The sequence below is a fragment of the Stenotrophomonas genospecies 3 genome (assembly GCF_054473855.1).
The window spans coordinates 172,226-228,821 of the sequence record NZ_JBTMUR010000004.1 but is presented as its reverse complement, the minus strand read 5'-3'; the positions used below and the strand labels follow the sequence as shown (position 1 = coordinate 228,821).

The 56,596-nt window shown below is 67.8% G+C and carries 47 protein-coding genes and 1 pseudogene (2 of these 48 cut by a window edge); 22 read left to right on the top strand and 26 right to left on the bottom strand.

The window, feature by feature from the left end:
* On the bottom strand, nt 1-466 hold the beginning of the coding sequence (locus ACX9OT_RS07585; RefSeq protein ID WP_099551602.1) for an acetyl-CoA C-acetyltransferase. It extends 830 nt beyond the left edge of the window; 466 of the gene's 1,296 nt are visible here — the first part of the coding sequence; its start codon is at nt 464-466; its stop codon lies off the left edge, out of view.
* Between the two features lie 93 nt (nt 467-559).
* On the opposite strand from ACX9OT_RS07585, the gene ACX9OT_RS07580 reads away from it, so the two are divergent.
* Nucleotides 560-1,447 carry a hypothetical protein gene (locus ACX9OT_RS07580; protein WP_032130160.1) on the top strand — a complete coding sequence of 296 codons (888 nt, stop codon included), beginning with the start codon at nt 560-562 and terminating at the stop codon, nt 1,445-1,447.
* Between the two features lie 118 nt (nt 1,448-1,565).
* Here ACX9OT_RS07580 and ACX9OT_RS07575 read toward each other — a convergent pair whose 3' ends face one another.
* From ACX9OT_RS07575 to ACX9OT_RS07560, 4 genes are all read right to left on the bottom strand, one after another.
* On the bottom strand, nt 1,566-2,180 hold the full coding sequence (locus tag ACX9OT_RS07575; protein ID WP_049462224.1) for a superoxide dismutase family protein: 615 nt from the start codon (nt 2,178-2,180) through the stop codon (nt 1,566-1,568).
* A 31-nt stretch (nt 2,181-2,211) separates the two neighbouring features.
* Nucleotides 2,212-2,781 carry a superoxide dismutase family protein gene (locus tag ACX9OT_RS07570; RefSeq protein WP_014035519.1) on the bottom strand — a complete coding sequence of 190 codons (570 nt, stop codon included), beginning with the start codon at nt 2,779-2,781 and terminating at the stop codon, nt 2,212-2,214.
* A 93-nt stretch (nt 2,782-2,874) separates the two neighbouring features.
* Nucleotides 2,875-4,323: a nitrogen regulation protein NR(I) gene (ntrC, locus tag ACX9OT_RS07565; protein ID WP_049462225.1), complete on the bottom strand. Its 1,449-nt coding sequence runs from the start codon at nt 4,321-4,323 to the stop codon at nt 2,875-2,877.
* Nucleotides 4,316-5,377, bottom strand: coding sequence for a two-component system sensor histidine kinase NtrB (locus ACX9OT_RS07560; protein WP_049462239.1), 1,062 nt, complete (start codon nt 5,375-5,377; stop codon nt 4,316-4,318). Before ACX9OT_RS07560 ends, ntrC begins: the two co-directional genes overlap by 8 nt.
* Nucleotides 5,378-5,546: 169 nt before the next feature.
* Here ACX9OT_RS07560 and ACX9OT_RS07555 point away from each other — a divergent pair.
* Nucleotides 5,547-5,822, top strand: a pseudogene (locus ACX9OT_RS07555) (HigA family addiction module antitoxin); the annotation flags it as partial.
* Between the two features lie 83 nt (nt 5,823-5,905).
* Here ACX9OT_RS07555 and ACX9OT_RS07550 read toward each other — a convergent pair.
* From ACX9OT_RS07550 to ACX9OT_RS07540, 3 genes are all read right to left on the bottom strand, one after another.
* Nucleotides 5,906-6,199, bottom strand: a complete 294-nt coding sequence (locus tag ACX9OT_RS07550) for a hypothetical protein (RefSeq protein ID WP_014035514.1) — start codon at nt 6,197-6,199, stop codon at nt 5,906-5,908.
* 108 nt (nt 6,200-6,307) lie between these two features.
* Entirely contained in the window at nt 6,308-7,474 is a 1,167-nt protein-coding gene (gene mltA, locus ACX9OT_RS07545) for a murein transglycosylase A (RefSeq protein ID WP_049462227.1), read from the bottom strand.
* Between the two features lie 65 nt (nt 7,475-7,539).
* Nucleotides 7,540-9,051: an alpha/beta hydrolase gene (locus tag ACX9OT_RS07540; protein ID WP_049462228.1), complete on the bottom strand. Its 1,512-nt coding sequence runs from the start codon at nt 9,049-9,051 to the stop codon at nt 7,540-7,542.
* Between the two features lie 127 nt (nt 9,052-9,178).
* On the opposite strand from ACX9OT_RS07540, the gene ACX9OT_RS07535 reads away from it, so the two are divergent.
* Both ACX9OT_RS07535 and ACX9OT_RS07530 read left to right on the top strand, forming a co-directional pair.
* On the top strand, nt 9,179-10,888 hold the full coding sequence (locus ACX9OT_RS07535; RefSeq protein WP_049462241.1) for a histidine kinase: 1,710 nt from the start codon (nt 9,179-9,181) through the stop codon (nt 10,886-10,888).
* Nucleotides 10,876-11,577, top strand: coding sequence for a LytR/AlgR family response regulator transcription factor (locus tag ACX9OT_RS07530; protein WP_049462229.1), 702 nt, complete (start codon nt 10,876-10,878; stop codon nt 11,575-11,577). Before ACX9OT_RS07535 ends, ACX9OT_RS07530 begins: the two co-directional genes overlap by 13 nt.
* Before the next feature lie 87 nt (nt 11,578-11,664).
* Here ACX9OT_RS07530 and ACX9OT_RS07525 read toward each other — a convergent pair whose 3' ends face one another.
* The 4 genes from ACX9OT_RS07525 to glnA all read right to left on the bottom strand — a co-directional run bounded on the left by ACX9OT_RS07525 (nt 11,665) and on the right by glnA (nt 16,220).
* Complete coding sequence (locus tag ACX9OT_RS07525) at nt 11,665-12,411, bottom strand: N-acetylmuramoyl-L-alanine amidase (RefSeq protein ID WP_049462230.1); 747 nt, start codon at nt 12,409-12,411, stop codon at nt 11,665-11,667.
* Nucleotides 12,412-12,625: 214 nt separating this feature from the next.
* Entirely contained in the window at nt 12,626-14,056 is a 1,431-nt protein-coding gene (locus tag ACX9OT_RS07520) for an ammonium transporter (RefSeq protein ID WP_049462231.1), read from the bottom strand.
* A gap of 21 nt (nt 14,057-14,077) precedes the next feature.
* Nucleotides 14,078-14,416: a P-II family nitrogen regulator gene (locus ACX9OT_RS07515; RefSeq protein WP_004134334.1), complete on the bottom strand. Its 339-nt coding sequence runs from the start codon at nt 14,414-14,416 to the stop codon at nt 14,078-14,080.
* 394 nt (nt 14,417-14,810) lie between these two features.
* The gene (gene glnA / locus ACX9OT_RS07510; protein ID WP_004153533.1) at nt 14,811-16,220 is read right to left on the bottom strand and encodes a type I glutamate--ammonia ligase; all 1,410 of its coding nucleotides are present in this window, start codon (nt 16,218-16,220) and stop codon (nt 14,811-14,813) included.
* A 224-nt stretch (nt 16,221-16,444) separates the two neighbouring features.
* Here glnA and ACX9OT_RS07505 point away from each other — a divergent pair, with 224 nt between their 5' ends.
* A complete protein-coding gene (locus ACX9OT_RS07505; RefSeq protein ID WP_032130149.1) occupies nt 16,445-17,239 on the top strand; it encodes an undecaprenyl-diphosphate phosphatase in 795 nt (264 codons plus the stop codon).
* Between the two features lie 73 nt (nt 17,240-17,312).
* On the top strand, nt 17,313-18,140 hold the full coding sequence (locus ACX9OT_RS07500) for an META and DUF4377 domain-containing protein (RefSeq protein ID WP_012509681.1): 828 nt from the start codon (nt 17,313-17,315) through the stop codon (nt 18,138-18,140).
* A 138-nt stretch (nt 18,141-18,278) separates the two neighbouring features.
* On the opposite strand, the gene ACX9OT_RS07495 is transcribed toward ACX9OT_RS07500, so the two are convergent.
* From ACX9OT_RS07495 to ACX9OT_RS07455, 9 genes are all read right to left on the bottom strand, one after another.
* Nucleotides 18,279-18,890, bottom strand: a complete 612-nt coding sequence (locus ACX9OT_RS07495) for a YbhB/YbcL family Raf kinase inhibitor-like protein (protein ID WP_049462232.1) — start codon at nt 18,888-18,890, stop codon at nt 18,279-18,281.
* A 10-nt stretch (nt 18,891-18,900) separates the two neighbouring features.
* A complete protein-coding gene (locus tag ACX9OT_RS07490) occupies nt 18,901-20,970 on the bottom strand; it encodes a tetratricopeptide repeat protein (protein ID WP_277778854.1) in 2,070 nt (689 codons plus the stop codon).
* Between the two features lie 56 nt (nt 20,971-21,026).
* Entirely contained in the window at nt 21,027-22,016 is a 990-nt protein-coding gene (locus tag ACX9OT_RS07485) for a YheT family hydrolase (RefSeq protein WP_049462242.1), read from the bottom strand.
* A 52-nt stretch (nt 22,017-22,068) separates the two neighbouring features.
* Entirely contained in the window at nt 22,069-22,860 is a 792-nt protein-coding gene (locus tag ACX9OT_RS07480) for a lysophospholipid acyltransferase family protein (RefSeq protein ID WP_049398187.1), read from the bottom strand.
* 120 nt (nt 22,861-22,980) lie between these two features.
* Complete coding sequence (locus tag ACX9OT_RS07475; RefSeq protein ID WP_032128719.1) at nt 22,981-23,415, bottom strand: hotdog fold thioesterase; 435 nt, start codon at nt 23,413-23,415, stop codon at nt 22,981-22,983.
* Between the two features lie 10 nt (nt 23,416-23,425).
* The gene (locus ACX9OT_RS07470; protein ID WP_049462234.1) at nt 23,426-25,477 is read right to left on the bottom strand and encodes a phospholipase D family protein; all 2,052 of its coding nucleotides are present in this window, start codon (nt 25,475-25,477) and stop codon (nt 23,426-23,428) included.
* On the bottom strand, nt 25,474-26,091 hold the full coding sequence (locus ACX9OT_RS07465) for a YceI family protein (protein ID WP_032128717.1): 618 nt from the start codon (nt 26,089-26,091) through the stop codon (nt 25,474-25,476). Before ACX9OT_RS07465 ends, ACX9OT_RS07470 begins: the two co-directional genes overlap by 4 nt.
* Nucleotides 26,092-26,095: 4 nt before the next feature.
* Nucleotides 26,096-26,572 (bottom strand): SixA phosphatase family protein, encoded by a 477-nt coding sequence (locus tag ACX9OT_RS07460; RefSeq protein WP_005407539.1) that lies wholly within the window; start codon nt 26,570-26,572, stop codon nt 26,096-26,098.
* Nucleotides 26,573-26,621: 49 nt separating this feature from the next.
* The gene (locus tag ACX9OT_RS07455; protein ID WP_010487235.1) at nt 26,622-27,251 is read right to left on the bottom strand and encodes a ParA family protein; all 630 of its coding nucleotides are present in this window, start codon (nt 27,249-27,251) and stop codon (nt 26,622-26,624) included.
* 123 nt (nt 27,252-27,374) lie between these two features.
* Here ACX9OT_RS07455 and ACX9OT_RS07450 point away from each other — a divergent pair, with 123 nt between their 5' ends.
* The gene (locus ACX9OT_RS07450; RefSeq protein ID WP_049398189.1) at nt 27,375-28,859 is read left to right on the top strand and encodes an AAA family ATPase; all 1,485 of its coding nucleotides are present in this window, start codon (nt 27,375-27,377) and stop codon (nt 28,857-28,859) included.
* Between the two features lie 591 nt (nt 28,860-29,450).
* Here ACX9OT_RS07450 and ACX9OT_RS07445 read toward each other — a convergent pair.
* The gene (locus ACX9OT_RS07445) at nt 29,451-30,086 is read right to left on the bottom strand and encodes a tetratricopeptide repeat protein (protein ID WP_032128715.1); all 636 of its coding nucleotides are present in this window, start codon (nt 30,084-30,086) and stop codon (nt 29,451-29,453) included.
* A 168-nt stretch (nt 30,087-30,254) separates the two neighbouring features.
* On the opposite strand from ACX9OT_RS07445, the gene ACX9OT_RS07440 reads away from it, so the two are divergent.
* The 3 genes from ACX9OT_RS07440 to ACX9OT_RS07430 all read left to right on the top strand — a co-directional run bounded on the left by ACX9OT_RS07440 (nt 30,255) and on the right by ACX9OT_RS07430 (nt 35,682).
* Nucleotides 30,255-33,941 carry an indolepyruvate ferredoxin oxidoreductase family protein gene (locus ACX9OT_RS07440; RefSeq protein WP_049462866.1) on the top strand — a complete coding sequence of 1,229 codons (3,687 nt, stop codon included), beginning with the start codon at nt 30,255-30,257 and terminating at the stop codon, nt 33,939-33,941.
* A 157-nt stretch (nt 33,942-34,098) separates the two neighbouring features.
* Nucleotides 34,099-34,356, top strand: coding sequence for a helix-turn-helix domain-containing protein (locus tag ACX9OT_RS07435; RefSeq protein WP_004134030.1), 258 nt, complete (start codon nt 34,099-34,101; stop codon nt 34,354-34,356).
* 3 nt (nt 34,357-34,359) lie between these two features.
* Nucleotides 34,360-35,682, top strand: a complete 1,323-nt coding sequence (locus ACX9OT_RS07430) for a type II toxin-antitoxin system HipA family toxin (protein WP_049462867.1) — start codon at nt 34,360-34,362, stop codon at nt 35,680-35,682.
* Here the strand turns inward: ACX9OT_RS07430 and ACX9OT_RS07425 are convergent, their stop codons facing one another.
* Nucleotides 35,683-36,297, bottom strand: coding sequence for a DUF938 domain-containing protein (locus ACX9OT_RS07425; RefSeq protein ID WP_049462868.1), 615 nt, complete (start codon nt 36,295-36,297; stop codon nt 35,683-35,685).
* A 774-nt stretch (nt 36,298-37,071) separates the two neighbouring features.
* On the opposite strand from ACX9OT_RS07425, the gene ACX9OT_RS07420 reads away from it, so the two are divergent.
* From ACX9OT_RS07420 to ACX9OT_RS07380, 9 genes are read left to right on the top strand one after another with little or no spacing between them, the layout of a single operon-like run.
* A complete protein-coding gene (locus tag ACX9OT_RS07420; protein WP_277778855.1) occupies nt 37,072-38,703 on the top strand; it encodes a TldD/PmbA family protein in 1,632 nt (543 codons plus the stop codon).
* Between the two features lie 30 nt (nt 38,704-38,733).
* Complete coding sequence (locus ACX9OT_RS07415; RefSeq protein ID WP_277778856.1) at nt 38,734-40,368, top strand: TldD/PmbA family protein; 1,635 nt, start codon at nt 38,734-38,736, stop codon at nt 40,366-40,368.
* Between the two features lie 21 nt (nt 40,369-40,389).
* Nucleotides 40,390-41,724 carry a TldD/PmbA family protein gene (locus ACX9OT_RS07410; protein ID WP_019336350.1) on the top strand — a complete coding sequence of 445 codons (1,335 nt, stop codon included), beginning with the start codon at nt 40,390-40,392 and terminating at the stop codon, nt 41,722-41,724.
* Nucleotides 41,724-42,431: a DUF4159 domain-containing protein gene (locus ACX9OT_RS07405; RefSeq protein ID WP_277778857.1), complete on the top strand. Its 708-nt coding sequence runs from the start codon at nt 41,724-41,726 to the stop codon at nt 42,429-42,431. Before ACX9OT_RS07410 ends, ACX9OT_RS07405 begins: the two co-directional genes overlap by 1 nt.
* 16 nt (nt 42,432-42,447) lie before the next feature.
* The gene (locus ACX9OT_RS07400; RefSeq protein WP_049461571.1) at nt 42,448-43,431 is read left to right on the top strand and encodes an AAA family ATPase; all 984 of its coding nucleotides are present in this window, start codon (nt 42,448-42,450) and stop codon (nt 43,429-43,431) included.
* Nucleotides 43,432-43,438: 7 nt separating this feature from the next.
* The gene (locus ACX9OT_RS07395) at nt 43,439-44,335 is read left to right on the top strand and encodes a DUF58 domain-containing protein (RefSeq protein WP_277778858.1); all 897 of its coding nucleotides are present in this window, start codon (nt 43,439-43,441) and stop codon (nt 44,333-44,335) included.
* Complete coding sequence (locus ACX9OT_RS07390) at nt 44,332-45,453, top strand: BatA domain-containing protein (RefSeq protein ID WP_277778859.1); 1,122 nt, start codon at nt 44,332-44,334, stop codon at nt 45,451-45,453. Before ACX9OT_RS07395 ends, ACX9OT_RS07390 begins: the two co-directional genes overlap by 4 nt.
* Complete coding sequence (locus ACX9OT_RS07385) at nt 45,450-47,624, top strand: hypothetical protein (RefSeq protein ID WP_459001573.1); 2,175 nt, start codon at nt 45,450-45,452, stop codon at nt 47,622-47,624. Before ACX9OT_RS07390 ends, ACX9OT_RS07385 begins: the two co-directional genes overlap by 4 nt.
* Nucleotides 47,621-49,429 (top strand): hypothetical protein, encoded by a 1,809-nt coding sequence (locus tag ACX9OT_RS07380; protein WP_277778861.1) that lies wholly within the window; start codon nt 47,621-47,623, stop codon nt 49,427-49,429. The genes ACX9OT_RS07385 and ACX9OT_RS07380 overlap by 4 nt, the downstream gene beginning before the upstream one ends.
* A 99-nt stretch (nt 49,430-49,528) precedes the next feature.
* Here ACX9OT_RS07380 and ACX9OT_RS07375 read toward each other — a convergent pair whose 3' ends face one another.
* The gene (locus ACX9OT_RS07375) at nt 49,529-50,203 is read right to left on the bottom strand and encodes a hypothetical protein (RefSeq protein WP_277778862.1); all 675 of its coding nucleotides are present in this window, start codon (nt 50,201-50,203) and stop codon (nt 49,529-49,531) included.
* A 39-nt stretch (nt 50,204-50,242) separates the two neighbouring features.
* Nucleotides 50,243-50,761 carry a hypothetical protein gene (locus ACX9OT_RS07370; RefSeq protein ID WP_277778863.1) on the bottom strand — a complete coding sequence of 173 codons (519 nt, stop codon included), beginning with the start codon at nt 50,759-50,761 and terminating at the stop codon, nt 50,243-50,245.
* A gap of 212 nt (nt 50,762-50,973) precedes the next feature.
* Between ACX9OT_RS07370 and ACX9OT_RS07365 the strand changes: the two genes are divergently transcribed.
* The 3 genes from ACX9OT_RS07365 to ACX9OT_RS07355 all read left to right on the top strand — a co-directional run bounded on the left by ACX9OT_RS07365 (nt 50,974) and on the right by ACX9OT_RS07355 (nt 54,866).
* Nucleotides 50,974-53,463 (top strand): DEAD/DEAH box helicase, encoded by a 2,490-nt coding sequence (locus tag ACX9OT_RS07365; protein WP_277778864.1) that lies wholly within the window; start codon nt 50,974-50,976, stop codon nt 53,461-53,463.
* Nucleotides 53,400-54,485 carry a ribonuclease H-like domain-containing protein gene (locus tag ACX9OT_RS07360; RefSeq protein ID WP_430543209.1) on the top strand — a complete coding sequence of 362 codons (1,086 nt, stop codon included), beginning with the start codon at nt 53,400-53,402 and terminating at the stop codon, nt 54,483-54,485. The genes ACX9OT_RS07365 and ACX9OT_RS07360 overlap by 64 nt, the downstream gene beginning before the upstream one ends.
* 66 nt (nt 54,486-54,551) lie before the next feature.
* On the top strand, nt 54,552-54,866 hold the full coding sequence (locus ACX9OT_RS07355; protein ID WP_049461562.1) for an I78 family peptidase inhibitor: 315 nt from the start codon (nt 54,552-54,554) through the stop codon (nt 54,864-54,866).
* A 67-nt stretch (nt 54,867-54,933) separates the two neighbouring features.
* Here the strand turns inward: ACX9OT_RS07355 and ACX9OT_RS07350 are convergent, their stop codons facing one another.
* On the bottom strand, nt 54,934-56,596 hold the 3' portion of the coding sequence (locus ACX9OT_RS07350; RefSeq protein WP_277778866.1) for a M56 family metallopeptidase. Its footprint extends 332 nt past the window's final position; only the last 1,663 of its 1,995 coding nucleotides appear in the window; its start codon lies beyond the right edge, outside the window; it ends in the stop codon at nt 54,934-54,936.

The window sequence follows — 56,596 nt, the reverse complement described above, 5'->3', positions numbered from 1 at the left end:
CGCGGATCTTGTCGCCAGTGCTCTTGGCACGGTTGGCGGCCAGCAGGCGCGCGCGCAGCTTCTTGCCGTAGACGATCGGCACGTCGGAGGTGGTATCCGAACCGCCACCGATACCCGATTCGATCTGGCCCAGCGCGATCTTGTTGGCAACCGTGATGATGCTGTCCAGCGAAGTGCCGCAGGCGCGCTGCAGGGTGATGCCCGGGGTCAAGGGCGACAGGCCGGAGGACAGCGTGGCTTCGCGGCCCAGGTTCCAGTCGCTGGAGTGCTTGATCACCGCACCCATCGCCACTTCACCCAGCTGCTGGCCATGCAGGCCGAAACGTTCAACCAGCGCGCCCAGCGTACGGACCGACATGCCGAGGTTGCCGACATCCGAATACGCGGTGTTCTGGCGGCAGAACGGAATGCGGACGCCACCGAGGATGGCGACGGGACGAGCGTTGGGCATGGAGATACCTGGCATGGATGAGGGTGTCTGCAACATGGCCTGCACGACGGAGCAGGCATAATGGAGCCAAGTGTAGCTGCCGCCCTGTGATGGGCCAACCGTGGAACCATGAGCAAACCCGACCCCGCGATGAATGCCCTTGGCGTGCTGGCCCTGGAACTGGCCGGCGGCGAAATCCCCCGCCAGGCGGTGCTCAGCGCCGAACAGGCCGGTGAACTGGCCGATCGCGTCGGCCGCGACCTGTCCAAGCTGGTGCCGCAGGTGGCCGAGCTGGACCTGGTGTTCGCCGCCGCCCATTTCGACCCGGCCGAAGTACTGCGTCCGGGCTGGCCGATCCATCGCCGCCTGGAAGAACTGCAGATGCGTGCGCCGGGCCGTAACCAGGGCCCGCGCCTGCTGGCCTTCGGTACCGACGCCACTGGTGATGTGCCGCTGCCGTTCCAGGCCGATGCCAGCCTGGTGGGCGGTGGCCTGCGCGTGGTGCCGTTCCTGCTGACCGGCAGCGACGTGGCGACGACCAATGCAGTGGCCGAGGCGCTGGAAGACACGCTGCTGGCCAACGGCATGGCGCATGCCGACACCGCGTTGATGGCGCAGAACACCTTCGGTGCCCGCATCGAGCATGCGCGCTATTTCACCGTGAATGATCTGGCCGCGATGATGTCGATGCAGTACGACAACCAGGGCCTGGCCGCGCTGTGGCCGCTGATCGAGACCGCGATCATGGCGCCGGGCGAGGACGAGTGGCTCAATGCCGCGCCGGAGCCGCTGCTGCGCTATACCCATGGCGAGGCACGCATGGCGCTGTTCGATCCGGCCGGCTGGTGCGCGCACTACAACCACGGCAAGAACGACTGCGACCGCCTGAAGGGCATCTACGAGCAGTTCCTGATGCGCCAGCGGCAGATGGCCGCGGTGCTGGAAGCGCACGGCGTGCCGGTGCTGTTCGTGCACTGCGAGGCCGGTCAGGACGCGCGCGAGTTGCTGGCGCGCTGATGCGGGTGTTGGTAGTGCCGGCCGCTGGCCGGCGACCTCCGGATCTGCGATTGCCGGCCAGCGGCCGGCACTACCGATAAAGAAAAAACGCCGGCTTGCGCCGGCGTTTTCTGATGGCTTACTGCGCCTTCTGGATCACTGCGCAGGCCAGGCGCGCACCGGCGTTGCCGGTCGGCTGGGTCTTGTAGTCATCCGCATCGGCATGGACGATCAGGCCGCGGCCGATGATGTCGAAGTCATCGCCCTTGCCGATGTTGACGTTGCTCGACACCGGGCCGTCGATGGTGGCCACGCCCTTGTCGTCGGCCTTGATGTTGGGCATGTCGCCACCGTGGTGCGGATCGGCGGACACGCTGCCGTGATCCTGCTTGCCCGGGTTGAAGTGGCCACCGGCGCTCATGCCGTCCGGCGCGCTGCAGTCGCCCTTCTCGTGGATGTGGAAGCCGTGCTCGCTGCCCGGCTTCAGGCCGCTGATCTGGCCGGTCACGTGGACCTTGCCGTCAACCACCTTGAAGGTGACGCTGCCCTTGGTCTCATTGCCCTGGGTCGGCGCCAGCTCGGCCGTGGCCGAGGCATCGGCAGCCGGTGCAGGTGCTGCGGCCGGTTCGGCGGTGGCGCCGTCGGCCGGAGCGGCCGGCGCGGTTTCAGCCTGCGGCGCGGCCGGCTGCTGGTTGCAGGCCGCCAGGCCCAGTGCAGCAATGGCTGCGAACAGCGAAGTGTGGATCAAACGCATGGAATCTCTCCCTGGATGATGCCTGCAGTGATCAGCGGACAACCCGGATCACGCCACAGGCGATGCGGACGCCGGCATTGCCGGCGGGCTGGCTGCGATAGTCGTCGGCGTTGGCATGCACGACCAGTGCACGTCCGGCGATATCGGTGGCGGCGCCTCCGCCAAGGGTAACGCCCTTGAGGTGGATATCGACGTTGGCGCGGCCCTGGGCGTCGGCACGCAGATTGTCCATGTCGCCCAGGTGGTGCTTGCCGGTGCCGGCGCGGCCATGCGCAGCGCCACCGGGATTGAAGTGATTGCCGGCACTGCTGGCATCCACCGCGCTGCAGTCACCGCGCTCGTGGATGTGGAAACCGGCCTGCTGCATCGGCTGCAGGCCACCGATCAGCCCGGTGATGTGGATGCCACCGGGCTCCACCATCAGCGCGATGCGGCCACTGACGATGCTGGCCGAGGCCGGCGACAGATTGGCCTCGGCCTGCTTGGCGGCGCTGACCACGGTCGGCGGTGGCGGGGTGGGTTCGGCCTTCTTCGGTGCGCTGCCACAGGCAGACAGCAGCACGGCGGCGGACAACGGCAGGATGGCAAAGGACAGACGCATCGAAGACTCCTTGCAGGTGACACTACGGACGGCATCGTCCATGAACGATCAACGGTTCGGCAAGCGGGCGCGAGGATCGCGTGCAGGGACCGTTCAATGGCCCCCGCGACGGCGCCCGGCGCCCAGCTTGCGGGTAAGGGTATTGCGGCCAAGGCCCAGGCGGGCCGCGGCTTCGGCACGGCGGCCATGGGTGATCTGCAGCGCGGCCTCCAGCAGGGCATGGTCGACCCGCTCACGCACCTGCGCGTGCAGCCCTTCCACGCCTTCGGCCAGCTGACGGCGTGCCCATTCGGCCAGCAGCGCCTCCCACTGCCCCGGATCGGCGTTGGTGGTGCTGCTGCGACGACCGCGCGTACGGTTGAGCGCGGTATCGACGTCGGCCACGCCAATGGTGTCAGCGGCGGCCAGCGCCGCCATCCGCCAGCACACGTTTTCCAGTTCGCGCACGTTGCCCGGCCAGTCGTGTTCGCGCAGCGCCTGCAGTGCGGCAGCGGTCAGGCGCTTCGGCGGCGTATCCAGCTTGCGTGCGGCGGCGCCCAGGAACGTACTTGCCAGTTGTGCGATGTCCTCGCGACGCTCGCGCAGCGGCGGCAGCTGCAGGCGCACCACGTCCAGGCGATGCAGCAGATCGGCACGGAACTTCCCCTGCGCGACCAGTCCTTCCAGATCCTGGTGGGTGGCGGCAATCACCCGCACGTCGACGCGGATCAACTCGCGGCCACCGACGCGGAAGAACTCGCCCTGTGCCAGCACGCGCAGCAGGCGGGTCTGCAGCGGCAACGGCATGTCGCCGATCTCATCCAGGAACAGGGTGCCGCCGTTGGCCTGCTCGAAGCGACCGATATGGCGGCGCTGGGCACCGGTGAAGGCGCCGGCTTCGTGGCCGAACAACTCGCTTTCCAGCAGCTCGGACGGGATTGCAGCAGTATTGAGCGCGACGAACGGCCCCTGCGCGCGCGGCGATTCGCGATGCAGCGCATTGGCCACCAGCTCCTTGCCGGTGCCGGTTTCGCCGGTGATCAGCACCGCCAGCGGCGCCTGCGCCAGGCGGCCGATGGCACGGAACAGCGCGCGCATCGGCGGGGTATCGCCCACCAGTTGCGGTGGCTGGTCGCCATGCGCTTCCGCCGCAGGTGTGGGCGCCGCCAGTGCCGGTGCAACGGCCGGCAGCACACGCTGCGCCAGCGCCACGGCGTCGTCCAGATCGAACGGCTTGGACAGGAATTCATGCGCGCCACCGCGGAACGCACCGGCCGTGCTGGCCACGTCGGTGTAGGCCGACATCACCACCACCGGCAGCTGCGGCAGCGCGGCCTTGAGCTTGTCCAACAGCACCAGGCCATCGTCACCCGGCATGCGCACATCGGTGAACAGCAGCGCCGGCGGCGGGCCTTCGCTCAACGCCTGCAGGGCGGGGGCGGCGCTGTCGAAATCGACGACCTGGTAGCCCGCCTCGCGCAGCGCGGTGCACAGCACGAAACGCACGGCCCGATCGTCATCGACCACCCAGATGCGCTGCGGGGACGAAGAGGACTCAGACATCGCGTGGGGCCTCCTCGGCCGGGGCGGCGCCGTTGCCGATCGGCAGCAGCAGGGTGAACACGGTATGGCCCGGGCGCGAGCGGTAGGTCAGTGTGCCGCGATGTTCGCGTGCGACCTGCTGGGCCAGCGCCAGGCCCAAGCCAGTGCCTTCGGCTCGGCCACTGACCAGGGGCAGGAACAGGTGCTCGGCCAGTTCCTCGGGCACGCCACGGCCGTCGTCGGCGATCTCCAGGCGCAGCGCCAGCGTGTGCAGCTGCTCGGCGATGCGCACGCCATGCTCCACGCGGGTGCGCAGGGTGATGTTGCCGGCACCGGCCTGGATCGCGTTGCGCACCAGGTTCCACACCGCCTGGGTGAGGCGGTCGGCGTCGCCGTGGAATTCGGGAATGCTGGGGTCGTAGTCGCGCTGCAGGCGTACCGCCCAGCCGGCCTCGTTCTCGGCCAGGCGCAGCACGCGCTCCAGCGCGGCATGGATGTTCAGTTCGGCATGCGGTGCGGCCGGGGCCGGCGACAGCAGCTGGTCGAGCAGGCCGTTGAGGCGCTCGATCTCGGACCCGATCAATTCGATCAGCTCACGTTCGCTGGCATCGCGCTGGGCCGCGCGGCGGGCCAGCAGCTGGGCCGCGCCCTTCAGCCCGGCCAGTGGGTTGCGCAACTCGTGGGCCAGTCCCTTCAGCGCCGCACTGAGCGCACTGGGCAGGGCCTGGGTCGGGTCGAGCCCGGGGAATTCATCGACCGGATGCGCCTCCAGCAGCCAACCGCCATCGTCGCGGCGGCTCATCCAGCCCTCGGCGAAGCGCGGGGCCTCGCCGGGCACCGCCAGCGCCAACCGGTTCAGGCGCAGGCTGTCGCGCTCATCGCGAGCCAGGAAATGGGCCAGTGCTTCGCCCTGCACTTCCAGTGCGGCCAGCGGCCGCCCCAGCAGGCGCCGGACGCTGACGCCCAGCCAGCGGGCGAAGGCCGGGTTGCAGCCGGCAATGCAGCCATCGGCCCCGGCCCAGGCCAACGGCGTGCCCAGGGCATCGAGGGACGGCGGGGGTGCGAGGTCGGACATTGCACCAATGTAGTGCAAAACGCGGGTCCGGGGTCGGATCCCTTTCCGTCAGGAAAGGGCCCTGACCCCTCAGGCCGAATGCGTCGTACGTGGTCGCATAACCCAATTTCCGCAGGCACACGGGATTGCCACACTGCTCCCAGCGTCAATCTTCTGAGCGATCCACCCCATGCGAACCGCCCCCTACCCCGCTCCCGGCGAGATCCTGTTGCATGAATTCCTGGAGCCTCTGGGCATCACCCAATACCGGCTGGCCAAGGCAATTGGCGTCTCACAACGCCGTATCGGCGAGATTGTCTCCGGTGATCGCGCAGTCACTGCGGACACCGGGCTGCGCCTGTCCCGCTACTTCGGCGTTTCCGACAAGTTCTGGATCGGCCTGCAGGCCGACTTCGATGCCGCGATGACCAAGGAAAAGCTGGCCGACGTGCTTGCCCGGATCGAACCCTACAACGCGGCTGCCCGAGCCTTGGCCCGGGGGCAGAGCCCTTTCCCTGCGGAAAGGGACCCGAGCCCGGGCGGGCAGCGTTACACCGGGTAGCCGGTGGCTTCCCGGGCCTTCTTCCAGGCGCTTTCGAATTCGCGCGCGCTGATCTCGTCGTCTTCGTCGAAATCCAGGAACGACACCGGCTGGTCGGCCAGCAGGAAGCGGTCATCGCTGTGGGCATGCTCGTCGGCCCAGACCATCTTGGTGCCGTAGATCTCCACCTGGCGCACGATCTTCTCGCCACGGGCTTCCATCAGCACGTTGCCCTTGCCCAGGCCCGATTCGGCCCAGTGCTTGTAGTACTTCTTTGCGTTGTTGTTCTTGATGTTCTTCATTGCAGGGGTCCTGGCCGCAGGCGCGGCCGGAGAGTTCGGAATGGCGCCATTATCAGGCATCCGGGGTCAGAACCCTTTCCTGCGGAAAGGGATCCGACCCCTGCCGGTTCAGTTCGGCAGCGCCACGCCCTTCGGCCACAGCATCCAGATGTTGCCCTTCTGCTTCATGTCGCCGGCCAGCTTGCCGGCGGCATCGCCACTGCCCCAGTACAGGTCCGCGCGCACTTCGCCGGCAATGGCGCCGCCGGTGTCCTGCGCGGCCACCGGGCGCACCACCGGGGTGCCGTCCGGGCGCGTGGTGGACAGCCACAGCAGGCTACCCAGCGGCACCACGGTGCGATCCACTGCGACGCTGTAGCCGGCGGTGAGCGGCACGTTCAGTGAACCACGCGGGCCTTCCGGGCTGTCCGGGTTGCGCACGAAGAACACGTAGCTGGGGTTGCTGCGCAGCAGTTCCGGCACGCGCGCGGGATTGGCCCGGGCCCAGGCGCGGATCGCATCCATGGTGACGTCTTCCTTCTTCAGCTGGCCCTGGTCGACCAGCCAGCGACCGATCGCGCGGTAGGGGTGGCCGTTCTGCTCGGCGTAGGCCAGCCGCACCTGCTTGCCATCGGCCAGGCGCACCCGGCCGGAGCCTTGGATCTGCAGCAGCTGCAGGTCCATCGGGTCGGTCAGCCAGGCCAGCACCGGGGCGTTGGCGCCCTTGGACGCGATGGTGCCGGCGTCGTCATAGGGCTTGAGCACCTTGCCCTCGACGCGCCCGCGCAGGCGCTTGCCCTTCAGTTCCGGGTAGAGGCTGTCCAGCTGCACCACCACCAGATCATCGGGCGTGCCGTACACCGGTACGGTGGCAGCAGCCGTGCGGGTGAGGCTGCCGGGGTAGATCGGCTCGTAGTAGCCGGTAATCAGCCCGTCGGCCTGGTGGCCGCCGGCACGCAATGCATAGACATCCAGATCGCGCTGCAGGAACTGGCGGATCGCCGCGGGGTCCTTGTCCGAAACCGTCGCGGCGGTGGCGCAGGGTTTGGCCCAGACCGCATCGTTCTTCAGGCGGGTGCAGCTGCTGCGCCAGGCGACGAAACCGGCCTGCAGGTCGCTGTCGGAGACCGGTGGCAGTGCACTCCATGCGGCCTTGGCATAGGTGGCCGCGGGCGGCGTGACCGGCGTCGGCACTGCGGTTCCGGTGCGGGGAGCGGTGGTGGAGCAGCCGGCGAGCACGGCCAGCGCAACAAGGCCCAGGCTCGTGCGGTTCAGGGGGGCAATGATGTCTTTCATTGCCCCAATGTAGAGGAAACAGCACGGTGCCGGACGCGCCGGGTGCCCGGCACCACGCTCTCCCTTCAGCGTCCGCCACTGCCCAGCAGGCCACTGTTGCTGGTGGCGAACACCGGCGGCGGTACGTCCAGCTCGGCATCGTTCACGATGCGACCGGCCAGGAAGTCGACGATGCTGCGGGCAATGGCAGGATTGCCGGTCCACAGCTCGTGGTGATGGCTGGCGTTGCGCACCAGCAGCGAGCGGCCATGGCTGAAGCCTGGACGCAGCGCATCTGCATTGGCCGGTGGCGTGCGCCCATCCAGCGTGCCGCTGATGAACAGCACCGGCACGTCGCTGCGCAGCGGCCCGCGGAAGGATTCGCCCAGATCGGCCAGGCCCAGGCCGTTGCCGATGGCGGGGAACGGGAAGTTCAGGGCGTCGCCGAACAGGCTTTCGCGTGCCTGCGCCTCCACCCGCGCCAGGCGCTGCGGGCTCTGCCCGGAAGCAACGTCCATGGCCAGCCCCATCGCCGGGTACTGGGCGAACTGTGCGCGCACGATCAGCACCAGATCGGCCAGCGGGTCGTAGTTGCCGCGCTCGGCCTCGCGGAGTATCAACGGCAGCCACTGCTGGGTATGCCGCTGGCCAAGAGTATTGGCAATCAGGATCTGCGCATCGAATTCACCGATGGTCACCTGGCGACCGTCATGCATGCGGCTGCGACCCTGTCGCGGCTGCTCACGCAATGCCTGCAGCACGCGCTTTGCCGATCCGGCCAGATCATCGAAGCCGTCCCTGCGGGCCAGTGGCGTCAGTTCCTGTAGCAGCGCATCGCTGCTGAGCGGCAGCTTCAGTGTGTCATCGGGGCCTTCGGTGCCCATCAGCACGACGCGTTCCAGATCTTTGCCGTGCAGGCGCACCGTCGCAAGCGCCAGGTGGGTGCCGTAGCTCATGCCCCACAAGCTGATCCTGGGCACACCCAGTGCGCGCCGCAGATCATCCAGGTCATCGGCACTCTCGGCGGTCGTATAGGCGCCCAGATCGACGCCAGCCTGACGCCAGAATTCCACGCACTTGGCAGCCGTCGCCTGCAATGCGGCCAGGGCCGCATCGCGCTGCAGTGGTTGGCCATCGTCGAAGCGGGTTTCATGCGGACACTCCGGCGGTGGTTCAGACAGACCGGCACCTCGCTGGTCGAGCAGCAGCACGTCGGCTTCGCGTCGGACCTGGTCGAACACCGGCCAGCGCGGGCCGCGCGCGGTATCGATGCCGGAACCACCCGGGCCACCGGCCAGATAAACCACGGGGGCGCTGCGGCCATTGCCACCGGTTGCACGCAGGCGTACCACCTTCAGCCCCATGCGCGGTCCGTCTGGCTCGCTGTGTCGGCGCGGCACCTCCAGCACGGCGATCTCTGCAGGGATGGCGCCATGTGCTTTGGTCTGCAGCGTGTACGGCTCGAACACCAATGCCCTAGGCGTGGCCTGCGCCGGCATGGCCGCAGCGAGCGCCAGACAGAACGTGGCCACCGTGGCGACCAGGGCAGAGCGACGAGGATGGAGACTGCTGGACGATGTGCAGGCGTTGCGGCTCATGGTGGACTCCAAAGGAGGGACGTGCGCGGTCAGCATCGGCTCGATCACAGGGCTGTGGGGGCACCCGCCTGCCGAACGTCTCCAAAAGGCGGTCCAATGGCTCCACGCAACCGATACGATGGCCGCCATGCAGATCCCACGTACCCTGGCTGTTCTTGCTCTGCTGCTTGCGGCGGTGGCCGCATGGCTGGTCGTGTCGACGCCACCCGCCGGCGTGGTGTTCGTGCAGGGGGCGCAGATGGCACCTGCGGACGCCGGGGCATCCAGCCCCCTGCCTGCGCGGCCGCCGCAGGACCTGGCCTGGCGTCCGCTGGATCAGCAGCAGCTGGCGCAGTGGCGCGGCCCGTACTGGCTGCGCTGGCAGGTGCCGGCGCCAACCGGCACCGACGATCATGACCGCACGTTGCGGCTGTCGCTGCGCGCTGCCAGCCAGCTGTACTGGAACGGCACGCCCTGGATCAGCAATGGCGTCGTGGGCCGCACCGCTGAAGAAGAACAACCAGGACGCATCGACCTTGTCCACGTGCTTCCCCCCGCTTCTGGCAATGCCACCGATGAGCTGGTCGTGCTTGCATCCAGCCAGCGACAACATTTCACCCTGCATGGCGCCGACGCGATGGCACTGATCGCGCCCGCAGCTGTGCTGTATGGCCAGATCATCCTGCCATGGCTGGTTGCGGCCTTTGCCATCGGCGCACTGGCGGCAGCCAGCCTGTATTTCCTGGCGGTACTGCGTGGCCAGACCCGCACGCCCGGCGCTCGCCTTCTGCTGGCACTGGGCGTGGTGGGACTGGCGTTGCCTGCAGTGGAAGCGTGGCGCTCCCTGCTGGGGTATGACTACCCGTGGCATGTCCCGCGCCTGATTGCACTGCTGGCATTGCACGTAGCCGCGGCCATGCTCCTGCCAGCCTATCTGGCGCGGCGATTCCAGGTGGCGGTTCCGCGTGCCGGGTGCTTCGTCTATCTGTCCGTGATCGCGGTGCTCGCCATCGTCCTGCCTGGCTTTGACACCCGCTCGGCCACGGTGCTGTTGTTGAGCCTGCTCGCTTCAGTGTGGCTGCTGTTGCGTGCGCGCAGCGACACAGAGGATCGATGGCCGATCCTGGTCCTGCTGCTGGCCGGCCTGCTGGCGTTGCTGGTCGCGCGCGGCGCTTTCCTTGATGGGCCGTACTTCCTGCTGCTGGCGGTGCTGATGGTGTTCCTGCTGCTGCGTCATGCGGCACAGCTGCAGGCACTGGACCGGCACAATGCGTTGCTGCGTGAAGAGCGCGCACGGCTTTCATTGCAGCTGTTGCAGCGAGGCATCCAGCCACATTGGCTGATGAACACCCTCACAAGTCTGCAGGAACTGATCGAGCAGGCACCTTCACGTGCCAGCCGCCTGGTGGAGTCGTTGGCCGATCAGTTCGATCGGCTGCGTGACAGCAGCAGCCGGCAGAGCATTCCGTTGCAGGACGAGCTGGCCCTGTGCCGCAGCCACCTGGACATCGTTGGCCAGGCACTGGGCCAGCCCCTGGTGCTGGACGTGGATGGCGAGGATGCGCCGCTGATGCTGCCGCCCGGCATCCTGCATGCACAGGTGGAAAACGCGCTGACGCATGCCGGTGCGCTGGCATGCGCGCAGCACCCGTTCCGTCTGCGCGTGCAGCGCGGCGGTGGACGCTGGGTGCTGGAACTGCACAGCGCGCACGGCTCGTCCTCGCATCGCGGTCGCGGCACGGGCACGCGCTACATCGAAGCCAGTCTGGCGGCCGCCAGCCCCGGCGGATGGAGCTTCGTGCAAGGCATCGACGGCAACCAATGGTGCGGACGGATCGAACTGACATGCGCATCCTGATCGTTGAAGACGAACCGCTGATACGCCAACGCCTGCAGCGGCTGTGCGCCGAGCTGGCAGGAACGCGCGCACGCTTCGATGCCGTGGCCGATCTGGAGGCAGCCGGCGACCGCCTGCAGCGCAATGTCTACGACGGCCTGCTGCTGGACCTCAACCTTGGGGGCGAGGACGGTTTCGAACTGCTGCGGCGTGCGGTAGCCGGCCGCTACCAGTGCGTAGTGGTGTCGGCCCACCGTGATCGTGCGCTGCAGGCATTTGAACACGGCGTGCTCGACTTCGTTCCCAAGCCCTTTTCGCGCGAACGCCTTGGTCAGGCGCTGGAACGCTTGTTCGATACCGGCGGTATGCGTTCAGGCCGGGCGCGCTACCTGGGCATCTGGCGTGCGCAGGGAACGGCAACCGTCGAGCTCTCGGAAGTGATGTGGATCGCGGCAGATGGCGACTACAGCCAGGTGCGCATGCGCGATGGCCGCAGCGAACTGCATGACAAATCCCTGACTGCACTGGCCTCAGTACTGCCTCAGGATTTCGTGCGCTGCCATCGCTCGCACCTGGTCAACCTGCGGCACGTGCGTACGTTGCATGCCGGTTCCGGCAGCCGCTACTGGCTGGTGCTGAGCGACGGTAGCGAGCTGGTTGTTGGCCGCGCGCACATCGTGGCGCTACGCGATGCGTTGGGACTGGGGTGATCGCCAGAGGATGCCACGCACGGCCTGGCACTACCGGGGAGCGGGAGCCGCATGGAGATGCCTGCGCTGGAACGCGCCAGGCATGGTTCACGGCGTCTGCAGCAGCAGGGAATGCAGGATGCGGGCGTCTTCGGCATCCAGTGTCTTCGGCAGGTCGTCGCGGCCACGGAAACGGCGGTGGAAGGCTGCGACGGTGGCGTCCCGGTTGTCGAGCGGATAGCCAAAGCGGGCCAGCGCACTCCACGCGTCAAAGCCTTCCGGTGCCGCACCGTCGGCCGCGCGCGGCCAGACGCCGAAACCGGCCTCGGCCAGCTGCTGCCACGGGAAGAACCGGCTCGGATCCTGCTTGCGCGTCGGCGCCAGGTCGGCGTGGCCAATCACCTGCCGCGGCGGAATGTTCAGGCGGGCGGTGAGATCGCGCAGCAGCACAATCAGCGATTCGATCTGCGCCGCACTGAACGGGCTGCGGCCATCGTTGTCGAGCTCGATGCCGATCGATGCCGAGTTGAGGTCGGTGATGGTGCCCCAACGCCCGGCGCCGGCGTGCCAGGCGCGGCGCTCATCGGCAACCAGCTGATAGCGATGGCCATCGGCACCGATCAGGTAGTGCGCGCTGACCGGTCCACCGCTGTTGGCCGTGCGCAACGTACGCAGGCTCTGCTGCACCGATTTCTGTTCGGTGTGGTGAATGACGATGATGACGGGCGTGCGCGCGTTCTGGTTGGGTGACGGCACCCAGGTGGCGAGCGGGTTGTGGGTTTCCTGCGGCGCGGAGGCACAGGCGGCCAGCAGCAGGCAGGCCGAGAGCATCAGGGCGGTGCGGATCGGGTGCATGGCCCGATTGTGCGCGATCAGGCGCGATGATGCATGCCGCCGTGCCGAGCAAGCTTGGCACCCACCAGAGAGGATGCGGTAGATCCACGCCATGCGTGGATGGTCTACCCGCTGTGCCGACCAACGGTCGGCACCCACCAGAGCAGGAGCAGTGCCAGGCAAGCCTGGCACCCACCAAATGCAAAGGCGGCCCCACAGGGCCGCCCGCCATGCATCAGGCCTCGTACGCGGACTCGCCGTGCGAGGTCACATCCAGGCCGGTGCGCTCTGCTTCCTCGGTCACGCGCAGGCCGACCACGCTGCGCACCACCAGCAGGATCAGCGTGGTCACTACCGCCGACCAGACCACGGTCAAGCCGACGCTGACCACCTGCACCCAGACCTGATGGGCGATATCCAGATCGGCCTTGGTGCCGCCCAGCGACTGCGCGCTGAACACACCGGTGAGAATCGCGCCGACGATGCCGCCGACACCATGCACACCGAACACGTCGGCGGTGTCGTCCACCTTCAGCAGGCGCTTCAAACCAGTCACACCCCACACGCAGACCACGCCGGCGACGAAACCGATGATGATCGCGCCGAGCGGGCCGACGGTGCCGCAGGCCGGGGTGATGCCGACCAGGCCGGCCACTGCGCCCGAGGCCGCGCCCAGTGCCGACGGCTTGCCCTTGCTGATCGCTTCCACCAGCGTCCAGCCGAGCACCGCTGCGGCGGTGGCCAGCACGGTATTGAGGAAGGCCAGCGAGGCCACGGTATCGGCGGCGGCGGCGGAACCGGCATTGAAGCCGAACCAGCCCACCCACAGCAGCATCGCGCCGATGTAGGTGAACGGTACGTTGTGCGGCTTCAGCGCGGTCTGGCCGTAGCCCAGGCGCTTGCCGACAAACCAGGCAGCCACTAGGCCGGCAACGCCCGCATTGATGTGGACCACGGTGCCACCGGCGAAATCGATCGCGCCCATCTCACCCAGGTAGCCGCCACCCCAGACGATGTGCGCCATCGGGATGTAGCTGAGGGTGAACCACAGCGCCGAGAACAGCAGCACCGCACGGAACTTGATGCGCTCGGCGAACGCGCCGACGATCAGCGCGGTGGTGATGCCAGCAAACGTCGACTGGAAGGCGACGAACAGGTAGTCCGGCAGGCCCTTGATCGGGGTGTTGCCGACCGACTCCGGAGTGAAGCCCTTGAGGAAGGCGAATTCGGTGAACGAGCCGAAGAACGGGTTGCCCGTGCTGAACACCGCGCTGTAGCCATAGGCCACCCACAGCAGCAGCACCAGCGAGAACACCACCAGGATCTGGCTGAGCACCGACAGCACGTTCTTCGAACGCACGAGGCCGCCATAGAACAAGGCCAGGCCCGGCACCACCATCAGCAGCACCAGCAGGGTGGACGTCAGCATCCAGGCCACGTCGCCATGGTCGTAGGTCGCGGCGGCTTCAGCCGCGGCCGGTGCGGCGGCCGGAGCGACCGGGTCCTGCAGTGGTTCGACCGCCACGCTTTCGCTCGGCAGCGGCGAGATCTGGGCCTGAGCGTGGGCACTGCCCGGCCACGCACCGGCGGCCAGCGCGCTGAGCAGCATCAACAGGCACACGAAGTGGAACCGGGCTTGCCACCCGGTGAGAAGGCGCATCTTCATGGGGGAGTCTCCGGAAAGGGGTTACAGCGCGTCGGCACCGATTTCGCCGGTGCGGATGCGGATGACCTGTTCGACGGCGGTGACGAAGATCTTGCCGTCACCGATCTTGCCGGTGCCTGCCGACGACTGGATCGCTTCGATCACCGCGTCGGCACGCTCGTCGGTGACCACGGTTTCGATCTTGATCTTGGGCAGGAAGTCGACGACGTACTCGGCGCCGCGATACAGCTCGGTGTGGCCCTTCTGGCGGCCGAAGCCTTTCACTTCGGTCACGGTGATGCCCGACACGCCTGCGTCGGAGAGGGCCTCGCGGACCTCGTCGAGCTTGAACGGCCGGATGATGGCGGAGATCAGTTTCATGCGCATGTCCCGAGGGTGGATGGGGCCAGCGCGCCAGCGCGCGTTGGCATCAGGCAACCAGCGGCCATCAGGATGATGGCCGTGGCTGTTGCACCGGACACGTACAGGGCCGGGACGGCCGTGCCTCTCTCCTTGCACGACCGACGCGGGAGGGAGGGCGGCCCTGGTCGCGTATCCGGTCTCTCTTGCCCCTGTTTCAGCGGACTAACAGTCCGCTCTACTGCAGCGGGCCAGCGGCCCGCTCTACCACGGCGGGCCAGCGGCCCACTCTGCCACGGCGGGTCGGGGTCCGCTCTACCACGGCGGACCGGGGCCCGCCCTGCGGCTCCCCAGCCGCGAAGACGGAAGCGATGGCGGCGGGTGGGAGGGGGAAGCCCACCGCCATCGCCACCGGTCAGCTGGCGTAGTACAGCTGGTATTCCAGCGGGTGGGTGGCCGCGCGGAACTTGGTCACTTCCTGCATCTTCAGCGCGATGTAGCCGTCGATGAAGTCATCGCTCATCACGCCGCCGGCCTTCAGGAACTCGCGGTCCTTGTCCAGCGCTTCCAGCGCCTGGTCCAGCGAGGAGCAGACCTGCGGGATCAGCTTCTCTTCTTCCGGCGGCAGGTCGTACAGGTCCTTGTCGCTCGGTGCGCCCGGGTCGATCTGGTTCTTGATGCCGTCCAGGCCGGCCATCATCAGCGCGGTGAAGGTGAGGTAGCCGGACTGGATCGGATCCGGGAAGCGCATTTCGATGCGGCGTGCCTTCGGGTTGGACACCCACGGAATGCGGCACGAAGCCGAACGGTTGCGGGCCGAGTAGGCCAGCATCACCGGTGCTTCGTAGCCCGGCACCAGGCGCTTGTAGCTGTTGGTGCCCGAGTTGGCGAAGGCGTTGATGGCCTTGGCGTGCTTGAAGATGCCGCCGATGTACCACAGCGCCAGCTGGCTCAGGCCGCCGTAGCCGTCACCGGAGAACAGGTTGGTGCCGCCCTTGGACAGCGACTGGTGCACGTGCATGCCGCTGCCGTTGTCGCCGACGATCGGCTTGGGCATGAAGGTGACGGTCTTGCCGTTGCGGTGCGCGACGTTCTTGATCACGTACTTCATGCGCAGCAGTTCGTCGGCCTTCTGCACCAGGGTGCTGAACTTGGTGCCGATTTCGCACTGGCCGGCGGTGGCCACTTCGTGGTGCTGCACTTCCACTTCGATGCCGACCTGTTCCAGGGTCTTGCACATCTCGGCGCGCAGGTCGTGCAGGGTGTCGGTCGGCGGCACCGGGAAGTAACCGCCCTTCACGCCCGGACGGTAGCCGCTGTTGGCGCCGTCGTACTTGGCGCCGCTGTTCCACGCCGCTTCTTCCGAGTCGACCTGGAAGAAGGTGTGGCCCATTTCATTGGCGAAGCGGACCGAATCGAAGATGAAGAATTCCGGCTCCGGGCCGAAGAACGCGGTTTCGGCGATGCCGGAGGACTTCAGGTAGGCCTCGGCGCGCTTGGCGATGCCGCGCGGGCAACGGCCATACGGCTGCATGGTGGCCGGATCGAGGATGTCGCAGCTGATCACGATGGTCGGATCGGCGTAGAACGGGTCGACGTAGGCGCTGGCGGTATCCGGCAGCAGCACCATGTCCGATTCGGCGATGCCCTTCCAGCCGGCGATCGAGCTGCCATCGAACATCTTGCCTTCTTCGAACAGCGACGGCTCGACGATGCTGACCGGGAAGGTCACGTGCTGCTCGACACCACGCATGTCGACAAAGCGCAGGTCGACGAACTCGATCTGGTTGTCCTTGATCAGCTTCTCAACGTTTTCCACGGACATCGGTACGACCTCGGATGGGGATGAATGCCTGCTGAGGTACAGCAACGACCGTGCCAACTTTTCGCAGGCTGCAAGTCATTGATTTCAAAAAGGCCGCCCCGCAGCGGTGCAGAACCGTGCGCACCAAATGGGTGCAGCCGACAGCGGACGCACCCGTTTGGTGCGGCAGTGATCGTCTATCCTCTCGACCTTCTTCCTTCCTGCCGCGCGTGCCCGCACCGTCCATGTCCGACCTGCTCTCCGCCCTGTTGCTGGGCATCCTCGAAGGCTTGACCGAGTTCCTGCCGATCTCCAGCACCGGCCACCTGCTCATCGCCCAGCACTGGCTGGGTGCCCGTTCGGACTTCTTCAACATCGTCATCCAGGCCGGCGCGATCGTGGCGGTGGTACTGGTGTTCCGCCAGCGCCTGCTGCAGTTGGCCACCGGTTTCGGGCAGCGCGAGAACCGCGAGTACGTTTTCAAGCTGGGCGCGGCCTTCCTGGTCACCGCCGTGGTCGGCCTGGTGGTGCGCAAAGCCGGCTGGTCGCTGCCCGAGACGGTCAGCCCGGTGGCCTGGGCACTGATCATCGGTGGCATCTGGATGCTGCTGGTGGAGGCCTACACCGCGCGCCTGCCCGACCGCGACCAGGTGACCTGGACCGTGGCGATCGGCGTCGGCCTGGCGCAGGTGGTGGCCGGCGTGTTCCCCGGCACCTCGCGTTCGGCCTCGGCGATCTTCCTGGCCATGCTGCTGGGCCTGAGCCGCCGCGCGGCCGCCGCCGAGTTCGTGTTCCTGGTTGGCATTCCCACCATGTTCGCCGCCAGCGCCTACACCTTCCTGGAAATGGCCAAGGCCGGACAGCTGGGCAGCGAGAACTGGACCGAGGTGGGCGTGGCCTTCCTTGCCGCGGCCGTCACCGGCTTCGTCGTAGTGAAGTGGCTGATGGGCTACATCAAATCGCACAGGTTCACCGCGTTCGCGCTTTACCGAATCGCGCTGGGCGCCGCGCTGCTGCTGTGGTTGCCGTCCGGCAGCTGAACAGCGCCGGGGCACGGTAACCCCGTTGCCGGCCCCACCCCGTTTCCCCCACGGTTCCCCAAGGAGAATCACCATGAACCGCAAGCTCACCCTGCTCCTCCCGCTGGCCCTGCTGGCCGCCTGCAGCCAGACCCCGGCCCCGGCCGGCACCGGCGGCGACGACGTGGCCCCGGCCGCGGCCAAGGCAGCAGACCAGCAGACGCTGGCGCACCTGGACGCGCAGCGCCTGCAGAGCCAGCACTGGCTGCTGCAGCAGGCCACTGCCGCCGACGGCAAGCGCATCGACGCGCTGTTCGCCCGCGAAGACAAGCCGGTCACCCTGGACTTCGCTGATGGCCGCCTGTCGGTCAGCAACGCCTGCAACCACATGGGTGGCGGCTACACCCTGGCCGACGGCAAGCTGACGGTCAGTGCGATGGCCTCGACCATGATGGCCTGCACCGACAAGGCGCTGATGGCGCTGGACGAGGCCGTGTCGAGCCGCCTGCAGGGCGAGCTGAAGGCCGAGCAGGATGCCGATGGCAAGCTGACCCTGACCAACGCGAAGGGCGACGTGCTGGTGTTCAACCCGGAACCGACCGCTGAAACCCGCTACGGCGGCGCCGGCGAAACCGTATTCCTGGAAGTGGCCGCCAAGACCGAGAAGTGCTCGCACCCGCTGATCCCGGACTACCAGTGCCTGCAGGTGCGTGAAGTGAAGTTCGACGACAAGGGCCTGAAGCAGGGTGAGCCGGGCAAGTTCGAGAACTTCTACGGCAACATCGAGGGTTACACCCACGAGGACGGCGTGCGCAACGTGGTGCGCGTGAAGCGCTACGAAGTGAAGAACCCGCCGGCCGATGCGCCGTCGCAGGCGTACGTGCTGGACATGGTGGTCGAGTCGGCCATCGAGAAGAAGTAAGACGACAGAAGGGCGGCCGCGAGGTCGCCCTTCTTCGTGGTGGGTAGAGCCGGCCGCTGGCCGGCTGCCCCTTTTCATGGTGGCTCGACACTACAGAAGCAAAGCCGGCCAGCGGCCGGCTCTCCCCCATCGCGCCGCTCAGCCCAGCGCCGGGTTCAACGTGTAGGTGCCATGCAGTGCGGCTTCGGCCAGCACGTGGCCGTGCATGGCGCGATATGCGTCGGCGGCAGTGAAGCGCGCCGGAAGCGCCAGCGAGGCCACATCCAGCGCGAACACGCGGAAGAAATAGCGGTGCACGCGTTCGTCGTTGAACGGCGGATACGGGCCGTCATAGCCCAGGTAATCGCCGGCCATGTCCGGGTTGCCCGCAAACCAGCCGGTGAAGTCATTCAGGCCCTGGCGGCTGCCCGCCGGGCCAGCCGGTGCGGTCTTGCCCTTCACCACGAAGCCATCGCTGCAGCTGCCGGCGGCGATCTCCTGCACCGAGGCCGGAATATCGACCATCACCCAGTGCACGAAGTCGCAGCGCGGCTGGTCGCGCGGCACGGTCATGTCGCTGCGGCCGACCGTTTCCGCAACGGTCGGCACATCCGGGTCCACGCACACCAGCAGGAACGAACGCGTGCCTTCCGGTGCGCCGTTCCAGGCCAGGTGCGGATTGCGGTCCGGCGCGAAGCCGGTGGCATCGCCGGCGGCGAACGCGCGGTCGATCGGCGCGCCGTTGGTCAGGCTGTGGCTGCTCACTTGCATCGGCTTCTCCTTACTCTTCCGGGTAACCCAGGCGCACCGCAATCGGGGTGAGCTTGGCAAAGGCGGCGCTCATCACGTCGCGGTAGTTGCGCCAGTGGCCCGGCGGGAAGCGCGGTGCGCCCAGCTGTGCGGCCGGCGGCATCTGCCGCTCGAACAGGCGTCCCAGCAGCTCGGCCATCGCGTGCGGATCATTGCCGATCTGGTCGATGCGCAGCAGCACGTGCGGATACAGTTCTTCCTCATGCAGGGTGGCAACCTGCGCCAGCCCGCGCGCCAGCCATTCGCTGGCTTCAGCCAGCGAGGTCATCGCCAGCGGAGCGGCAGCGCCGTAGGCCACCCAGTCCAGCAGCATGTCGCGCGGGTCACGCAGCACGAGCACCAGTCGTCCCTGCGGCAGCTGCGGGCGCAGCGCCCACAGCAGGGCGTTGTCCCACCACAGCAGCCAGTCGATGACGGCATCGCCCTGCAGGCCACGCGCCGGCAGCTGCTCGCGCCAGCGCTGCACCAGCCGCTCCGGGGTCAGCACGCCGGAGGCGAGGTCCTGCAGCGTGTGGTAGTTCTGGAAGGCATCATCCGGCGGATTGCTGGTGTAGCGGTCGCTGCGCAGCACCGGGCTGGCGGCCGCCAGGCCGGTCGCAACCCGCTCCACACCCGAACCCGGCGCACCCCACAGGAAGATCGGCGCGGAGCTGGCATCACTGTCGATCTCGCCCTTCTCCGGCCAGCTCGGCGGCGCCTTGGCCTGTGGCGGAAGCGGCAGGCGCTGCGGTGCCTGGTCGGCCTGCAGCGCCATCCACGTCTGCAGCGCCTGTTCCGGCTGGCCAGCGCGGTCCTGGATTTCACCCAGCCAGGTACGCAGGTCGGCGCGATGGCTGTCCGGCGCCCTGTCGATCAGCGCCTGCACGCGCGCGATCGCGGCGACCGGATCACGCTGCAGCAGGCCTTCGACCAGGCGTGTTTCGCCACTGACGCGGCCCGGTTCGAGGCTGACGATACGTTCGGCGATGGCTTCGGCCTGTTCGTGTTCGCCCACCATGTCATGCAGGCGCAGGCGTGCTTCCAGTGCCGGCAGATGACCCGGCATCGCGTCCATCCAGCGCTCCACGGTCGCCGCGGCGGTCGGGCTGCCGACTTCTTCCACGGCCAGGCGTGCCAGCCACAGGTCGTGCAGCTGCGGATGCTGTTCCAGGGCAGCGTCCAGGCGCGCGCGGGCCTCGTCTTCGCGGCCCAGGCGCTGCCAGGACATCAGCAGCAGCTGCAGCACCTGGCGGTCGTCGGGGATCGATTCCAGCAACGGCAGCAGATGGTCCAGCGCCTGCAGCGGCTGGCCGCCGCGCAGCGACAGTTCACCGGCCAGGCGACGCATCGACGGCGTATCCATGCCTTCCTGCTGAAGCGCGATCTGCATCGCTTCGGCAGCCGCCTCCAGGTTGCCCTGGCGCAGCGCCAACTGCACTACCAGGCCATGCAGCGAGCTGATGGCCGGGTTCAGTTCCAGCACGCGGCGGAACGCCTGCTCGGCGAAGGCAAGCATGTCCTTGCCCAGGTAGGCGAAGCCCAGTGCGTACAGCACGCGGGTGTCGTTGGGCTGCGCCTGGTTGGCCGCCGACAGCAGCGTCAGCGCACGATCCGGGTCGTCGCGGCGCAGCGCGATCATGCCGTCGATGGTCAGCAGTTCCGGGTGGTCCGGCTCTACGCGCGAGGCCAGCGTGGACAGGCGCTGGGCTTCATCGAAGTCGTTGCGGCCGATCGCCAGGTGCGCCTGCATCAGATAGGCGGCGAAGGAATTCGGGTCAAGCCCGGTGGTACGTGCCAGCGCTTCGTCAGCGCGCTGATACTGGCGCAGGGCGAGCAGCAGGCCAGCGTGCTGCAGGTGCAGCTGGGCATCATCGGGGGCCAGCTGCAACGCCTGCTGCAGCGCCTCCATCGCATCCTCGGCCTTGCCCTGCTGCTGCAGCGCAAGCGCCAGCCAGCGGTGGGCTTCGGCCTGGCCGGGTTCATCACGGGTCCACGCCTGGGCCAGCTGCACGGCCTGGTCGGCCTGGTTCTGGCGCAACGCTTGGATGATCTGGTCTTGCATGGCGGTCCGGTTCAAGTGCAAACCCGCATTGTAGCGGTCCACGCACCGGTGCCGGTTCAGCCCGCCAGCACCCGCTGCAGGCGCTGCGCCACCCAGCGCTCGGAGAAGCCGTCGCCGCGCCAGTTTTCGATGAACCCGCAGTGGCCGCCCCAGCAGGCGGTTTCCAGGCGCGCCTGGCCCGGCAGCTGCCAGTTGCTGAAGGTCGCGTATGGGATCACCGGGTCATCCTGCGCCATCAGGATGTCGGCCGGTACCTGCAGGGACGACAGGCGGTCGCCGGCGATCGAGTAGCCGTCGAAATAGGCCTGCAGCGAACCGAAGCTGGTGTGGCGCTCGACCAGCCAGGCGGTCAGCGCGCGGATGTCCAGCTTCAGCACGCGGTCGTCGCAGTCGCTCAGCTCGGGGAACAGATCGCGCTTGCGGCGCAGCGAGCCGGCCCACTTGCGGCGGAAGTACCAGTCGTACATCGCCGGGCCGTTCTCGATGCTCTCCATCGTCAGCGCCGGGTCCAGCACCGGGCACACCGAGGCGACGCGCAGCAGCGGCACGCCGGCCGCCGGCGCGCGCAGGGCCAGGCGCAGCACGAAGTTGCCACCCAGCGAATAACCGGCGGCCACCAGCGGCAGCTGCGGCCAGCGCTGGGCGATATCGCCCGCGGCGTGCACCACTTCATCGATGAGATTGGAGTGGAAGATGCCGGGGTTCAGGTGATGGGTGTTGCCGTGGTCGCGGAAGTTCAGCCGCACCACGTCGAAGCCCTGCTCGATCATGCGCGCGGCGGCCATGCGCATGTAGCTGGATTCGGCACTGCCTTCCCAGCCATGCAGCAGCAGCGCGATGCCCTTGGGCTCGCGGCCTTCGACATGGCTGTGCCAGCCCTGCAGGCGCACGCCATCACCACCATCGAGGATCAGCTCTTCGCTGACCGCACCGGTGGCGGCCAGCAGCAGCAGGCCGCGCTGCAGGCGCATGCGGCTGGAGCTGAGCATCGACTGCAGGTGCGGATTGCGCAGCCAGCGCGGCGGCTGGTAGTCAGTCGCATGCAACGTCGGTGTACCGGCGTCCAGGACGGGTGGCGGGACCAGGGCCACCGTGCCCTCAGCCGGTGCTCATGGCCGCCACGATGCGCGCGCGCGAGGTTTCCGCGATGCGTCGACGGCCTTCCAGGTCCTGGGTACCGATCGGCTCCAGGAAATGCACTTCGGTATGCCGCGCCGGCTCACCCAGCAGGCGCAGGAAATTGGCGGCGAAACTCTCGCCCGGGCCGAATGCCACGATGGTCTGTGCGTCACCCTTGAACCCATAGACCAGCGCCACAGGCTGCACCGGAACACCGGTTTCGACCGCGGCCTGGAAGATGCGGGCATGGAACGGCCCCACTTCATGACCACCGCGGGTGCGCCCTTCCGGGAACACGCCTACTGCCTTGCCGGCACGCAGGCGATCGGCCATCACCTGCATCACGCCACCGAGCGATTCGGTATTGCCGCGCTGGTGGAAGATGGTCTGCCCGCGCGCGGCGAGCCAACCGACCAGCGGCCAGCTGGCGATTTCGCGCTTGGCGACGAAGCCCATCATGCGCTGGCTGTGCAGGATGGAGATGTCGACCCAGCTGACGTGGTTGGCGACGAACAGCACGGCACCGGGCAAGGGCTGGCCCACCCGTGACAGGCGGAAGCCGAAGATCCACATCAGGCCGCCCTGCCACCAGTTCACCACCTTCGCCCCGAAGGTATCCTCGCCCACGCGCAGCTCGCCCCACGGCGGGAGCATGCCGATCAGGATCAGCGGCAGGAACACGATGATGTGGACCAACAGCAGCGGTACGCGGTACAGGTAACGGCACACACGCGCCACGCCGCCACGGGGGGCCGGAGTGGGGGAAGTCATCCGCGCACGATACCGGAGCGCCGCAGCAGCTGCCAGCCGATTTAGGCCATAACCGCCATTGACCGGGGCAATCGGCGGGGAACGCTGGGTTCTGCCGCCGTCAACACGCCCGCCGGGGGCTCAACCGTGGCCGGCGGCCACCACCGCCAGGGTCAGCCGAGAGATGCACACCAGCCGGCCCTGCTCGTCTTCGATGCGGATCTCCCACAGCTGGGTGCTGCGGCCGACGTGCAGCGCGCGGGCGGTGCCGGTGACCGTGCCCGAGCGCACGGCGCGCACGTGGTTGGCGTTGATTTCCAGGCCCACGCAGATCTGCTTGCCGGTATCCACGCACAGGTTGCCGGCGCTGCTGCCCAGGGTCTCGGCCAGCACCACCGAGGCGCCGCCGTGCAGGATGCCGTACGGCTGCCGGGTGCGCTCATCCACCGGCATGGTGGCCTGCAGCCAGTCTTCGCCCGCAGCGCTGAAGACGATGCCGAGGGATTCGATCGCCGTGTTGCGGCTGAGCGCGTTGAGCTGCTCGATGGAAACGGCTTCGCGGAATACCTGGGTCATGCGGGCACCTTCAGAGGATGGGAACGAGGCCGGCGCCGAATGCAGTCAGCATGCGCACCAGCAGCCACTTCGGGCCGACGTTGACTTCGGGGAAGTCGCCGACGGCGACGTAGCAGTTGTGGAACGCCGGGTCCTGCCGTGGCAGCGGCTGCGGGCAGTCCGGACCGGGCTTGAACTCGTAGTCGGTGGCGTAGCGCCACGGCCAGAAGTCGAGGATCGGCAGCGCTTCGGAGGCTTTGCCGACGCTGTAGTTCAGGCCCGACAGCACTGGCGGCTTGGCCCGCGGCGCCACTGTCCACGAGTTCTGCGGATGGGTATCGCGCAGGATGCTCTCGGCCAGCTGCTCGGCAAACACCGGATCGTCGATGATCACCGCGCCTTCGGTGTTGTAGTTCTCGCTGCGCGGATCGAAGTTGTGGGTGCCGACCACGCCGATGCGGCGATCGACCACCAGCGACTTGGCGTGCAGGCCCATGCGGGCGCCCTTGCGGGTGACCGGCAACGGCTTGTTGACCGCCTTGCTGCCCAGGAACGACGGACGCGTCTCGGTGCGCAGCAGGCGCGTTTCCACCTCGCTGCCGGCGGCGCGGCGACGTTCGCGCGCGTTCTGGTAGGCACTGCCGGTACGCGGATGATGCACCGCCACCTGCTTGCGGGGCGCGGCCAGATCCCCGTCGCTGCCACCACCGGCATTGCTGCCAGCGGCGCTGCCGCCGATCAGCGGATTGCGCCCACCGTCGTCGTCGCCTCCGGGCGCGGCGATCGGGTCGGGCAGCAGATTGCGGTAGTCGACCGGTGCATCCAGCGGGAACGGCTTGTATTCGAAGATGTTGAAGCCCAGTTCGCGCATGTTGCGCCGCTTGTACTTGTACGACAGCGCATACACGATCGGGTTGTCGGTGGCCGCCAGGCTGTTGCTGGACACCACCACGCGCGGCGGCTGCGGGCGCTTGCGCAGCTCGCGGAACAGCTTCTGCGCCGGCTTGGACAGCACCAGGTACGGCGTCTGCAGGATCACTTCCTTCTGCGCGCCGGCGATCAGTGCATCCAGCTGCGGCTCGGTCACATGCTGGCCGGCCAGCGGGGCATCGGCCTTCTCGCGGCGGTGCTTGCGCGGCAGGTCGGCGACGTAGCGCACCGAGGCCACCGGCAGCGCGGTATCCACGAAGGAACGGGTGACGAACTCCATGTCATTGGCTTCAGCGCTGACCCGCTGCACCCGCTCCGGGCGGCGGAACGTGGCGGGCGGCAGCACCGGCACGCCTTCGCGCAGCAGGGTGCGGCCCACGTCATTCAGGCGCTCGGCCGGCACGCTGCGCTTGGCGCGCCAGAACGCATCGAAGTTGGCCGCCATCGCCCGCGCTTCCGGGCCGGCGATCATGACGTCGCGATCGCGGAAGTTGTACTCGCGATCCCAGTCGTAATAGTCGTCCTGGTAGTTGCGGCCGCCGACCACGCCGATCGCATCGTCGATCACCAGCAGCTTGTTGTGCATGCGCTGGTTGAAGCGACGGAAGCAGCACAGCACGCTGCCGGCGTAATCGAAGTAGTTCAGCCGGGCCTTGCCGAAGGTCGGGTTGTAGACCCGCAGCTGGAAGTTCTGGTGGGCGCCGGACAATGCGCCGAGGATCTGCAGGTCGGAGATCGCCGAGAGCTGGTCGATCAGCACCCGCACCTTCACCCCGCGCCGCGACGCGGCCAGCAGTTCGTCGATGACCAGCCGCGCGCTGTCGTCCTTGTCGAAGATGTAGGTCTGCAGGTCGATGCTGCGGGTGGCACTGCGCAGCAGGTTCAGGCGCGCCACCAGGGCGCCCTCCCCCTCGTCCAGCAGGGTGGCGTAGTGGCGCGGCTGCTCCGGGGTGGATTCGGTGAACGCCCGGCCGGCCAACGCCCGCAGCGGCGAATCCTGTGCGCAGCGGTCGGCGCGCTGGCAGTCGACCTGGATCGAGCGCGCCTGCACGGCGATCGCTTCGGCGCGGTCGCGCTCGGCATTGGACAGCGATGCACAACCGCTGCCCAGCAACACGGTTGCCAGCGCCAGTACACGCAGCAGGAGGTTCACGGTTTCGGCGCCTCGCTCAGGCGCGCTCGCAATACGAAGGTCACTCGGTCACTCAAGGCAAGCTGCCAGCTGTCCATTCCATACCGGCCTCGCTGCACGGTACCGCGGCTGACGACGTCGCAATCATAGCCGGGTCGGGCGCAATCCGCTTTCTCGACCTTCAGTGTCTCGGGGTGGCTGATCCCGCGCAGGGTCAGCCGCCCGTTGATGTCGCCCCCGTCTTCCACGGTCTCCGGCCAGTACGGCAGCGAGTCGAACTCGACCACCGGGTGGCGGCCTGCGTCGAAGAACTCCTCGCCACGCATCCAGCCGGTGTAGCGCGCCTTGCCGGGGATCTCGACCGAGCGCGTGAACATCTTCAGGTGCACCTGGTGGCGGCCGTCGGAGAGGATCTCGATGCGACCCTCGAAGTGCGGGAACAGGCCTTCGATGCGCTGCCCGAAGCGGGTGCGCACCTCGAAACCGATCTGCGAGCGCTGGGTATCCAGGTGCAGGACCCGGTGCGCTTCAGCGACCACCGGCGGCAAGGGCGTTGGCGGTGGCGCGGCAGCCCAGGCCGCGCCGGAAGCCAGCAGCACGGGCAGCAGAAAGCGGCTGCGCCGCGCCAGGCTCATTGGATCACGGCCACCAGAACGCGTTCAGGCTGGCCACGCCCGGCTCGATCGAGGCCTCGCGCGGGAAGCCGAGCACGGCAATGCCGGCCGGCGGCATGCCGCGATAGTCGCTGCTGGTGCCTTCCGTCATCAACGCCACCAGGCGCTCCAGGCCGGGGTTGTGGCCGACGATCAGCACCCGGTCGAGGTCACGGCGGTCGTCCACCAGCGCCGCCAGGGTGCCGGGGGTGGCCTCGTAGATGCGGTCTTCCAGGCGCTTCTCGACATAGCCGATGGTGCCGAGCACGGCTTCCAGGGTCTCGCGGGTGCGCCGCGCCGGTGAGCACAGCACGCAGTCCGGCAGCAGGTTGTTCTCCTTCAGCCACTTGCCGGCGGCTTCGGCTTCGGCGAGCCCCACCGGCGACAACGGCCGGTCGAGGTCGGCCTGGCCGGGGGTAGCCGGTTCGGCATGGGCATGGCGCAGCAGGATCAGTTCACGCATCGCGGGTTTCCATGAAGAAGAGGATGCAGCAGAAAGAGTGACGCAGGCATCAAAGCTTCAGCCAGGACAGCAGCGGCTCCCAGTCGGCCTGGTGCTCGCGCACCTGGGCCGAGCGGTAGTCGAACAGGCTGCGGCCCAGGCCGGTCATGACCACATAGCTCTGGCTGTCGCGCAGCTGCGCGACCACCGGGTACGGCCATTCACCCAGCATCTGCAGCGCCTGCTGCGAGGTCTGGGTCCATGGTTTGGTACGGTTGAGCACCAGCCCCACCGGCAGCTTGCGGCTGTGCACGCGCGGGTTCTGGGCCAGGCTGTTGAGGAAGCCGACGATCGCTTCGATGTCCAGCGCCGAGGGCAGCACCGGTACCACCACCGCGTCGGCAGCGTCGAGGAAATGGGGAATATCGTCAGCCAGGGCACCGGCCGGCGCATCGATGATGACGGTGTCGGTGCCGTCGGGCAGCTTCTGCGCCCACTGCTTCTTCCGGTACACGTCGATGGGGAGCACCGCGCTTTCCAGCCCGGCACGGCGTTGTGCCCAGCGGGTGCTGGAACCCTGCGGGTCGGCATCGGCAATCACCGTGGCCTTGCCCTGCAATGCCGCGTACGCGGCCAGGTGGGTGGCGACGGTGGTCTTGCCCACCCCGCCCTTGGAACCGGCCACCAGGATCGTCTTCATGCCAGCCTCGCTTCCGGGTACGTGCCCCGAGCGTACACCGGTGATGGTGACGGGAGGTAGCGTCGTGCTGAACCAGCGGCCATCGCCTTTGCTATCGTGGCGCCCCCGAAGGATCGAACCGGCATGAGCGAACTGCAGGATCTGAGCGCGTTGATCCGCGCCAATACCCCACTGATCGTCATCGAGACCCAGGACGAGGGTCGCATCGTCGAGCTGTTCCGGCAGACGCTGATGCACGTATGGCGGGCGCTGCACCGCTGGTCGATCACCGAGGGCCTGCGCCGGATCGACCTGGACAGCGAGGACCCGCCGGTCGGGCCACCCGATGCCAGCGCGGCCCTGCAGATGATCCGCCAAGCCGACCAGCGCGGCGTCTACCTGCTGCTCGATTTCCATCCCTACCTGGGCTATGCCAGCCACCAGCGCGCCCTTCGCGACCTGATCCAGCGCCGCCACAGCGAGCCGCATGTGCTGGTGCTGATCGGTGCCAAGGTGGAACTGCCGGCCGAGCTGGAAGCACTGGCCGTGCGCTTCAACCCGCGCCTGCCCGATGCCAATGCCCTGCTGAAGATGCTGCGCGAGGAGGCCGACGCCTATGCGCGCGAGCATGGCGGCCGCCGGGTTGAAGTCGACAGCGAGGCGGTGAAGAAAATCCTGAAGAACCTGCAGGGCTTGAGCCTGGTCGATGCCCGGCGCATCGCGCGCCAGCTGATCTACGCCGATGGCGCACTGCGCGACGACGACCTGCCACAGCTGGCGCGGCTGAAGTTCGAGCTGCTCAACCGCAGCGGCCACCTGTTCTTCGAACATGACAGCGCGCGCTTCGGCGATGTGGCCGGTGCCAACCGGCTCAAGCGCTGGATCAACCAGCGGCGGGTGGCGTTCATTGCCGGCTCCGCCCCGGCCGGGCTGGACCCGCCGCGCGGCATGCTGCTGCTGGGCGTACAGGGCTGTGGCAAGTCGATGCTGGCCAAGGCCACCGCCGCCGGCTTCGGCGTGCCCCTGCTGCGCCTGGACGTGGGCGCGCTGTACAACAAGTACCACGGCGAGACCGAAGCCAACCTGCGCCAGGCACTGGCCTCGGCCGAGCAGCTGGCGCCGTGCGTGCTGTGGATGGATGAGATCGAGAAGGGCCTGGCCAGCGGAGGCGAGGACGGCGGCGTGTCACGCCGCGTGCTCGGTTACCTGCTGACCTGGATGGCCGAACGCAAAGCGCCGGTGTTCATCGTCGCCACCGCCAACCAGGTGCACGAGCTGCCCGCCGAGCTGCTGCGCAAGGGCCGCTTCGACGAGATCTTCTTCGTCGATCTGCCCTCGCCCGACGTGCGCGTGGAACTGCTGCGGCTGCACCTGGGCCGGCGCCAGCTCAACGCCGACGACTTCGCACTGCCCGCGCTGGCGGCGGCCGCCAATGGTTTTTCCGGCGCCGAGATCGAGCAGGCGATCGTGGCTGGCCTGTATGCGGCGCATGCCGAGGGCCGGCCGCTGGACACCGAGCTGCTGATGACCGAGATCCGCGCCACCCGACCGCTGTCGGTGCTGATGGCAGAGCAGGTAGAAGCACTGCGTGCGTGGGCGTCGGGGCGGACGGTTTCCGCGGACGACTGAGGGGTTTCCAGCGAACGGCGCAGCCCCTCGTGGCGGCTGGTTGACTGTGAACATCAAAAGCCGCGCTTGGCCGGGCGGGATGGATTCGCGGGGGACGCCGTCAACCCGTCCATGGGGGCTTGGCCGCGGCATCCATGCCGCGGACACCCCCGCGAACCCACCCCGCCCGGCCTCTGACAATTTCCGAGTGCGTCCGCCACGGAAAAGAAAAAAGAAGAGCAGAAGCAAAGGCAAAAGCGCTTGGCCGGCCGCTCTTTGTAGAGCCGAGCCCACATTCGGCTGCATTTCGATCAGATATCGAATAGTCGATTCCGTTACAGATTCATCCACGCATGGCGTGGATCTACCGTGTCGACCAAGGTCGACACCTACCAACAGCTGCCGGAATCTGTCGAAGGCGGGGCACTGTGGGTTTGCAGGGTGTGAGCCGCATGGATGCGGCGACCAAGCCCCCAGGACGGGTTTACGGCGGCCCCGCAAACCCACAGTGCCCCGCCATCCCGCAGGAAGCCCGCTGTTGCTTCGGCTGTTGCTGTTGCTTCCGCTGTTGCCTCTGCGGGTGCCGGGTGCAACCCGGCCGAACCCCTTCCCTCAGGGCCAGGCAGGTGGTGCGGCCGCCCAGGCCTGCTGCACCTCGGCCAGCGACGCGCGCTCATCCTCACGCCACTGCGGCAGCAGCTGCCCATAGTTGGCCGTGGTACTCCACTGCGTCGGCTCGGTGCGTACCGCAGCCGCATACCACTGCACCGCCTCCTGCTTCTGCCCCATCCGCCACAATGCCAACGCATAGGTCGGTGGCACCCAGGTGGGCTTCGTACGGGCGTTGCTGGCTGATACCAGCCACTGTTCCAGCGCCGCCTCCGGCTTGCCCTGGCGCAGCAGGTCCCAACCGTAGTTCCAGCGCACGCTGCGGCCGCTGCTGCTCTGTGCCGGCGCCTCCTTCATCGCCTCGCCATACAGCTGCTCGGCCAGCTCGCCACGGCCCTGCGCGCCGGCCACCGAGGCCAGCTGCACCGTCGCTTCCACCGCGCGGCGGCCGCGCTCACGCAGCTTGACCAGCTGGGCCACCAGCTCATCGCCCTCGCCCTGCACCGCCACCATCGGCGTTGCCGCCAGGTCGTTGTCGAAGTAGAACTCCTGTGGTGCCGGCACGGCCGGCGCGGCCCACGCAGTGGCCACTCCCGAGGCCAGCAGCACGCTGGCCAGGATCTTTCCTGGAACTGACATCCCTTCTCCCCAGGCCGCAACTGCAGCCTCCCTCTCTCTCCCCGATCCTAACCCCAGCACCGCCGCGGGCGCGAGTGCCGGGGCCTCGCGGCCCCGCTGCTACAATTCGCGCCTTTCCCGCCGCGTGCCTGCACGCGGCCGGTGCCAGCCGATCCTACCGGGCCAGCCATGACCAGTACCGCGCAACTCACTTCGCCCTCGTCCGCCGACCTGCTCGACCGTGATTACACGCTCGACCACAAGTACACCCGCAGCGAGGGGCGGATCTATCTGAGTGGCGTGCAGGCGCTGGTGCGGCTGCCGCTGATGCAGCGGCTGCGCGACGCCGCCGAAGGCATCGACAGCGCCGGCTTTGTCAGCGGCTACCGTGGCAGCCCGCTGGGTGGCTTCGACCTGGAGCTATGGCGCGCGCGCAAGCACCTTGAAGCAGCCAAGGTGAAGTTCACCCCGGGCCTGAACGAGGACCTGGGCGCCACCATGGTGTGGGGCACGCAGCAGACCAACCTGTTCCCCGGCGCCAACGTGCAGGGCGTGTTCGGCATGTGGTACGGCAAGGGCCCGGGCGTGGACCGCTGCGGCGACGTGTTCAAGCACGCCAATGCCGCCGGCACCTCGCGCTACGGTGGCGTGCTGGCACTGGCCGCCGATGACCATGCCTGCCGCAGTTCGACGCTGCCGCACGGCAGCGAGGACGAGTTCGTCAGCGCGATGATGCCGGTGCTGAACCCGGCCGGCGTGCAGGACATCCTCGACATGGGCCTGCTGGGCTGGGCGATGAGCCGCTATACCGGCCGCTGGGTCGGCTTCAAGACGATCGCCGAGACGGTGGAATCGTCGGCGTCGGTGCAGGTCGATCCGATGGCGCGCCGCATCGTGCTGCCGGAAGACTTCGAGATGCCGTCGGGTGGCCTCAACATCCGCTGGCCAGACCCGCCGCTGGACCAGGAAATGCGCCTGCACCGCTATGCGGTGAAGGCCGCACAGGCCTTTGCCCGCGCCAACGGCATCGACAAGGTGGTGATGGATGCGCCGCGCGCGCGGCTGGGCATCGTCACCACCGGCAAGAGCTACCTGGACGTGCTGCAGGCGCTGGAGTACCTGGGCCTGGACGAAGCCGCGTGCGCCGACATCGGCATCCGCGTGTACAAGGTCGGCATGACCTGGCCGCTGGAACCGCAGGGCATCGCGCGCTTCGCGCAGGGCCTGGAAGACATCATCGTGGTGGAGGAGAAGCGTGCCTTCATCGAGCGCCAGATGAAGGAACAGTTCTTCAACTGGCCGGCCAGCTGGGGCCAGCGCCCGTCCATCGTCGGCAAGTACGATGAAAGCGGCGAATGGATCCTGCCGTCCACCGGTGAGCTGACGCCGGCCACCATCGCCGGCGTGATCGGTCGCCGCATCCAGAAGTTCTTCAACAACGAATCGATCGAGCAGCGCCTGCAGTGGATGCAGGAGAAGGAAGCCGAGCTTGCGTTGCCGCGCGCCAGCTTCCCGCGCGTACCGCACTACTGCTCGGGCTGCCCGCACAACACCTCTACCCAGGTGCCGGAAGGCTCGCGGGCGCTGGCCGGCATCGGTTGCCACTACATGGTGACCTGGATGGACCGCAGCACCGACACCTTCACCCACATGGGCGGCGAAGGCGTGACCTGGGCCGGGCAGGCGCCGTTCACCGACACCCCGCACGTATTCCAGAATCTGGGCGACGGCACCTATTTCCACAGTGGCTCGCTGGCGATCCGCCAGGCGGTCGCCGCCGGCGTCAACATCACCTACAAGATCCTCTACAACGACGCGGTGGCGATGACCGGTGGCCAGCCGGTGGACGGCCCGCTGAGCGTGCCCGACATCGCAAAGCAGATGCGCGCCGAAGGCATCCACACCATCGTGGTGCTGTCGGACAACATCGGCAAGTGGACCGGCCAGCGCGAGCACTTCCCCAGCGACGTCGAGTTCCACGACCGCAGCGAGCTGGATGAGGTGCAGAAGCGCCTGCGCGAGGTGAAGGGTGTTTCGATCCTGATCTACGAACAGACCTGCGCCACCGAGAAGCGCCGCCGCCGCAAGCGCGGCAAGCTGGAAGATCCGCAGAAGCGCGTGCTGATCAATTCGCTGGTCTGTGAAGGCTGTGGCGACTGCGGCAAGAAGAGCTTCTGCGTGTCGGTACTGCCGAAGGAAACCGAGTTCGGGCGCAAGCGCGAGATCGACCAGTCCAACTGCAACAAGGACTATTCCTGCGTGAACGGTTTCTGCCCGAGCTTCGTCACCGTGCACGGTGGCCAGCCGCGCAAGGGCAGCAAGCGCGATGCTTCCACCCTGCTGGACAACCTGCCGGCACCGGCCATCCGCGGCACCCTCGAACAGCCCTGGAACATCCTGATCACCGGCGTCGGCGGTACCGGCGTGGTGACCATCGGCGCGCTGCTGGGCATGGCCGGCCACCTGGAAGGCAAGGGTGCGACCGTGCTCGATCAGACCGGCCTGGCACAGAAGGGCGGCGCGGTGACCACGCATATCCGCATTGCCCGTCGCCCTGAAGACATCCACGCCGTGCGCATCGCCGCCGGCGAAGCCGACCTGGTGGTGGGCTGCGACATGGTGGTGGTGAACGATTACTGGGCACTATCGAAGGTGCGTGCCGGCCGTTCGCAGGTGGTGCTGAACACCTACGAAGCAATGCCCGGCACCTTCACCACCCGCCCGGACATGCAGTTCCCCGCCGCCGACATCGTGGCCGGTGTGCGCGTGGCGCTGGGCGGCCAGGAGCCGTTGCTGCTGGATGCCACCCAGCTGGCCACCGCGCTGCTGGGCGATGCGATCGCCGCCAACCTGTTCATCCTCGGCTATGCGTGGCAGCAGGGCCTGGTGCCGCTGTCGTTCGAGTCGCTGATGCGCGCCATCGAGCTCAACGGTGCGGCCGTGGCGATGAACCAGCAGGCCTTCGCCTGGGGCCGCCTGGCCGTGGTCGACCCGCAGGCCGTGCAGCAGGCCGCCGGCCTGGTGCGCAACCGCCACACCGATACCGAATCCACTCCGGGCCCGCTGCACCCGCTGCCGCCGGGCGAGTGGGAGGGCAACGAATGGGGTGCCACCGCCGCACCGCGCAACACCGGCGACGAACGCGAACTGCGTGGCCTGCCCTCGCACGGTGGCGACGTGGCATTCCTGCCGCTGGACGACGCGCGCCTGTCGCGCTCGCTGGATGAAATGATCGAGCGCCGCGCCGCGTTCCTGGTCGAGTACCAGGACGCTGCCTACGCCAACCGCTACCGCAGCCTGGTCGAGCGCGTGCGCGCCGCCGAAGCCGACCGCATCGGCGGTTCCACCGCGCTGACCGAGACCGTAGCCCGTTACCTGTTCAAGCTGATGGCCTACAAGGACGAGTACGAAGTGGCCCGCCTGTATACCAGTGGCGACTTCCAGCGCCGCCTGCAGCAGCAGTTCGAGGGCGATTACCAGCTGCGCTTCCACCTGGCACCGCCGCTGTTCGCCAAGAAGGACGAGCAGGGCCGGTTGCTGAAGAAGGAATACGGCCCGTGGATGTTCAAGGCCTTCGGCCTGCTGGCCAAGCTGAAGTTCCTTCGCGGCGGCCGGCTTGATGTGTTCGGCCGCACCGAGGAACGCCGCATGGAGCGCAAGCTGATCGGCGATTACGAGGCCACCGTGCAGCTGCTGCTGGACGGCCTGGATGACGACCGCCTGGCGCTGGCGGTGGAAATCGCCAGCGTGCCCGAGCACATCCGCGGCTTCGGCCACGTCAAGGAAGCGCATTTCGAGCAGGCCAAGGCGCGCGAAGCCGCCCTGCTGGCGCAGTGGCGGAACCCAAAGGCGCTGCACATCGTGCAGGTGGCTTGAGCACCGCGGACGGCACGAAAGCAACCTATTGATTGCATATTGAGATAGCAATCGATAGGTTGCCTCCAGCGAAGGAAAGAGATAGGTTGCTTGTCGTAATGCAACCTATCCTTTGCGTACACGTTCGCGTACGGTCACTTTCTAGGGGACTGCCGATATGGACAGGCCGCTGCACACGGTGAGGACACCTCAACAACTGGCACCGCTGATGCGTGCGTTCAGGCGCCAGGCGGGCCTGAGCCAGGCGCAGTTGGCGGCACAGCTCGGCATAAGCCGCCAGGCAGTAGGCGCATTGGAGCGCGACCCGGCATCGGCAAGCTTCGAACGGCTGATGCGGGTCTGGGCAGTGCTGGGTCTGGAAGTCAGATTGCAGCAGCGAAGCCCCCCGGAGACAACGTCAACGTTGGAGTGGTGAGCCATGGGTACGTTGCGGGTCTGGATGAATGGTGTCGAGGTCGCGCTCTGGGATGATGTCCGGAGCGGCTCTTCCCGGCTTTCGTACGTCGACTCGTGGATCAGCTCCGCCCAGTCCCGGCCGTTGTCACTCTCACTGCCCCTGCTCCCGGAGGGTGAGAGCCATCGGGGCGATGTCGTCAACAACTACTTCGACAACCTTCTTCCCGACAACGCCGTCATCCGCAACCGGATCCGCGACAGGTTCTCCACGCGCAGCAGCGACACATTCGATCTTCTCGAAGCCATTGGCCGGGATTGCGTCGGCGCAGTGCAACTGCTGCCGCTTTCGCATACACCGGGGGACATCCAGCAGATTACGTGCGAAGCGTTGGACGAATCAGGCGTCGCTGCGATCCTGCGTCAGGTGACGGCAGGGAATCTACCTGGCGCACCCACCAGTGATGATGCGTTCCGCATATCCATCGCCGGTGCGCAGGAGAAGACGGGACTTCTGCTGCATGCTGGCCAGTGGTGCATTCCCACCGGCAGTACCCCATCCACCCATATCTTCAAGCTGCCGCTTGGCATTGTGGGCAACATGCGGGCGGACATGCACCAATCCGTCGAGAACGAATGGCTGTGCATGCAACTGCTTTCCGCCTTTGGAATCCCCGTTGCGAATACGCAGATGGGACGCTTCAAGGACGAACGCGCGCTTATTGTGGAGCGATTCGACCGCCGCCTTTCTGCGGATCGCCGGTGGTGGCTGCGGCTGCCGCAGGAAGACATGTGCCAGGTCTTCGGTCTGCCCGCTGCCAGGAAGTATGAATCCGATGGCGGCCCAGGCATCGTGACCATCATGGATCTGCTTCGACAATCCGAGCATTTCGAGGATCGGGCGACCTTCTTCAAGACGCAGATTCTTTTCTGGATGTTGGCTGCAACCGATGGACATGCCAAGAACTTCAGTGTTTACCTCGAAGCCGGTGGACGCTTCCGCCTGACACCCGTCTACGACGTATTGTCGGTGCATCCCATCCTGGGTAGGGGGCCAAACCAGCTCGACCCGCGGAATGCACAGCTCGCCATGTCCGTCCAGGGCAAGAATCGCCACCGGAAGCTGCACCTTGTGCGACGACGCCATTGGAACGAAACCGCACGCGCCTGTGGTGTCGCTGATGGTGCGGAGCCGTGGATCGAAGCGCTGATCGCAGCCGTCGAACCCGCCATCGAGCAGGTCGCGCGTCAGCTCCCAAGTGATTTCCCCGTAAACGTGTCCGAACCCATTTTCAACGGGCTGCGCGCTGCGGCGGCACGCCTTTCCAGCATGTCGCCGGACGCCTGATCACCCCAGCCGCCACAGCAGCAACCGGTTGTTGGCCGGCATCGCCACATCACCCAGGCGGGTGAAGCCGTTGTCCGCCGCCAGCGCCTGCACCGCTTCCACATCGCGGATGCCGCTGCGTGGATCACGCGCCTTCAGCCAGGCATCGAACTGCGCGTTGCTGTCGCTGGTGTAGCGACCGCCGTAGTTGAACGGGCCGTACACCGCCAGCAGCGCACCATGCCGCAGCACCGACGGCAGCGCGGCGAACAGCGCCTGCACATGCTCCCAGCCCATGATGTGCAACGTGTTGGCACTGAATGCGGCATCGAACGTGCTGCCCTCGGGCAACGACAGGCCCGGCGCCGGGGGGAGTTCCACCTGCAGTGCCACCGGCGGCAGCAGATTCAGCAACGCCGCCTCCGCGCGCCAGGCCTCGATGCCGGGCAGATGGTCCGGATGATCGCTGGGCTGCCAGCGCAGCCAGGGCCAGCGCTCGGCGAAGAACGCCGCGTGCTGGCCGGTGCCACTGCCGATCTCCAGCAGCCGATGGCGGTCGCCCATCCACGGGTCGAGTGCGGTGGCGATGGGTTCGCGGTTGCGCTCGCAGGCTTCTGAATACGGCTTGCTCGACATCAGGGACGGTGTCCAGGCGGGGTCGGCCCCATTGTGCACGAGGGGGTGTCTGCAGGGCTTGCAGCCCTGCACCCGCAGGAGCCGGAGCAACAGCAACAGCAACAGCCAAAGCAACTGCAACAGCGGGCTTCCTGGGGGATGGCGGGGTGGGTCCGGTTGCGGGGGACGCCGTGAATCCCCCTCCGGGGTCCGGCCCAGCCGCTGGCGGCTGTGCGTTCGGGCGCTTGCGAAGCGGTGCTTCGCAAGCAAAGCGCCCTCACCCATGGAGGCTCGGTCGCGCCATCCATGGCGCTCACGCCCCCGCAACCGGACCCACCCCGCCTTCGACAGTTTTCTGCGGTCTGTCGGAAGGGCTCTTGGGGTCAGATCCGTTTTCCGCAGGAGAACGGCTCTGACCCCGGATGCATTTCGATATCTGACAGACGTGTCGACCAAGGTCGACACCTACCAACAGCCGAGTGAACCCGTCGAAGGTGGGGCGGTGTCGGATTGCGGGGTGTCAGCCGCATGGATGCGGCTGCCAAGCCTACAGGGACGTACTTGCGGCGTCCCCGCAGTCCGACACCGCCCCACCAACCCACGGAATGCCGCTCTGGCTTTGGCCGTTGCCGTTGCCGTTGCATTGAGCAGGTGCAGGGCTGCAAGCCCTGCCGAAACCCACCCAACCATGACTGCAGTCACTTGTCCCCACGCCCCGCGCTGGCGAAAGTCGAGGAGTTGACGTGATCGGTCCGGCCCGTTGCCAACCGCACGCAAGCGAGAGAGAGAAACGCTGTGCAACGACGTGAGTTCCTGGCTTTTTCCGGTCTGGGCCTGGCGGGCCTGCTGCTGCCGCATTCCCGTGCCATCGCCGCCGAGCAGCTGCTCGCCCCGGTCGATACCGCCCAGCGCAGACGCCTGGCGGACGTTGCGCTCGCCGCCGCACGCACAGCCAAGGCCAGCTACTGCGACGTGCGCATCGGCCGCTATCTCAACCAGTCGGTCATCACCCGCGAGCACCAGGTCGGCAATGTGACCAACCGCGAATCGTCCGGTATCGGCGTGCGGGTGATCGTCAACGGCGCCTGGGGCTTTGCCGCTACCCACCAGCAGACCGAGGCTGCCGTGCGCGCGGCGGTCGAGCAGGCCGCAGCGATCGCCCGCGCCAACGCCGGCATCCAGACCCGGCCGGTGCAGCTGGCACCGACGCCGTCGGTGGGCGAGGTGCACTGGCAGACCCCGGTGCGCAGGAACGCGATGGCGGTGCCGATCCAGGACAAGGTCGAGCTGCTGCTGGCGCTCAACGCCGCCGCGCTGAATGCGGGCGCCGACTACATCAATTCCACCCTGTTCCTGGTCAATGAACAGAAGTACTTCGCCTCCAGCGACGGCTCGTTCATCGACCAGGACATCCACCGCATCTGGCTGCCGTTCACTGCCACCGCCATCGACAAGGCCAGCGGCAGGTTCCGCACCCGTGCCGGGCTGTCCTCGCCGATGGGCATGGGCTACGAGTTCCTCGATGGCGATGCGCGCGGCAAGGTGCAGCTGCCCGGGGGCATCACCGCCTACCGCGATTCCTACGACCCGGTCGAGGACGCCATCGCCGCCGCCCGCCACGCGCGCGAGAAGCTGAAGGCGCCGTCGGTGAAGCCGGGCAAGTACGACCTGGTGCTGGACCCGTCCAACCTGTTCCTGACCATCCACGAGAACGTTGGCCACCCGCTGGAGCTGGACCGCGTGCTCGGCTACGAAGCCAACTACGCCGGCACCAGCTTCGCCACGCTGGACAAGCGCGATGCCGGTTTCCGCTGGGGCAGCGACATCGTCACCTTCTTCGCCGACAAGACCCAACCGGGCAGCCTCGGTGCGGTCGGCTACGACGACGAAGGCGTCAAGACCCAGCGCTGGGATCTGGTGCGCGACGGCATCCTGGTCGATTACCAGGCCACCCGCGATGAGGCCCACATCCTCGGCCGCAACGCCTCGCACGGCTGCAGTTACGCCGATTCCTGGTCCAGCGTGCAGTTCCAGCGCATGGCCAATGTCTCGCTGGCACCTGGCAAAAAGCCACTCAGCGTCGAGGACATGATCAAGGACGTGGAGAACGGCATCTACATCCACGGCCGCGGGTCGTATTCGATCGACCAGCAGCGCTACAACGCGCAGTTCGGCGGCCAACTGTACTACCAGATCAAGGACGGAAAGATCGCCGGCATGGTCGAGGATGCGGCCTACCAGATCCGTACGCCGGAATTCTGGAATGCCTGCACTGCGATCTGCGACGAGCGTGACTTCCGCCTGGGTGGTTCGTTCTTCGACGGCAAGGGCCAGCCCGGCCAGGTCTCGGCGGTCTCGCACGGTTCGTCCACCACCCGCTTCAACGGCATCAACATCATCAACACCGCGCGCAGTCTCGGCGCTTGAGCCACCCATCCTTCGACATGGAGAGCAGCCTTGCAAAGACGTGACTTCCTGGCCCTGACCGGGCTTACCGCGGGCGGGCTGATCGTGCCCTCCTTCTTCGGCAAGGCGATTGCCGCCGAACAACTGCAGAGCACGCTGGACATGGGGCTGAAGAAGCGCCTGGCCGATGCGGCGCTGGCCGCTGCCCGCCAGGCCGGTGCCACCTACTGCGACGTGCGCATCGGCCGCTACCTGCGCCAGTTCGTGATCACCCGCGAGGACAAGGTGCAGAACGTGGTGAACACCGAGTCCACCGGCGTGGGCATCCGCGTGATCGTCAACGGTGCCTGGGGCTTCGCCGCCACCAATGCGCTGGGTACGGCCGATGTAGCCAAGGCCGCGCAGCAGGCCGCAGCAATCGCCAAGGCCAATGCCGGCGTGCAGACCGCACCGGTACAGCTGGCCAAGGCGCCGGGCGTGGGTGAGGTGAGCTGGCGCACGCCTATCCGCAAGAATGCGATGGAAGTGCCGATCAAGGACAAGGTCGGCCTGCTGCTGGACGTCAACGCTGCGGCGATGGGCGCCGGTGCCAGCTTCGTCAACTCGATGCTGTTCCTGGTCAACGAGCAGAAGTACTTCGCCTCCACCGATGGTTCCTATATCGACCAGGACGTGCACCGCATCTGGGCACCGATGACGATCACCGCCATCGACAAGTCCAGCGGCAAGTTCCGTACCCGCGAAGGCCTGTCCTCGCCGATGGGCCTGGGCTACGAGTATCTGGACGGCGCGGCTGCCGGCAAGGTGGTCAGCCCGAATGGCGTGGTCAACTACAGCTCTTCCTACAACATGAAGGAAGATGCCATCGCCGCCGCCAAGCAGGCACAGGAAAAGCTGAAGGCCCCGTCGGTGAAGCCAGGCAAGTACGATCTGGTGCTCGACCCGTCGCACACCTGGCTGACCATCCATGAGTCGATCGGCCACCCGCTGGAGCTGGACCGTGTGCTCGGCTACGAAGCCAACTACGCCGGCACCAGCTTCGCCACCCTGGACAAGCGCGAGCAGCATTTCCAGTACGGCAGCGAGCTGGTCAACATCTTCGCCGACAAGACCCAGCCGGGCAGCCTCGGTGCGGTGGCGTACGACGATGAAGGCGTGAAGTGCAAGCGCTGGGACCTGATCAGCAACGGCAAACTGGTGGATTACCAGACCATCCGCGACCAGGCCCACATCCTCGGCAAGACCGAGTCCGACGGCTGCTGCTACGCCGACTCGTGGTCCAGCGTGCAGTTCCAGCGCATGGCCAACGTGTCGATGGCACCGGGCAAGAAGCCGCTGAGCGTGCCGGACCTGATCAAGGACGTGGAGAACGGCATCTACATCATCGGTGATGGTTCGTTCTCGATCGACCAGCAGCGCTACAACGCGCAGTTCGGCGGCCAGCTGTTCTACGAGATCAAGAACGGCCAGATCACCCGCATGCTGGAAGACGTGGCCTACCAGATCCGCACGCCGGAGTTCTGGAATGCCTGCACCGCCGTCGCCGACGAGCGCGACTACCGCCTGGGCGGTTCGTTCTTCGACGGCAAGGGCCAGCCGGGCCAGGTCTCGGCGGTCTCGCACGGTTCGTCGACCGCGCGTTTCAACGGCATCAACGTCATCAACACCGCACGCAGCCTCGGCTGACCGGTCAGGAGCCCTTACACCATGAGTATCTTCACCGAAGCCCAGGCCAAGGCCATCCTCGACAAGGTCATCGCCCTGTCCAAGGCCGACGAATGCACCGCCGTGCTGGCCGGCGCGATCAGCGGCAACATCCGTTTCGCGCTGAACAATGTCTCCACCAGCGGCATCGTCGACAACACCGAACTGGCAGTCACCGTCGCCTTCGGCAAGCGCGTCGGCACGGCCTCGATCAACGAGTTCGACGATGCCGCGCTGGAACGCGTGGTGCGTCGTGCCGAGGATCTGGCCCGGCTGGCGCCGGAGAACCCGGAGTTCATGCCGGCCATCGGCAAGCAGAGCTACCGCGCCAGCCCGACCTTCAGCGAATCCACCGCTGCCATCGATCCGGCCTTCCGCGCCAAGGTCGCCGCCGATTCGATCGCTCCTTGCCGTGGCCACGGCCTGATCGCCGCTGGCTTCCTCGAAGACGGCCAGGGCTTCCAGGCCACCGCTAACAGCAACGGCAACTTCGCCTACCAGCGCACCACCAACTTCGATTACACCTGCACCGTGCGCACCGAAGATGGCCGCGGTTCGGGCTGGGTCGGCCGCAACCTGAAGGATGCCGCCGACTTCAAGGCTGACCAGGACATCCGCATCGCCATGCGCAAGGCCACCGAATCGGCCGAAGCCAAGGCGCTGGAGCCGGGCAAGTACACGGTGATCCTGGAACCGGCCGCGGCCGCGGGCCTGATCAGCTTCATGATGAACTTCTTCAGCGCACGCTCGGCCGATGAAGGCCGCAGCTTCCTGTCGAAGAAGGGCGGCGGCAACAAGCTGGGCGAGCAGGTCTACGACCCGCGCGTGACCATGATTGCCGATCCGTGGCATCCGGACGCACCGGTGCTGCCGTGGGACGGCGAAGGCATGCCACGCGAGCGCATGGCCATCATCGAGAACGGCAAGATCGCCAACCTGGACTACTCGCGCTTCTGGGCGCAGAAGCAGGGCAAGACCGCCAAGGCAACGCCGGGCAACCTGCTGATGAGCGGTGGCGACAAGAGCACCGCCGAGCTGGTGCGCGGCACCCAGAAGGGCATCCTGGTCACCCGTACCTGGTACATCCGCATGGTCGATCCGCAGACCGTGCTGCTGACCGGCCTCACCCGCGACGGCACCTTCTACATCGAGAACGGCCAGATCAAGCACCCGGTGAAGAACTTCCGCTTCAACGAATCGCCGGTGATCATGCTCAACAACATCGAAGAGCTGGGTAAGCCGGTGCGCGTGGCCGGTGATGAATCCAGCTACGTGATGATGATCCCGCCGATGAAGCTGCGCGATTTCACCTTCACCTCGCTGTCCGACGCCGTCTGATGGATCGCCGGGCCTGCCTGCGCTGGTTGGCCGCTGCCGCTTCGGCGGCGGCGTTGCCGGCCTTGGCGCAGTCAGGCCCGCGCAGTTCGCGCTACGACTTCTGGTTCACCCGCCTGCAGTACGACTCCGGCGACTGGGATGTGGATGCGCGCATGCCGTCCAACCTGATCACCTCGCTGATCGACTACACCTCGCTGCGCGTGGACCCGCAGGAACACGTGGTGGCGCTGGCCGACCCGCGCATGCTGGAAGCGCCGTTCTGCTACCTGGCCGGGCACACACTGGTGGAGTTCAATGCCGCCGAGCGGCAGAACTTCGTGCGCTACGTGCGCAATGGCGGCTTCGTCTTCGTCGACGACTGCAATCATGATATCGATGGCCTGTTCGCCACCTCGTTCGAGGCGCAGATGGGTCGCCTGTTTGGTCCCAAGGCACTGCAGAAGCTGCCCAACAGCCACCCGCTGTACCGCAGCTTCTTCCGCTTCCCCGATGGCCCGCCCGCCACCAGCTTCGAACTCAACGGCTGGGGAGATGACCTGGTGCACGACTATCTGAAGGGCATCGAGGTCGATGGCCGCCTGAGCCTGCTCTACAGCAACAAGGACTACGGCTGCGAGTGGGACTACGACTGGCGCAACAAGCGCTTCCTGGCCGAAGACAACACCCGCTTCGGCGTCAACATCGTGATGTACGCGTTGAACAATTGATAGGACCTGCACGCCCATGACCACCGCTGACCTCGACTCCCTGCTGCCGCGCCTGCACGATCTGCGCGCTGCGCTCGCACGCGCGGTGGTTGGCCAGAACACCGTGGTCGAACAGCTGCTGATCGGCCTGCTGGCCGGCGGCCACTGCCTGCTGGAAGGCGCCCCGGGGCTGGGCAAGACCCTGCTGGTGCGCTCGCTCGGGCAGGCGCTGGAGCTGCAGTTCCGGCGCGTGCAGTTCACCCCCGACCTGATGCCAAGCGACATCCTCGGCACCGAGCTGCTGGAGGAAGACCACGGCACCGGCCATCGCCACTTCCGCTTCCAGCAGGGCCCGATCTTCACCCACCTGCTGCTCGCAGACGAACTCAACCGCACCCCGCCCAAGACCCAGGCCGCACTGCTGGAAGCGATGCAGGAGCGCACGGTCAGCTACGCCGGCACCACCTACGCATTGCCCGCACCGTTCTTCGTGCTGGCGACGCAGAACCCGATCGAGCAGGCCGGTACCTACCCGCTGCCGGAAGCACAGCTGGACCGCTTCCTGCTGCACGTGCTGGTGGATTACCCCAGCGAAGACGAGGAACGGCAGATCCTGGAACAGACCACCGGCGGTGCCACCGACGCTGTGCCGAAGGTGATGGATGCCGAAGCGGTGATCGCGCTGCAGGCCGCAGTACGCCAGGTGCATGTCAGCCCTGATGTGCTGGCCTGGATCACCCGCCTGGTGCGCGCCAGCCGCCCAGGCGAAGGCGCACCCGCGGCGATCAACCAGTGGGTGAAGTGGGGTGCGGGCCCGCGCGCCGGGCAGTCGCTGGTGCTGGCGGCGAAGGCACGCGCACTGCTGCAGGGCCGCTTCGCCGCCACCCGCGAGGATGTGCAGGCACTGGCCGCACCGGTGATGCGCCATCGCCTGCTGCTGTCGTTCGCCGCCGAGGCCGAGCAGAAGCGTGCCGACGACGTGGTCGCCGCCCTGCTGCAGGCCGTGCCGTTCCCGGGTTGAGCCACGCGTGAACGCAGATGCCCCGCTGACGTTGCCACCGGAACTGCGTGCGCGCCTGCGCCTGCTGCGGTTGCGGCCGCGCCTGGCGAGCGGCGCAAGCGGCATCGGCCAGCACGCCAGCCGCAGCCGCGGTGCGGGCCTCGAATTCGCCCAGTACCGGGCCTACGAACCGGGCGACGAGCTGCGCCAGATCGACTGGAAGCTGTATGCACGCTCGGACCGCTTCTTCGTGCGCGAATCCGAACGCGAAAGCCCGATCACGGTCTGGCTGCTGCTCGATGCCACCGCTTCGGCCGGTCAGGCCGACCGCGCGGCGCCGGAACGCACGCGCTTGGACCACATGCGCGGCGTTGCCGCCTGCCTGGTCGAACTGGCCCTGCAGCAGGGCGACCGTTTCGGCCTGCTGGCGATCAACGGCGATGGACTGCAACTGGTGCCCGCAGCGAACGGCGCACGCCAGCGTGACCGCGTGCATCTGCAACTTCATGCGCTGCAGGCGCGCGGTGGCTGGCCTGCGGCCGATCGCCTGCGCCCGCTGTGGGAGCGCGTGCGTCCGGGTGACCTGCTGCTGGCAGTTGGCGACGGCTTCGACGAAGCCTGCATCGCGCTGCTGGAACAACTGGCCAGCGCGCGCCGCGAAGTGGCCCTGCTGCAGATCCTGACTGCCGACGAACGCGACTTCCCGTTCGATGCCGGCCACCGCTTCCGCGATCCGGAAACCGGCGAGGAACTGCTGGGCGATGGTGCGGCGATCCGCGCCGACTACCTGCAGCGCTTCGCCGACGCACGCAGTGCGCTGCAGTCGCGCCTGCAGGCCAGTGGCATCGCCAGTGCCACCGGCTGGCTCGACCAGCCGCTGGATCAACCACTGCAGGCGCTGTTCGGGCGTGGGGGCGGTGCATGATCCTGCTGTTCCCGTTGGGCCTGGCCGCGCTCGCCGCAGGGCTGTTGCCGTTGTTGATCCACCTCGCCCGGCGCCATCCGTATACGCCGCTGGATTTCGCCGCGCTGCGCTGGCTGCGTGCACAGATCCGTCCGCGCCAGCGCATCCGCTTCGATGACTGGCCGTTGCTGCTGGTGCGCCTGCTGTTGCTGGCCGCGCAGGCCTTGTTGCTGGCACGGCCTGCGTTGACCGGCCCCGTGCCGGCCCCCAGTGCATGGACGGTGGTGGCCCCGGGGCTGGATGCCGCTGCACTGCGCGGTACCTCTGCGGATCGCAACTGGCACTGGCTGGCGCCCGGCTTCCCGGCCATTGATCAGGCGCCACCTGCAACCAGCGCATCCCTGCCCAGCCTGCTGCGCGAACTGGACGCGCAGCTGCCCGTTGGCACCGCATTGACCGTGCACGTTCCCGATCCCCTGCCCGGCCTGGATGGCGCCCGCCTGCAGCTGTCGCGTGAGGTGCAATGGCACACGCAGCCGATGCCGGTCACTGCGCAACCGCGTGCCGCAACGTCGCCGCGACTGCGCGTGCACAGCGATGCTTCGGCCGCTGCCCAGCACTGGTTGAATGCACTGCAGCGCGCGTGGGGCGTGCAGGCGCCGCTCGCTCCTCTGGTGGCGGATGCCCTGCCCGAACGCGGCGAGATCGGCGTATGGAGCCGCAACGACGCACTGCCGGCGAACTGGCAGGCCTGGCTGCGCGACGGCGGCAGTGTGCTGATCGCCGCCAAGCCCGCCACGGAAGCCCAGGTCCTGCTGCGCAGCGCCGAAGGCGTGCCGCTGTTGTGGCAGCAACGTGTCGGCCTTGGCCGCCTGCTGTCACTACCGGGTGATTGGGATGCCGCCAGCAACACCGCGCTGCGTGATCCACAGCTGCCGCGTTCCCTGCTGCTGGCCCTGCAGCCGCCGCCGTCGCCACGCGTGGGCGATGCACAGGACCAGGCGCCGCGCCAGATTGCACTGCCCGCCGCAGCGTCGCCGGTGCGTGAGCCCACGGCGTGGCTTCTGCTGGCAATCGTGCTGCTGTTCGCACTGGAACGCTGGATGGCCAGCAGCGCGCGGCGCAGGGCGATCGCATGAAGACGCTGCAGCATGCCTGGCAACGTGCGCGTCGTCGCCGCGCCGCCATCACCCTGCTGCTGGGCCTGCCGTGGGCGCTGGCTGCGACGGCGCTCGCACTGCGGCTGTCCGGTTTCGATATCGCCTGCGTGGTCGCCACGGTCAGCCTGCTCGCCTGCGCGGCCTTCGCCACTGCACGTGCCCGCCAGCTGGACCGCCAGTGGCTGCAGCGCCAACTCGATGGCAGCGGTACGAGCGAAGACAGCGCCGATCTGCTGTTCGCCGACGCCACCACGCTCAATCCGCTGCAGCAGCGCCAGCGTGTGCATGTACTGGCCACGCTTGAACGCGCGATGCCGGAGCTGCGTCCGCGTTGGCCGCACCTGGCGGTGATGCTGTGCTGGATCGGTGGCTTGGCCGTTGCCCTGCTCGCGTTCGGCTGGCTGCGTTCGAACCCAGACCCGGCAGCCGTTCATTCCGCCACGACCGGCAGCACGGCGTCCGCAGGCCCGCTGCAACTGCAGTCCAGTCGCCTGCGCATCGACGCACCGGCTTATACCGGCCAGTCCACGCTCACCCAGAACGCACTGGATGCCAAGGTCGCCGCCGACAGCCAGCTGTCGTGGTCGTTGCGCTTCGACCACGCACCGGCCAAGGCATGGCTGCAGTTCCACGATGGTCGACGGCTGCCGCTGAGCGAGCGCGATGGGCAGTGGCAGGCACAGGATGTGGCGCGCACGCCGGTGCTGTACCGCGTGGTGAGCGAACCGGCGCTGGCCGAAACCCGCCTGTACCGGCTGGATGTTGTGGCCGACCGCGCGCCCAGCGTGCGCGTGCTGGAGCCGGCCGCCAGCCTGGTGCTGGGCACGCCCGGGCAACGGCAATGGGCGCTGCGCTTCGAGGCCAGCGACGATTACGGTGTCGCGGCGCAGGCAACGCTGTCGATCACCACCACCCAGGGCAGCGGTGAGAACATCACCTTCGTGAAGCGCAGCGTCACGCTTGCCGGCAGCGGCGAAGCCACCGCGCGGCGTTTCGCCCACACCCTTGATCTGGCTGCGCTGGGCGCACAACCGGGCAACGATGTCATCGCCCAGCTGGAGGTGCGCGACAATCATGCGCCCACGCCGCAGACCGGGCGCAGCAGCAGCGTGATCCTGCGCCTGCCCAGCGCCGAAGTCGCGCTCGGTGCAGAGCTCGAGGGCCGCATCAAGAAGACCCTGCCGGCCTACTTCCGCAGCCAGCGGCAGATCATCATCGATGCCGAAGCGCTGATCCGGCAACGACGCAGCCTGGCCGCCGAGGATTTCGTGAAGCGCAGCGATGCGATCGGTGTCGACCAGCGCATCCTGCGCCTGCGCTACGGCCAGTTCCTGGGTGAGGAAAGCGAAGGTGCGCCGAAGCCACCGCCGACCAGCGACCTGCCCACCAGCGATACGCCCGCCGCAGACGACCACGATCACGACGACGATCACGATCACGACCATGGCGCCGAGGCCGGAGCGCACGATGAGCATGGCCACGATCACGGCGGCAAGGCGTCCAATGCCGATACGCCACCGGTGTTCGGCAGCGCCACCGACGTGCTCTCGGAATACGGACACACCCATGACCACGCCGAGGCGGCCACCCTGCTCGATCCGCAGACCCGCGCCACGTTGAAGGCCGCGCTGGACCAGATGTGGTCGGCCGAGGGCGAGCTGCGCCAGGGCCGTCCGGAGCAGGCATTGCCCTTCGCCTACAAGGCATTGGGCTTCATCAAGCGGGTGCAGCAGGCCGAACGCATCTATCTGGCACGTGTCGGACCGGAGCTGCCACCGATCGATGAAGGCCGCCGCCTCGGCGGTGACCGTGCCGGGCTGGCCAGTCGTGAACTGCCGCTGGCCGCCCGCACCCCGCCCGATCCGGCCATCGTCGAAGCCTGGCAGCGTCTCGGCGACGACACCGGCGCGCCGGATCTGGATGCGCTCGCGACCTGGCAGCAGCGCAACGCGGCCTACCTGCCCGATGCACTCGATCTGGCTGCGGCCATCGAGCAGCTGCGCATCGAGCCCGGTTGCCAAGACTGTCGCCAGCGCCTGCGTGCACAGTTGTGGCGGGCGCTGCAGCGTCCGCTGCCGCAGGCGATGCGGCGCAGTGCCGCCGATGCGATGGGCCAGCGCTACCTCGACGCGCTGGAGGCGCAGCCATGAACGCCTCCGCTGTGAACCTGTGGATTGCGCTGGCACTCGCCCTGATCGTGGTCATCGCCAGCGTGCGCCAGCTGCGTGGAAACACCGCGCACCCTGGCCGCCGGTGGATCGTGATCGCACTGCAGATCATCGTCGCCGCGCTGCTGTATTTCTGCCTGGTACCGCCCACCCGCCAGCAACCCGCAGGCGGGCTGGTCGTGCTCGGAACCGATGCCGGCAAGGCCGGCGCGCTCCCGGCCAGCGAAGGCCCGCTGTTGCTTTTGCCCGAAGCTGCCGATATTCCCGGCGCACAGCGCGTTCCCGACCTGGCCACCGCGCTGCGCCAGCATCCGGCGTCCACACTGACACTGGTCGGTGCGGGCCTCGCCGCACGTGATCGCGACACGGTGTTGCCGCCGGATGTACGTTGGCAGGCCGCACCGGAGCCGCGCGGCTGGATCGCACTGCAACCACCGGCCGATGTCGCTCCCGGTGCTCGTTTCGACGTACAGGCACAGGCGCGTGGCGCGGCCAAGGCGAAAGCAGAGCTGCTCGACCCCGCCGACAGCGTGGTTGATCGCACGGACGTTGCCGAGGACGGGCGCGTGAAGCTCAGCGGCATCGCCCGCGCCGAAGGCCGCAGCGTGTTCCAGCTGCGCCTGCTTGACGCCGACGGCCATGTGGTGGACAGCGTACCGGTGCCGCAGCAGACCCTGCCGGCCGCACCGCTGCGCCTGCTGGTGCGCGCCAGCGCGCCGGGTCCAGAGCTGAAGTATCTGCGGCGTTGGGTGGCCGATGCCGGCATCCGCGTGCAGGTGCAGGCCGATACCGGGGCGGGTGTCAGCGTGGGAGATGGCGCGGTCGCGCTGGATGCGGCGTCACTCGCGCGCAGCGATCTGCTGTTGCTGGACGAGCGCAGCCTGGCCGCATTGAGTGCCGGCCAGCTGGCTGCCGTGCGGCAGGCGTTGCGCGAGGGACTGGGCGTGCTGGTACGCGGTGCGGGCGCACCTTCGGCCAGCGCGCGCCAGCGCCTCCGCGATCTGGGCCTGCCGGTGCAAGGCGATGGCAGCAGCCACGCCCTCGAACTTCCCGGCGACGGCGACAGCGCGGTCCTCGCCGCACGGCGTGGCCCGCTCGCCGCGGGTACGCTGCCGACCGGCTACGGCGAAGAGGCTGACCGCAGCTCGCACAATGCTCCCCTGCCTGTGCTGGAAGCACTCGCGCTGCAGGCACCGGGCAGCACCGCCCTGCTGCAGGATGGCACGGGCAAGGCTGTCGGTGGCTGGCGCGCTGCCGGCAAGGGCCGCATCGGCCTGCTGCCGCTGACCGACAGCTGGCGCTGGGTACTGGCCGGGCGCGACGACCGCCACGGCGAACTGTGGAGCGGCGTGGTGGCCACGCTGGCACGCGCACAGGGCAGCGCTGATGCGCTGTGGTCACCGCAACCGATCAGCTGGGCAGGCGAACGGCAGGCGCTGTGCGGTGTGCAGGCGCCGCTGCAGGTCTTCAACAAGCGTGGCGACGATGTACCCCTGATCGTCGATGGCGCGACGTCGGCGCTGCGCTGCGTCGGCTGGTGGGCCCGTGAGGCAGGCTGGCAGCGCCTGCAGCATGGCGGCAGCGTTGTCTGGCGCTATGTGTTCGATCCGAAGGATGCACCGACGCTGCATCGGCAGGCGATGATCGATGCGACCACGCGTGCATTGGCTGCCAGCACGCCGGCAGACGCGTCAGTGATGCAACCCGTGGCAGGCCCACGCTGGCCGTGGTGGCTGGCGTTCGTGTTGTGCGCATCGCTGCTGTGGTGGCTGGAACGGCGACGCTGAGCCCATCGATTGGATCGCGGACAGCATCCACGCATGGCGTGGATCTACTGGCCGGTTGCCCTGGTAGATGCCAACCTTGGTTGGCGCCTTTCCGCGGGGTCAACGCGTGCCGGCGCGCCGGTACACGCCGTTGAAGCGCACGTTCATGCCACCGCATTCGCTGTTGTCGGCCACGATCAGCACCTCCCCCAGCGAATGCACGCGCACCTTGCAGGTGTCCTCTACAAACTCGACATCGGCACCACGCGGCGCCGCGCGCGCTTCCACCTGGCCCATGTTCGGCCCGTAGGGACGCTGCTCCGGCGTGGGGTTGGCGGAGGGCCAGTAGGCGTCACCCTCCACATGCAGCTGCCCGCCCTGCACGGTGATGCGCAGGCCGTTGTCGCCGTCCTTCCAGTGGCCCGCCCAATCCTGCAGCGACGGCACGACCACCGGCAATGCCTGCAGCTTGCTGCGGTCCACCCAACCAGCACTGCCACCCACCTTGTTCGGGAAGAACGCGCAGCGGTAGCGGCCAAGATCACGCCCGGTCACCACGGTATCGCCATTGACCACATAGCTGCGCTGTCGGCAGGCCGGTTCGCCCTTCGCCGGGCAGCCGTCCATGTCGCCAAGCAGGTACAGACGGGGCGCATCGACCACCCGCGCCAGAGCGAACCGGCTCTGTTCAGAGGGAAACGCGCCATTGCGGCAGGCGCCATCATCGGCGATGCCATCGGCGAAGGCGGACGCCGGCAGCAATGCGGCCAGCAGGCAGATCGAACGCAGGAACATGGCAGCACTAGCGGTGGGGAGCCGGCAGGATATACCGGCCTACTTCACCGGCGGTGCATCGCCGGCATCCTGCTCCCGGGAGAACCGCAGCGCACGCTGCTGCTGTTCGGCACTGAGCTCCGGCGGTGGCCGCGCCACGGCGGCCTGGATCTGCGCCGGTCCGCCGGTGAGTTTGTTGATCCCCTTGGCCGCCGCCATCACACCCTTGACCACGCCCATCATGATGTAGCCACCGCCCATGCTGACCTGCTCCGGCGACGGCGGTTCGCTCCAGTCGCGACTGAAGCGGTTGTCGCCGAACTTCACCGGGTTCTTGAAACGGTACAGATCCAGCGGCTCGTCTTCGGGCTTGAGCGCACGCACTTCGCCAAGGGTGGTGACGTTGTCCTGCGGCAGGGTGGTGGAGATCGGCGCGGTGGTTGCCGCCGGCGCATCTGCAGGAGGTTCGGGCGCTGGGTCGGGCACCGCTACCGGCGTGGCCTGCTGCGCCTGCGCGATACCGGCCAGCAGCATGCTGGCCAGGACGGCTCCCTGCGTTCCACGTCGTGCCACAGCCATCCACCCTGTTGGTTGCGTCCAGCACCCAAGGATACGGATGCCGGCTTCAGATTTCGTTGCTGCACTGGCAGCTGTTCAGCCAGGGGAGATGCGGCGACGCCACGGGACGCGAGCACTGAACGGTTCATGCCCTTGGTGTGCGGTGTCTCACATCCTGAGACGTGAGTGTGGTGCCATGTGACCCCTCGCAATCCGTCCCGGCTCCACTTTCCATGGCTTACGAACTCGCCAAGCGCACCGCCGATGCCGAGCAGAAGCTCGCCACCCGCGATGGCCTGCCCGCCCGCGACGGCGCACTGCTCAGCGCGCGCCTGCAGCGCCGCTACCAGGACCGCATCACCGGCAGCTTTGCCATTCCCGGCCGCGAAGGCCGCTATGCGCCCATTCCCGATTCGGTTCCGCCGGCCCTGGCTGCCGCCCTGAAGGCGCGTGGCATCGAACAGCTCTACAGCCACCAGGCCGAGGCCTGGGAGGCGAGCCAGCGCGGCGAGCACGTGGCCATCGTCACCCCCACCGCCAGCGGCAAGTCGCTGTGCTACACCCTGCCGGTGGTCAGCGCGGCGATGCAGGACAAGGCCAAGGCGCTGTACCTGTTCCCGACCAAGGCACTGGCCCAGGACCAGGTGGCCGAGCTGCTGGAACTCAACCGCGCCGGCGACCTCGGGGTGAAGGCCTTCACCTTCGATGGCGACACCCCGGGCGATGCGCGCCAGGCCATCCGCCTGCACGGCGACATCGTGGTGTCCAACCCGGACATGCTGCACCAGGCGATCCTGCCGCATCACACCAAGTGGGCGCAGTTCTTCGAGAACCTGCGTTACATCGTCATCGACGAGGTACACACCTACCGCGGCGTGTTCGGCAGCCACGTCACCAACGTACTGCGCCGGCTCAAGCGCATCTGCGCGTTCTACGGCGTGCAACCGCAGTTCATCCTGTGCTCGGCCACCATCGGCAATCCGCAGGCACATGCCGAGGCGTTGATCGAGGCACCGGTCACCGCCATCACCGAATCCGGCGCGCCCAGCGGGCCCAAGCAGGTGCTGCTGTGGAACCCGCCGGTGATCAATCCGGACCTGGGCCTGCGCGCCTCGGCACGCTCGCAGAGCAACCGCATCGCACGCATTGCGATCAAGTCCGGGCTGAAGACCCTGGTGTTCGCGCAGACCCGCTTGATGGTCGAGGTGCTGACCAAGTACCTGAAGGACATCTTCGACCACGACCCGCGCAAGCCGCCACGCATCCGCGCCTACCGCGGTGGCTACCTGCCCACCGAACGCCGCGAGACCGAGCGTGCGATGCGCGCCGGCAACATCGACGGCATCGTCAGCACCTCGGCGCTGGAGCTGGGCGTGGATATCGGCAGCCTGGACGTGGTCATCCTCAATGGCTACCCCGGCAGCGTGGCCGCCACCTGGCAGCGCTTCGGCCGTGCCGGCCGCCGTCAGCAGCCGGCGCTTGGGGTGATGGTGGCTAGTTCGCAGCCGCTGGACCAGTACGTGGTGCGGCATCCGGACTTCTTCGCCGAGGCCTCGCCCGAGCACGCGCGCATCGCGCCGGACCAGCCGCTGATCCTGTTCGACCACATCCGCTGCGCGGCGTTCGAGCTGCCGTTCCGGGTTGGCGATGGCTTCGGCCCGATCGACCCGGAAGTGTTCCTGGAAGCGCTGGCAGAGACAGAAGTGATCCACCGCGAAGGCGAGCGCTGGGAATGGATCGCCGACAGTTACCCGGCCAACGCAGTGAGCCTGCGTGCGGTGGCCGATGGCAACTTCGTGGTGGTCGATCGCAGCGATGGCCGCCAGCAGATCATCGCCGAGGTCGACTATTCCGCTGCCGCACTCACCCTGTATGAAGGTGCCATCCACATGGTGCAGTCCACGCCCTACCAGGTAGAGACGCTGGACTGGGAAGGCCGCAAGGCCTACGTCACCCGCACGCATGTGGATTACTACACCGACAGCATCGACTTCACCAAGCTCAAGGTGCTGGACCGCTTCGACGGCGGCGTGGCCGGCCGTGGCGATTCGCACCATGGCGAGGTGCACGTGGTGCGCCGCGTGGCCGGCTACAAGAAGATCCGCTACTACACCCACGAGAACATCGGCTACGGCCCGGTGAACCTGCCCGACCAGGAACTGCATACCACCGCGGTGTGGTGGCAGCTGCCGCAGGCGCTGTTGCTGCGCGCGTTCGCCAGCAAGCAGGATGCGCTCGATGGTTTCCTCGGCGCGGCGTATGCGCTGCACATCGTCGCCACCGTGGCGGTGATGGCCGATGCGCGTGACCTGCAGAAGTCCGTGGGCAACGGCGATGGTGCCTGGTTCGCGATCGCCGACCAGAGCGGCCGTGGCCAGCTGCGTGGCAGCGAAGGTGATCCCGGCGTCGTCGAGCTGCTGCAGGAGTTCGTGCCCACCGTCTACCTGTACGACAACTTCCCCGGCGGCGTCGGCCTCAGCGAGCCGCTGTGGCAGCGCCAGGCCGAGCTGGTGCAGCGCGCGCGCGAACTGGTGCAGCGCTGCGACTGCAAGGCCGGCTGCCCGGCCTGCGTGGGCCCGGTACTGGCCGCGCAGGAAGAGGATGAAACTTCGCCGCGTGCGCTGGCGCTGCGCGTGCTGGACCTGTTCGATGCCGAGGCCTGCCGGCACGTGCCCGACGTGGTGGTGACCACGCGCGATCCGATGGAGCTGCTGGCACCGTGAGCCTGAGCCTGGACAAGCTGCGCCTGCTGCGGAAGCAGGCCGGTGACCCGAAGGCAGTCACGCCGGCTGCGCCCGAGCCGCCGCCCGCGGCACCTGCGGCACCGGTGGCCGCCAACGATGCGCGGCAACCACCGGCCGAGCGTTCGGTGTTCGCCTGGGTCGAACAGGAAATCCGCCACAAGCCGACCGGTGCAGCGGCCTCCACACCGGCACCCGCACCGCTGCGTCGGCCGGAAGTGGGCAGCCTGCATCGCCTGCTCGGCCTGCGTTCGCGGGGTGGAGCCGCGCCGGCACGCGCCAGCGCGCAGGATCGCCAGCTGCCCGGCGAGGAAATCGCACCGGGCCTGTTCCTGATCGAGTCGCTGCAGCCACAGCCGATTCCGTCGCAGCCGCTGTCGCTGGATTTCGCCCGCCGCGAAGGCGAACACGTATCCCCGCTCGACCTGCTGTTCTTCGATACCGAAACCACCGGCCTGGCCGGCGGCACCGGCACCCGCGCCTTCATGATCGGGGCCGCCGACTGGCATGTGTGCCCGCAACGCGGCGAAGGCCTGCGCATCCGCCAGCTGCTGATGGCGACGATGGCCGCCGAGGACGCGATGCTGGCCACCTTCGCCCGCTGGCTGCAGCCGTCCACCGTGTTCTGCAGCTACAACGGCCGCAGCTACGATGCGCCGCTGCTGAAGGCGCGCTACCGGCTGGCCCGCCAGCGCTGCCCGATCAGCGCGTTGGATCACGTCGACCTGCTCTATCCCACCCGCCGCCGCTATCGCGGCACGTGGGAGAACTGCAAGCTGTCCACCATCGAACGCCAGCTGCTGCGCGTGGTGCGCGAGGACGACCTGCCCGGTTCTGAAGCGCCGGGCGCATGGCTGCGCTTCCTGCGCGGCGGCGACGCGGTGAACCTGCGCCGGGTGGCCGACCACAACCACCAGGACGTGGTGACCCTGGCCCTGCTGCTGCAGCGGCTGGTACGGGAAGAACAACGTGAGCGCGAAACCCTCGCGCTGGTCGGGCAGTAGGCGTTGACGCAGCCTGACGGTGGCAGCGGTGACACTGCCGCCACCATCCACGCCTGGAGCCCGACGATGCGCCTCAACCCTCTGGTCCTGCTCGCCATCCTGCCCTTGGCCGCCTGCAGTCACGCCGGCAGCAGCACCACCCACGATCCCGCGCCGGCACCCGTGGCCGATGCTGCGCACGAATGCAGGCCGGAGGCGCTGGAGGCCTTCACCGGCAAGACCGCCGACGAAGCCACGATCAAGAAACTGGTGGCTGACAGCGGCGCGCGCGGTGCACGGGTAGTCAAACCCGGCATGGCGGTGACCATGGACTTCCGCCAGGACCGCGTGACCGTGCAGGTGGATGCGCAGAACCGCATCGAGCGCGCCAGCTGCGGTTGATCGCCTCAGGGTAGTGCCGGCCGCTGGCCGGCACCCCACATTGCCGGCCAGCGGCCGGCACTACCGCTCAGAGGCGCTCGGCCTTGCCGCTGGCCAGTGCGCGCGCGATCACCTGCTGTGCCTGCTGCGATGCCTGCGCATGCACGCGTGCCTGACGCTCGCCCAACGCGGCCTGTTGGCTGCCCAGTGCCGCCTGTCGGCTGGCCAGTTCAGACTGCTGGCTGGCCAGGCGCTGCATGTCACGGGTGCGGCCGGATTGCGCGGCCTCGCTGCGGGCTTCCTGCATTGCACGACGTGCCTCAGCGGCGGCCTCGCGTGCAGCCTCACGTGCAACGGCCATATCGCTGGTCGCACCACGCGCCGCCTTCGCTGCTTCTGCCGCGGCCTCACGGTTGATGTCGTGGGCGGCCATCGCGCTGCGCGCTACCTCAGCGGCGGCCAGCGCAAGGCGGCGTGACTCCTCGCCCTGCAGGCGGCCCATCTCACCCATCTGCCTGCCGAGTTCGCCCTGCTCGCGACCCAGCGCACTCTGCTGGCGGCCCAGTTCGCTCTGCTGGCGACCGAGGTCTGCGGCGCCGCTGTAGGCGCGCTGCAGGGTCTGGATCAGCATCGGGTCGCGCACCACATAGCGCTTGTCGCCCTGGCGGAACCACAGCGCCGGCCCCTTGCCGAGCTGCCTGCGGGCCACCGTTACATCGTCGATGCCGCCATTGGCGAAGGTCGAATCACCATCGACCAGCACATAGGCCTGCAACGGCGACTTGCCGAGATCCAGGCGCCCATAGGTGGTGATGGAGGTGGTGTGGGAAGTCGAATGCTCACTGTGCATGTCGGTATCCACATCGACATCCACGTCGACCGCCACATCGGCATCGTCCGGGCCTGACAGCGCCTCGACATCGGCCGGCTCGGCAGGCGGCGCGGGCGCCACCGGCACGGCCGGAATGCGCGCGGCCGAAGGCGCTGCGGGCGGCGTGTTCGGAGCCTTCGGCGGCGGCGGCACCACGGCCTTCGGTGCGGCCGGCGGCGCGGGCGGTGCCGGTGGCACTGGCGCAGCGACCAGCCGCATCGGTGCCACGCCCACCAGCACCACGACGGCGGTCAGTGCCATCGCCAGAATGCGCGGGCAGGCCCGGCGCGGCTGCAGCGAGAGCAGGCGACGCTTGAGGCTGGTGGTGTTCGGCGCGGCGCTGGCCACGCCCAGGTGTGGCTGCGGTGCCACGCCCAGCTGCAACAGCAGACGGCCATAGGCCTGACGGCTCGCGCCATGCTGGCCAACCACGGCCGCATCCACCGCTTCTTCGCGGGCCTGTGCGTATTCGCGCACCGACAGGCGCAGCAGCGGGTGGAAGAAGAACAGGTGCTGGGCCAGTGCGGGCAGCAGGCCCCACTGCAGGTCACGCCGCTGCAGGTGTTGCAGTTCATGCGTCAGTGCCAGGTCCAGCGCATCACCCTGCAGGGCGTTGTCGCCGGCCGGCAGCAGCAGCACCGGGCGGAACGGCCCGACCAGCTGCGGTGCGTCCACCTGCGTGCTCATCCACAACCGCGGCGCAGGACGCACGCCGTGCGCATCGGAGGCCAGTTGCAGGGCCTGCACCAGCGCTTCGTCCTCGCAGGGATAGGCGGCGGCCAGCAGCGCGCGGCAGCGGCGCCATTCACCAAAGGTGCGCAGGGCCATCAGCAGCACACCGGATGCCCACAGCGCAGCCAGTGCAACGGCCCACCACGCA

What these genes read in the sequence shown, in the direction of transcription:
- ACX9OT_RS07580 (WP_032130160.1), top strand. Translation starts at nt 560, where the DNA reads ATGAGCAAACCCGACCCCGCGATGAATGCCCTTGGCGTGCTGGCCCTG.
- ACX9OT_RS07575 (WP_049462224.1), bottom strand. Translation starts at nt 2,180, where the DNA reads ATGCGTTTGATCCACACTTCGCTGTTCGCAGCCATTGCTGCACTGGGC.
- ACX9OT_RS07570 (WP_014035519.1), bottom strand. Translation starts at nt 2,781, where the DNA reads ATGCGTCTGTCCTTTGCCATCCTGCCGTTGTCCGCCGCCGTGCTGCTG.
- ntrC (WP_049462225.1), bottom strand. Translation starts at nt 4,323, where the DNA reads ATGTCTGAGTCCTCTTCGTCCCCGCAGCGCATCTGGGTGGTCGATGAC.
- ACX9OT_RS07560 (WP_049462239.1), bottom strand. Translation starts at nt 5,377, where the DNA reads ATGTCCGACCTCGCACCCCCGCCGTCCCTCGATGCCCTGGGCACGCCG.
- ACX9OT_RS07550 (WP_014035514.1), bottom strand. Translation starts at nt 6,199, where the DNA reads ATGAAGAACATCAAGAACAACAACGCAAAGAAGTACTACAAGCACTGG.
- mltA (WP_049462227.1), bottom strand. Translation starts at nt 7,474, where the DNA reads ATGAAAGACATCATTGCCCCCCTGAACCGCACGAGCCTGGGCCTTGTT.
- ACX9OT_RS07540 (WP_049462228.1), bottom strand. Translation starts at nt 9,051, where the DNA reads ATGAGCCGCAACGCCTGCACATCGTCCAGCAGTCTCCATCCTCGTCGC.
- ACX9OT_RS07535 (WP_049462241.1), top strand. Translation starts at nt 9,179, where the DNA reads ATGCAGATCCCACGTACCCTGGCTGTTCTTGCTCTGCTGCTTGCGGCG.
- ACX9OT_RS07530 (WP_049462229.1), top strand. Translation starts at nt 10,876, where the DNA reads ATGCGCATCCTGATCGTTGAAGACGAACCGCTGATACGCCAACGCCTG.
- ACX9OT_RS07525 (WP_049462230.1), bottom strand. Translation starts at nt 12,411, where the DNA reads ATGCACCCGATCCGCACCGCCCTGATGCTCTCGGCCTGCCTGCTGCTG.
- ACX9OT_RS07520 (WP_049462231.1), bottom strand. Translation starts at nt 14,056, where the DNA reads ATGAAGATGCGCCTTCTCACCGGGTGGCAAGCCCGGTTCCACTTCGTG.
- ACX9OT_RS07515 (WP_004134334.1), bottom strand. Translation starts at nt 14,416, where the DNA reads ATGAAACTGATCTCCGCCATCATCCGGCCGTTCAAGCTCGACGAGGTC.
- glnA (WP_004153533.1), bottom strand. Translation starts at nt 16,220, where the DNA reads ATGTCCGTGGAAAACGTTGAGAAGCTGATCAAGGACAACCAGATCGAG.
- ACX9OT_RS07505 (WP_032130149.1), top strand. Translation starts at nt 16,445, where the DNA reads ATGTCCGACCTGCTCTCCGCCCTGTTGCTGGGCATCCTCGAAGGCTTG.
- ACX9OT_RS07500 (WP_012509681.1), top strand. Translation starts at nt 17,313, where the DNA reads ATGAACCGCAAGCTCACCCTGCTCCTCCCGCTGGCCCTGCTGGCCGCC.
- ACX9OT_RS07495 (WP_049462232.1), bottom strand. Translation starts at nt 18,890, where the DNA reads ATGCAAGTGAGCAGCCACAGCCTGACCAACGGCGCGCCGATCGACCGC.
- ACX9OT_RS07490 (WP_277778854.1), bottom strand. Translation starts at nt 20,970, where the DNA reads ATGCAAGACCAGATCATCCAAGCGTTGCGCCAGAACCAGGCCGACCAG.
- ACX9OT_RS07480 (WP_049398187.1), bottom strand. Translation starts at nt 22,860, where the DNA reads ATGACTTCCCCCACTCCGGCCCCCCGTGGCGGCGTGGCGCGTGTGTGC.
- ACX9OT_RS07475 (WP_032128719.1), bottom strand. Translation starts at nt 23,415, where the DNA reads ATGACCCAGGTATTCCGCGAAGCCGTTTCCATCGAGCAGCTCAACGCG.
- ACX9OT_RS07465 (WP_032128717.1), bottom strand. Translation starts at nt 26,091, where the DNA reads ATGAGCCTGGCGCGGCGCAGCCGCTTTCTGCTGCCCGTGCTGCTGGCT.
- ACX9OT_RS07460 (WP_005407539.1), bottom strand. Translation starts at nt 26,572, where the DNA reads ATGCGTGAACTGATCCTGCTGCGCCATGCCCATGCCGAACCGGCTACC.
- ACX9OT_RS07455 (WP_010487235.1), bottom strand. Translation starts at nt 27,251, where the DNA reads ATGAAGACGATCCTGGTGGCCGGTTCCAAGGGCGGGGTGGGCAAGACC.
- ACX9OT_RS07450 (WP_049398189.1), top strand. Translation starts at nt 27,375, where the DNA reads ATGAGCGAACTGCAGGATCTGAGCGCGTTGATCCGCGCCAATACCCCA.
- ACX9OT_RS07445 (WP_032128715.1), bottom strand. Translation starts at nt 30,086, where the DNA reads ATGTCAGTTCCAGGAAAGATCCTGGCCAGCGTGCTGCTGGCCTCGGGA.
- ACX9OT_RS07440 (WP_049462866.1), top strand. Translation starts at nt 30,255, where the DNA reads ATGACCAGTACCGCGCAACTCACTTCGCCCTCGTCCGCCGACCTGCTC.
- ACX9OT_RS07435 (WP_004134030.1), top strand. Translation starts at nt 34,099, where the DNA reads ATGGACAGGCCGCTGCACACGGTGAGGACACCTCAACAACTGGCACCG.
- ACX9OT_RS07430 (WP_049462867.1), top strand. Translation starts at nt 34,360, where the DNA reads ATGGGTACGTTGCGGGTCTGGATGAATGGTGTCGAGGTCGCGCTCTGG.
- ACX9OT_RS07425 (WP_049462868.1), bottom strand. Translation starts at nt 36,297, where the DNA reads ATGTCGAGCAAGCCGTATTCAGAAGCCTGCGAGCGCAACCGCGAACCC.
- ACX9OT_RS07410 (WP_019336350.1), top strand. Translation starts at nt 40,390, where the DNA reads ATGAGTATCTTCACCGAAGCCCAGGCCAAGGCCATCCTCGACAAGGTC.
- ACX9OT_RS07405 (WP_277778857.1), top strand. Translation starts at nt 41,724, where the DNA reads ATGGATCGCCGGGCCTGCCTGCGCTGGTTGGCCGCTGCCGCTTCGGCG.
- ACX9OT_RS07400 (WP_049461571.1), top strand. Translation starts at nt 42,448, where the DNA reads ATGACCACCGCTGACCTCGACTCCCTGCTGCCGCGCCTGCACGATCTG.
- ACX9OT_RS07390 (WP_277778859.1), top strand. Translation starts at nt 44,332, where the DNA reads ATGATCCTGCTGTTCCCGTTGGGCCTGGCCGCGCTCGCCGCAGGGCTG.
- ACX9OT_RS07385 (WP_459001573.1), top strand. Translation starts at nt 45,450, where the DNA reads ATGAAGACGCTGCAGCATGCCTGGCAACGTGCGCGTCGTCGCCGCGCC.
- ACX9OT_RS07380 (WP_277778861.1), top strand. Translation starts at nt 47,621, where the DNA reads ATGAACGCCTCCGCTGTGAACCTGTGGATTGCGCTGGCACTCGCCCTG.
- ACX9OT_RS07375 (WP_277778862.1), bottom strand. Translation starts at nt 50,203, where the DNA reads ATGTTCCTGCGTTCGATCTGCCTGCTGGCCGCATTGCTGCCGGCGTCC.
- ACX9OT_RS07370 (WP_277778863.1), bottom strand. Translation starts at nt 50,761, where the DNA reads ATGGCTGTGGCACGACGTGGAACGCAGGGAGCCGTCCTGGCCAGCATG.
- ACX9OT_RS07365 (WP_277778864.1), top strand. Translation starts at nt 50,974, where the DNA reads ATGGCTTACGAACTCGCCAAGCGCACCGCCGATGCCGAGCAGAAGCTC.
- ACX9OT_RS07355 (WP_049461562.1), top strand. Translation starts at nt 54,552, where the DNA reads ATGCGCCTCAACCCTCTGGTCCTGCTCGCCATCCTGCCCTTGGCCGCC.